Source organism: Meiothermus cerbereus, assembly GCF_051297115.1.
GTDB lineage: Bacteria > Deinococcota > Deinococci > Deinococcales > Thermaceae > Meiothermus > Meiothermus cerbereus_A.
Genome location: NZ_JBEVAL010000018.1, coordinates 1 through 45351, shown reverse-complemented (window position 1 = coordinate 45351; position 45351 = coordinate 1). Strand labels below are relative to the sequence as shown.

Here is a 45351-nt window from a genome sequence, read left to right as displayed (position 1 = left end):
CGCCTGCTGGGGGTGGAGCGATATTACCTGCTGGAGTGAAGGGGGGTGCGGAATGTGGGCGAAAGATCGCTTTAGGAATTGCGCCAGGTACGCATAGACTCCGCGGGTTTTGCCAATCTACCCTGGCGCAACTTAGCCCCTGGGGCTCTAGGTTTGATCGTAGGTCGAGAGCGCTTTTTCCTCAGCGGGGATGCGGATGGTCAGCAACAACAAAGCGTTGAGCAGCGTGGCTGCCAGGGCGGTGATCCAAGCGTTGAAGATGAGCGGCAAAGACAGCAACTCCAGCGCAACTGCCAGGTAGTTGGGGTGGCGCAGGTAACGGTAGGGGCCACTGGTGATCTTTTTTGCGCCGGGTACGATGATGATGCGGGTATTCCAGTACCTGCCCAGGCTTTGAATAGCCCAGTAGCGTAGGCCCTGAGCCAGTACGAATAGTGCCAGCCAGAGCCACCAGATGGGGGAGAGCTGCTGGCGTGCCAAACCCTCGAGCAGCCATCCCAGCATCCAGCCAATGTGCAGCAGGAAAAAAAGCGGGTAGTGTTCGCGTCCGTACTCCCTGGCCCCCTGGGATAGGGCCCAACGCAGGTTGGCCTGGGCCAGCCGCAGCTCTAGAATTCGCTGCAGCACCACGAAGGCCAGTGCCAGCCAGAGGGCTACCACTCTAAGACCACCCCTTCTGCCGCAAAGCCAGGCCCCAGGGCAAGCAATACCCCTTTGCTTCCGGTGGGGGGGCGCTCGAGCTGGTACATCTGCCGGGCCAGCACAAAAAGCACCGTGGGGCTCGACATATTGCCAAACTTTTTGAGCACGCAGAAGGAGGCCTCGAGGCTCTTCTCGTCCACCGCCATGCCGCTTCGGTAGGCTGCGAGCACCTTGACCCCGCCGGGGTGGAGCGTCCAGGTGTGGATGTCCTCTGCCGATAACCCATAGCAGGCCAGCCCTTCTCGAATCAGGTGGCCCAGCTCGCCTTGAACCAGGGCGGGTATGCTTTGAGCAAAACGCACCTGCAGCCCCTCGGGGCTTAAGTCCCAGCCCATCACGTCGTAGCTGTCGGGCAGCAGGCGACTAAAGCCACCCAGAATGGCTGGGCCAGCGGGGGGGCGTGTGGAGGTAGGGCCTCCCAGTACCACTGCGGCGGCCCCATCGGCAAACAAACTGGTGGCCACCAGGTTGCTTTTGCTCAGGTCGCCCCGGACAAAAGTAAGGCTGCAAAGCTCGACTGCTACCAGCAGCACATACTGGCCGGAACCTTGTCCGGCTAGCTCGGCGGCCCGGGCCAGCCCCGCCGCACCGCCTGCACAGCCCAGCCCCCACAGGGGGAGGCGAACCACCGAAAGGGGCAGACCCAGGCGTTGCGCCAGGTGGGCCTCGAGGCTTGGGGTGGCAATGCCAGTGGTGGTGACCAGAACCACGGCCCCTACCTGCTGGGGCTCGAGGCCCGCCAGCGCCAGGGCTTCTCGGCTGGCTTTTTCGCTCAGGGCCAGGGCGCTTTCGAACCAGAGTTGGTTTTTTTCGCTAAAACCATGGGGCTGTGCGAACCACTCGAGCGGGGCGGCCAGGTAGCGCGACTCGATACCGGTGTTTTCAAAGACGCCCAGGAGCCGCTTCAGGCCCTCAAGGCGCTCAAATAAAACCTGCGCCAGCGCGCGCGCCTCTGGCTGGCCCACCTTGTGGGGCGGGTTGGCCGTGGCGATGCTCAAAATTCTGGGGTGCATCAAAAACCTCAGCCGTCGCTTTCGGGGGTAGCGCAGGAATCGCGAAACACATACTGCGAGATGCGTTTGCGGTGATCGGACTTCCAGTCTATGCGGGGCCGGGGTTTTTCCGCTGGTAGGTAGCCCAGCCGGTAGATGGCCATAAGCTCGAGGTGCGCGGGCACTTCCAGCAGCGCTTTTAGCTCCTCCCAGGCTGCGGGTACTTCCATGGGCGTGGAGACAAACTGAATGCCCATGCCCAGCTCCACTGTGGTGAGCCAGATGTTTTCAATGGCCATACCCAGACCCAGCACACTGTAAAAGCCCGAGAGTTCGCCAGGGCGATACTCCTGCTTGTCCAGCAGCGCGGCCAGCAGCAATGGCGAACCCGCTATCAGCTTGCGGTTGTCCTCGCCCAGGGTTTGGGGAACACGCAATGTCCGCAAAAGCCCCAGGGCCGAGGGGCTCATAATTTGGCGGGTAAAAGGACGCAAAGGCCCTGGCAACTGGTCAATCAGGATGCCGTCCCGCCGCTCCTCGAGTTCCTTTTCGCTAAAACGGAAGTAGGGGCGGTACCGCTCGAAAAATTTGCCATCCGCAATGAGCTGCTGCATGGTTTGTCCGCCAATCTCGGCGATTTTTTCTCGTTTGGCTTGATCTTCAATCAAGATAAAACGCCAGGGCTGCGAGTTGAAGTGGCTGGGGGCCCGGCTGGCAGCTTCCATCAGTAGGTGCTGGTGCTCTCTGGAGACAGGCCTGTTCAGAAAGGGGCCATTGGTGGTTCTGCGTTTACGAATAACTTCTAGAAACTCCATAATCAACCCCCTACCGACAGCAAGTATCCCACCAAACCTACCACGCCCAGTGTGGGGTGGAGCCAGGTGCGGGGCCGGGCTCTGGGGAACAGGGCCAGACACCCCACGGTGAGTAATAACCACCACTCCCTGGCAAAAACCAAAGCCAGCACAGCGCTTACAAATACCACCAGATAAAGCCCGTGGTGCCACAGACCAAAGCGGGCCAGCCGAAACTGGGCGGCCAGACCCACCAGCAGATTGAGCACATAAAGGCCAAATCCCACTGCAACAAAAAGGGACATCCCCCCCAGCATAACGGTATGGCCAATTATGGGTGTGCACACCGGCTCGAGGTCAAGCCTTGCTGTCGGCGCTTTTCTGCGCTTGAAGCACGCCCAGTTCCACGCAAACAGCAACAGGGTTGGCTGGCAACAGGCCCTTCGGCGATTACGCGGCTGTGGGGCTAATCACAGCCTGGAACCGGGCGAACACCTGTTATGGCTACCTTCGCTCACAGCTCGAGCCGGTCCAGCGGCCACCCCGGGTCTGGCACTCCCGCCGCAGGTTTTCCTCGGGGGCGCGCAACACCGCAAACACCAGACCCGCCGGGTAACCACCAGCACCAGCCCCCAGGCCCAGCTCCAGGCGGGTCAGGGTGAAGCTTTCGCGGGTACTGGGAACCTGGGTGCTCACATAACCTTGCCCATCCCAGGTGTAAATCACACTTTTGATCACCCGGCCATGGGGGCGATACGGCGGGTTGACCTGCAATTCAATCTCGATGGGCTTTAAAAAGCCGGTGGCCCCTGAGGAAAGCCGGAAAATCCCCACCACCTCACGTTCGGGGAGGGTCTGGATAAAAAACACTTCGTTTTGGGGCGGGGAAGTGGGTACGGCTTGCAGGCGCTCGAGGCGGAAGCGAACCGAAGAAACCAGGGCACCAGGAGGAATCAACACCTGAATACCAGGTAGTGTCAGGGCCCCACCTTGCGCATCAACACGGCGCTCGACCACAGGGGCGCTCAGCCCCCATCCCCCAGTTGCCATCAGACCAAACAGCAGTACCAGCCGAATCATAGCTTCACCCTACTTCCCTGCCCAGGTTAACCTACAAATATCTGAGAAAATCCAAGTTTGTTCTGCACCAACCTTGCATAGGGCTTCAACCGGGCGGAGAAAGAAAACTGAAGCTCGATGGGGACATGGTACGGCGCCCCTACCTACAGGGGAAGGCCCTCGACGGAGGGACTGGCGGGCTACAAACCTACCAGCTTTCTGGCCTCGGCCAGGATGGCCTTTACGGTTTTCTCGTCCTGGGCTTCGCAATAAATGCGGAGCACTGGTTCGGTGCCGGAAGCCCTGAACAGCAGCCAGCCGGTATCATTGAAAAGCCACTTGATGCCGTCCAGATTCTCGCTGCCGCTCACCTGCTGAGCTGCGATGGGATGCGGGGTTTGCACCTTCTCCATGACCTGCTTAAGCTGCTGCATCGAGGGCAGGTGTAAATCGATGCGGTCGTAGGCGTGCTTGAAGCCTACCTCGGCTTCAATTTCGGCAAACTGCTGACCCAGGCTTTTTCCACTATGCACCACCGCTTCCAGGAGCAACAGGGCGTTGAAAATCCCATCGCGTTCGGGTATGTGCCCGGCCACCCCGATGCCGCCCGATTCTTCTCCCCCAATCAGGACACCGCCCTTTAGCATCTCGTCGGTGATGTATTTGAAACCGATGGGCGTGACCATCAGCTCCAGGCCCAGCTTATGCGCGAGCTTGTCGATAATTTTGGAGGTTGAGAAGGTCTTGACCACCCGCCCGGATAGCCCTTTGTGATGAAGGTGTTTGAGCAACACCGCAAAAATCTGGTGGCTGTTGAAGTTGATTCCGCCGGCCAGTACAGCCCCAATTCGGTCAGCGTCCCCATCGTTGACTGCGGCAAAGGTGGGGTCTTCCTCTGCTTTGAGCACGGTCATGAGGGTGAACTGGTTTTGGGGGATGGGTTCGGGATTTACACCGTAGAACATGGGGTCGGGCACGGCGTGCAGCTCACGAAGCTCGAGCTTCAGTCCCGCATGCTTAGCAAAACCGGCCAGCCAACCGGCCCCGGCCCCGCCCAGGCTGTCGTGGTACATCACCCCGCTGTAGTTACGCAGCGCCTCCATATCCAGCTGCTGGGCAAGGAAATTGTAGTAGTCTTTGCGCACATCGAAGCTATGAACGGTTGCGCTGGCTCTTTTGGGTTCGGCACCAAGGTGCTTTTCCACTTCAGCTACCAGGGCCGGTGTGGCCGCCCCGCCGTAGCTGCCCTTTATCTTGAACCCCAGGTACTCGGCGGGGTTATGGCTTGCGGTAATCATTACCCCCCCATCGGCCTGCAAGTGCTTCACTGCAAACGAGAGCACCGGCGTGGGGAGGTAAGACCTGGCAAGGTAGACTTCCAGTCCGTTGGCGGCCAGAACCTCGGCGGCCCTTTGGGCAAACTTATTGGCCAGGAAGCGGGTGTCATAACCAACCACCACCCGCTTGCCCTGGTGCTCGAGCAGGTATTGGGCGTAGGCCTGGGCCACGAGCGCCACATTGTCGAAGGTGAATTGGTCGCCAATAATGGCTCGCCAGCCGTCGGTACCAAACTTGATGCCTGTATTAGATAGGTTGCTGACGGCTTCTTTCGCCTCTTCCATACCTAAACACTATACAGGAGGTAAAGGCAAGGGGCGCAGGGAATTTGCCGGTTCGCGGCGAACCTGCATGACTCACCCCCTGTCATGGGCTGGGTGATAGACTTCTAAGGCTTTATGTCCGACCTCCTTTCTTCCCTCAATCCCTCCCAGCAGGAGGCCGTTTTACACTTTGAAGGCCCGGCCCTGGTGGTAGCAGGCGCCGGCTCTGGTAAGACCCGCACAGTGGTGCACCGAATTGCCTATTTGCTGCGTGAGCGGCGCGTGTATCCCGCCGAGATACTGGCCGTAACCTTTACCAACAAAGCCGCTGGGGAGATGAAGGAGCGGCTGGAAAAAATGGTGGGGCGCCCTGCAAAAGATCTCTGGGTTTCCACCTTTCATGCGGCGGCGGTGCGTATTTTGCGTGCCTATGGTGAATATGTGGGGCTCAAGCCGGGGTTCGTTATTTACGACGACGATGACCAGAATGCGCTTTTGAAGGAGATTTTGAAAGAGCTTGCGCTCGAGGCCAAACCCGGCCCATTCCGGGCCATGATTGACCGCATTAAGAACCGTGGGGATGGTCTGGTGGAGTTTTTGCGCGAGGCCCCCGACTTTATTGGGGGAGTGCCCAAGGATGTGGCTGCCGAGGTCTACCGCAAATACCAGAGCGGCTTGCGGATGCAGGGGGCGGTGGACTTTAACGACCTGTTGCTGCTGACCATCGAGCTTTTTGAGCAGCACCCCGAAGTCTTGCACAAGGTGCGCCAGCGGGCCCGCTTTATTCACGTGGATGAGTACCAGGATACCAACCCGGTGCAGTACGAGCTAACCCGCCTGCTGGCTGGTGAAAAGCCCAACTTGATGGTGGTGGGCGACCCCGACCAGAGCATCTATGGCTTCCGGAGTGCTGACATCAACAATATCCTCGACTTTGCCAAAGACTACCCTGGTGCCAGGGTTATTCGCCTGGAAGAAAACTACCGCTCGAGCAGCATCATCCTGCGGGTGGCCAATGCGGTTATCGAGAAAAACGCCCTGCGCTTGGAAAAGGTTCTGCGCCCTACCAAAGAGGGGGGAGAGCCGGTACGCCTCTACCGTGCCCCCAACGCCCGCGAGGAAGCCGCTTTTGTGGCTCGAGAAATTGTCCGGCTAAGGGATTTCCAGCACATTGCAGTGCTCTACCGCACCAACGCCCAGTCGCGCTTGCTGGAAGAGCACCTGCGGCGGGCCAATGTGCCAGTACGCCTGGTAGGGGCGGTGGGTTTTTTTGAGCGCCGGGAAATCAAGGATCTGCTGGCCTATGGGCGCGTTGCCATCAACCCGGCCGACTCGATTAACCTGCGCCGCATTGTGAACACGCCACCCCGGGGCATTGGGGCCACCACGGTGGCCAAGCTGGTTGAACACGCCCAGAAGTCCGGCATCACAGTCTTTGAAGCTTTTCGCCTTGCTGAGCAGGTGATTAGCCGTCCCCAGCAGGTGCAGGCGTTCGTGCGACTGCTGGACGAACTGATGGAAGCGGCCTTCGAGACCGGCCCAGCAGCTTTTTTCGAGCGAGTGCTGGATGAAACGGGTTTCCGCGATGCCCTCAAGCAAGAACAGGACGGCGAAGACCGTCTGCAAAACGTGGAAGAACTGCTGCGAGCCGCACGGGACTGGGAAGAAGAGGAGGGTGGTAGCCTCGCGGACTTCCTCGACTCGGTGGCCCTGACGGCCAAAGCCGAAGAGCCGCAGGGGGATGCCCCGGAGGTGGCCGTAACCCTTATGACCCTGCACAACGCCAAGGGCCTCGAGTTTCCCACGGTATTTCTGGTGGGCTTGGAAGAAAACCTGCTGCCCCACCGCAATAGCCTGAACCGCCTGGAAGACCTGGAAGAAGAGCGACGCCTGTTTTATGTAGGCATTACAAGGGCCCAGGAGCGGCTTTATTTGTCCTATGCTGAAGAGCGGGAAACCTATGGCAAGCGTGAATTCACCCGCCCGAGCCGTTTTTTGGAGGATATTCCCCAGGATCTGCTCAAGGAGGTGGGGGCTTTTGGCGATAGCGAGGCGCCGGTGCTGTCGTACAGCCGCCCTGAGCCCAGGCCCAAAACCCAGCTTTCCGAGTTTAAGGGTGGCGAAAAGGTCAAACACCCCAAGTTTGGCAGCGGGACGGTGGTCGCCGCAATGGGTGGGGAGGTTACGGTGATGTTTCCTGGAGTTGGCCTGAAAAAGCTGGCCGTCAAATTTGCCGGGCTCGAGCGGCTCGATTGATTAAGTTTAGCTAAGCCTTGCTTTAGAGCGCTCTTCATAGCTCTTGAGCCCGTCAGCAACATTACTACTGCCTCCTGCACAGGGTGCGATAGACTTCCCTTGCAATAGCTGCACACTGCCGAGTAGGGTGGGGGTATGAAAAAGCATACTGGTCGCATTGGAGCAGTATTTGTGCTGTTGTTCGGCCTGGCATTTGCCAGCGGTGCGGATATTGGCTTTTCGGTACGAAACGGCCCTGGCGGTAATTTCATGGGTCATCTAGGACTCTACCTGGACGGCTACCCCATCGATTTTCGCTCCCAGCTGGTGGTGGGCTCCCCGGGCGGGCTTTACCTGAGCGCCGAGGTGGTGTATGTGCTGCCCATCTTCTTGCTGGTGCGGCCATACCTGGCCGGCGGGCTGGCGTTGGGTGTCACGGGCTACACCGCTCAAAACGAGTTGCGGCTGCGCTTTGGTGAGCGCTTCTATGCCGTTTTTTCGGCAGGTGTGCAGTTTCCTGACCGGGGTTACCGGCCTTACCTCGAGGTGAGCCAGATCATAGGCTCGGAGAGCTTTCAACGCTTCACGGTGGGCTTTATTGTGGGAGGCTTCTGAGACCGGTGGCTTTTTAGGCGCAGGTCTGCCAGTAAAAGCGTTGAATAAGAATCGCTCCGGTGCAGCAGACCGGACGAACCAAGGACACTTCTTACGGGTTGGCTTTGGCCTGATTCGGGCGGGGTTCATACAAAACCTAAGATGGCCCAGGGTCTGCAGGCGTTGTAGATTAGAGGGCGATGCACGCCCGCGATTACACCGCAACCCGCCCCCTGGTGGTCTTTCACCAGGGCCACAGCCGCTGGTTCGAGCCGTTACTGGCAGCCTCGTTGCACCACCACCTGCCCCTGTTTGTCTACCCAAGCCAGCCGGGAGCGAACCTCGAGGCCGCCCTCATGGGCCTTCAGGCTCTGGGGTTCCGGGGCGCGGTGCTGGAAGACCCCGGCCTGCAGGTTCTGGCCCTGGATGCCCTGCAAAACCTCGAGCCCGAGGCGCTTCAAGCCCGGCGGGTAGACCTGGTGCTGCCCGAGGTTACTGGAAACCGTGGGTTTTACCTCGAGCCCATCGCGCTGGCCAACCTGATTCGCCGCTATGCCTTCGGCGATAAAGCCCTCTGGCTGGGCCCTGTTCGCCCGGAACTGGCCCAGGGGCTGCGCGGACTGACCAAAGTCTCGGTGCTTGGCCGGAGTTTTCCCGAGGGCGAGGGCTTTCTGGAGCTTTTACCGCCGCCCCAGCGGGGGGTGGTGACAGCCGCTGAGGTGCAGGCCACGGTGGTGGCCCGCCAGGCCGACCTCATTGTGTATGCGGGGGGCAACCTGCCGCTGGCTTTGCTTCAACCCTACCACTGCGTAATTGCCCTCAAGCCTTTGCCTGCCGAAGCCCTGCGCCTTATAGGCGAGTACGTGCCCCCAGAGGAGTTCCAGAAGTTCCACCTGGCGGCCCTGCTGGAACCTCTGGGCTATGCCCTCCCACCAGAAACGTTTACGCTATAGCAGATCCAGGTGGGTTGCGCCAGGGTAGATTGACAAAACCCCGCGGAATGAGTCTATGCGTACCTGGCGCAATTCCTAAAGCGATCTTTCGGAACAGCATCTTGTATTTCAACGGAGAAACTTAGCGCTCCTCCAGAACGCCCTGCCGTAGCAAGGCTGGTACAATCGGTTCACCCACGCGCAAGAGCGCATAGCTACCCAGCCGACGGGCAATGGTTCTAAGAAGCAGCAGGTGTTTTTCCAGCGCCTCCTGGTAACCCTGTATTTCTGCCTGCCCCACCTCCATACGCTGGTCTACCTCCACATCGTGCAGCAGGGCCTCAGCAAAGCGGGGGGCCAGCTCCTCGGGGGCCATGATTTGAATGAGCACCACGCGCCAGAGCTTTTGCAGCATGCGCGGCCAGTCCGCCTCGTCCAGACCATCGGTTAGCAGCACCGTTACGCCCCTGGGCCGGGGCTGCTTGAGCAACACCGCAGGCCCCGGTTCCACCCAGCTGAGCTGGCCCCGGTAGCGGCCCCCACCCCACAAAAAAGCGCCTTCCGGCCTGGCCAGCCTTGTCAGGATACGTGCTACCCGCTCGGCATAGGCTTGCTTGCCATAGAGCAGCATGCTTTTAGAGCCATCCAGAAAAAACGTGAAGCGGGCTGGGGCTTCAGCCTGGAAGATGCGGGTATATAACCGCCCGGTGCGGGCATAGGCATGCCAGTCGATAAAGCGGGGCTCGTCACCCTGGGTGTAGCCGCGCAGCTCGTAGAACTCGAGGCCCCTCCCGGGTACCGCCTGGGTGCGTTCGCCCGCGAAGGGCTGGGTGGGGCGGGTGCGGATGCGGTAGCGGGTCATGGCAGGTGGCCTAGTGGGTTTTGCCCGCCTCCAAGGGCAAACAACCCCCTTTAGCGGGGGCTACCAAAGCTGCTTTCCGGTAGGCGTGGGAAAGGAATCTTGAGGCGGCGTGGTTCGATTTCCACCAGCCGGGTGGCCTCATCGTAGATTTCCACAATTTGCTCGGCTACGCGACGGGCTGTGCGCTGGTCGGCAAACTTGCGGGCCCCCTGGCTAAAACGCTGCCGCAGAGATTCATCCCGGAGTAGCTCGAGCGCCTTTTCCGCCATGGAGCGGTAGTCGCCCGGTGGCACCAGGTAGCCGCTGCTGCCCACCTCCACCCCTTGCAGCGTACCTTCGGCGCCCACTGCCACCACCGGCACCCCCACGGCCTGGGCCTCCCAGATGACCAGCCCCTGGGTCTCGGTTTCACTGGCAAACAGGAATAGCTCTGCCATGCGGTAGTAGCCGCCAATTTTCTCGTAGGCCACCGGGCCTACAAAGGTGATGTGTTCGGCCACACCAAGCTGCTGTGCCAGCCGCTCGAGCTCTTGCTGCTCTGGCCCCATCCCCACCAGGGCCAGGTGTGCATCCGATGCTTTGCGAATTTCGGCCAGGGCACGAATCACCACATCCACACTCTTTTCCTTGCCCAGCCGGCCTATGTGCAGCAAGCGCCGTTTGCCAGCGGGCCAGGGCGAAACCGGATCCGGGGCCGACTGCAAAATGTCGGTGTCGATGCCGGTGGGAATCACCTTGATTTCGCGCTCTATGGCGTAACTTTCGGCCAGTTGTTTGACCGGCTCGGTAGGGGCAATCACCACGTCGGCCCGGTTGTAAAAGGCCTGGCAGACTTTTTGCATGATGCCCATGTACTTGTTGAGGGTGGCCATGCCGGGGATGTAGTGGGCGTATTTTTCCAGGTGGGTATGGAAGGTTGAGACGTGCGGAAGGCGGTTGCGGTAGGCCAGCCGGGCGCCCCAGATGCCTATAAAAAGCGGGGTATGGGTATGGAAAATCTCGAATTCGGTGGGCAGCAGGCGGCTGCTGGGCATGGCCAGCCGCTGATTTTCGAAGAAAGGATAAGGCACACTGGGTATCCGTACCACCCAGTCCTCCTGGGGGTCGGCATCCGGCATCTCGGGGGCCAGCACCCAGGCCTCGTGGCCCATGCGACGCAACTCACGCTTGAGCAAGTAAACGCTGGTTGCAACCCCGTTTGGTCCAGGCAGATAGGCGTCGGTAAATAGGCCGATGCGGTAAAGACGCACGGGTATATGTTAGCACAGCGGTCGTTTACCGCTCTTGCAGGCTTTCCGGGGCTTTTGCGGTTTTGCGCCACCTGGCTAAGAATTCCTCTCGCGGGCTATACCCCAGCACCGCCAATGGTAGCGAGCGCTTGGGCAGTTCACCCCGGTACAGCCACAAAAACCAGGCGCTGGCCGTGCCGCCAATCAAGCGTTGCAGCAGCGTAACGGGGGCCAGGTGAAACCCAAACACACGCAACCCCGTGGCTGCCTGGGAGATACCCCATACACCCCGAATTTCCGGCCTGGACTGCACATACTCGGCCAGCAGGGTAAAGCCCTTGCGTCCCTCACGCAAAAGCTGCATCTGGGTCATGGCAGGGGTGCGCACCGAGTCGAGGTGCACCTCGAGGCTGGGCTCACCTTTCTTTAAACCAGGCTGGCTGGGACCAGGAAATGCGCAGGGGCTTACCGCCAGGTAATCGAAGGGCCCCAGTCCCAGCCGCTGTACCTTGTTCTTGATAAAGTACCGCTCATGTCCGCCCTGGCTGGCCCGCATCAGGCCCTCGCGCCAGGTGAGCGGTCGAACCTCGAGCTCGTCCAGCCGTACGGGCTGGTAGCCCAGCTCTTTTAGCCGGGGCAAAATTTCGTCCAGAATGGCCAGGGTTTGTGGAAACCGGTGGTTGTCGTGCAGCAGGATAATAGAGCCCGGCCTGCACCAGATCAGGATGCGCTGGGCCAGGGCCTGGGGGTCTTTGCTGGTCCAGTCCTGCGCCTCCACATCCCACAGCGCTACCTGTTTGCCAGCCGCTTTGGCCAGCAGGCGGGTTAGGGGAGAGTGGATGCCGTGGGGCGGGCGATAGAACCGGCCCGGTATGGCCCGAATTTGACGGGCCTCCTGCCAGGGCCACAGCAAGAAGGCCGGACGGTGTACCTGGCCGTGGCTTTCGACCTGGTGGCCTTCGGCCAGGATTTTGTCCAGCAGCTGGGGATAACGCTGCACCTGGCTCTGCAGCACAAAAAAAGTAGCTTTAATGCCATGCTTTCGCAGGCGCTCCAGGATGGCCTCGGTGTGGGGACTGGGGCCATCGTCGAAGGTCAGGGCGATTTTGGGGCTACTGCGGCTGCCCCAGGCAATCGCACCCACGCCCATCCAGCGGTAGACGATGTCGGCGCCCACATAGAGGGCCAGCAGCAGCAAAAGCAAAATGAGAATTTCCACGAAAACCTCCTTCGGGATGGCCCTGTTGTCTTTGACTCGGGCCTGGCGCCTGGCAAGCTAAAAGCGCACCTGCACGCAGAGCCGGAAGCCCCAGCCCCCTGGACGTGAGGGGGCAGGCGGGTTTACTGCCGTTCTCGGTCTGCGTAATAGTCGTTGCCATAGTCCTGCGGGGCTCCGCGCAAGCGGGCCCAGATATTTTTGAGGTGCACCCCGTACATCTTCCAGCGCCCTTTGCTCAGACGGCGGCCCGAGGTCAGCACCCGGGCCTTGGGGGTATAGACGATTTTGCCGCGTGCTTTTAGCTTGAGCATCAGCCGCAAGTCTTCGCCGTAAGGCACGTCATAGCCGCCGACCTCGAGGGCCACCGCTCGGCGAACGGCGTGGTTGCCCCCTGCGGTGTTGGGCTGGCCCAGCTTAGCCATGATGCCTAAAAACAGCGGGTAGCCGTAGCGCGAGAGCAGGCGGTCGAAGAGGGGGCCATCGAAAAACTCGAGCGGGCCGTAGGTTTCCACCACCTCCGGGTCGCTAAAAGCCTCCTGGATGGCCGCGATCCAGCCGGGCTCTACCCTGCAGTCGGCATCGGTGGCGGCCACAACCTCTCCGGTGGCGGCCTCGAGGCCAGTCTGGCGGGCAATGTGCAGGCCGGGCTTGGGCTGGTAGATGACCCGCACACCCAGGCTGCGCCCTATTTCGCTGGTGCGGTCGGTGGAGCCGTTGTCAACCAGAATGACTTCGTTGGGTGCTGGCTCCTGCCTTAATATCGACTCCAGGCACGCCCCAATCATCTCTTCTTCGTTGCGGGCCGGTACCACGACACTGACACTAGGTTTCATCGAATCTCCAATAAAAAGCCAGCAGCCTGCAGGGGCACCAGGCTACCGGGCCCCCTTAAAGCGCACGCTGCTATGTTAGCACAGCCACCCAGGCCAGCTTTGACTTGAAAATGATGGGCGAGGCTTTTGTCGTGTACCTGGCTGCTTACCTCATCCGGCCCGAACCGTTGGCGTCCCCGCCTTCCCGCGCCCAGGTGCCGGTGGCGAGTTGACCGCCGGCGTACACGCTGATCAGCCCCGTGCTGGTCCCCGCGACGACGGATTTGTTTGTCAAGAAAGCAGGCGAGGATTTGGTATCGTTATTACCTGCCGCGATGTGCCAGGCCAGGGCTCCATTGCTGGCATTGATCGCTCGTAGGGATTTGTCGGTAATGATGTACACCTGCCCGTTGTCGCCAATAGCAGGCGTGGCCTTGCAGATTGCGTTGTGCCAGTAGGACCACTTTTCGCTGCCGTTGGTGGGGTTCACGGCATATAGCCGATCTTGCGGCGGTGTCCCGCAGAGGTAGACCGTCCCGTCGGGGCCGATGGCAGGCGCACTCCATACATCGCCAAGGGGGATAGCATTCGACCACTTGACGGTCGCGCTTGGTGCGATGGCGGAGAGCATGCTGCTGCTGCGCACGTAGATCGTGCCGTCCGGGGCCATCGCCATCCCGCCGGGAGAACTCGGGGCAGCCACCGTCGCCAGCACCCCGCCGGTCGGAGCGTGCTTGCGTACCGAGGAGCTGCCGTTCGACCAGATGTGGCCGCTCTTATCCACCGCGACGCTATAAACACTCTCACCCACCTCGTCGCTCCAGCCCGGTGCGCCGTTCGCCGCCGAGAAGGTACGCACGGTGTTGCCGCCCGCCGTGACCACCAGGCCATTGGCGGTGAGCGCTACCCGGCGGATCTCGAGGTTGCCCAGCGGGTTGGTCTTCCACTTCTGGGTGCCATCCGGGTTGATGGCGTAAAGCGTGCCGCCAAAATCCCAGGCGTAGATGGTCCCGTCATTCCCCCGGCTGAGCCCCTGTACATTGCTGCTGGTGTTGTAGGTCCACTTGGGCGCGAGGGCGTAGGGGTAGGCCCGCACCGAGTTCCCCGAGCCGACGTAAACGGTGTCGTCCGGCCCCACCACCAGGCCCCCGCTCGCGTCGAAACCGGAGGCGTTGCCGGTGGTCTGGCCCGGAGGGGGGGTTTGGCGGCTGCTGAGGATCTGCGCCTCGAAGTTGTAGAGGGTGTAAGAAAAAGAGGGAACGCCCTCGAAGGCCGTGGTCAGGCCGGTGGAGAGCCCGATCCCGCCGTAGAGCTGCCAGGCGATGGGCGGGCCGAAGTCGGTCTTGAAGCGGACATAGGGCTGGAGGCCCAGGAAGGGCCCGGCGACCCCATAAATGAGGAAGCCGATCGAGGGTTCCACGAAAGCCTTGAGGTTCAGGGTGGAGTTGAATACCGGCCACTCGGGGGTGAAGGACAACTCTCTGGTTGACCACGTTCTGATGCTGTTGCTATTCGAGTCGTACGAGAAGCCGCCCCCGGCACTGCCCTCGGTGCTCATGCCGAACTTCACCCCGGCGGTCACGGTGCCGCCCGCGCCGACGTCCACCGAAAGAATCGGCGTTATCACCCACACTACCGGACCCGTCCACACCTCGATGCTATTGAACTTGTAATACAGCACACGAACCGCGATCTCGGGGAACTCGAAAGGAGCTTCCCCGTAAGGCGTACCGACCAGAGCCGAAGCCGAGACCTTGAGGTTCGTTTTGCGGCCATCGGGGCTGCTGGTGGAGACCTTAGAGTCGAGGTAAACATCCGGCGGTGGCTGCACAAGCTTCCCGTTCACCAGTTTGATCGGTCGGTAGATCATGTTAAAAGACACATTGATGCTCAAGCAGAGGGTTCCGGAAACCGTCACCTTGAGACCCGCCGCCACGCCGCCGGTGCCCGCCTTTGCGTCTAGGGTGCGGTTCACGTCCAGGCAGGTGCCCACGGCGCTGGGCCGCACGCCCTGGGGGAGCACCACGCCCTCGCCGTCAAGCACCAGCGTACGGTTGAGGATAAACGCCCCCTGCTGGACCACTTCCTGCATGTCGGCGGGCTCGGTCACGACGGTGGTGCCGTCGTTCGAGACGACCCGCCCGAAGTGCCCCTCGGGTGCCGCCGCCGACGGGCCGAGCACCAAAATCTCCTCGGGCTTGAGGGCCGTGATCTGTGGGTTGCCGCCCGCGAAGGTGAGCGTGGTGCGCCCGCCGCTGTCCCGAACCAACGAGGTAAGGGCTGCTGAGGCTGTGTCGTCCGCCACCCTGGTCTCGGGCGATATTTTGGTCACGACGGGCTGATACTCCACCTTGACCGAAGCCCCCGCTCCGGAACCCACCGTCACGCTCTGGGTGGCGACCGCCGGGCTATAGGCGGGGGCATCCTTTTCGCCGCTGCCCACCGCGAGTCCCCGGACCACGTAGTCGCCCGGGGGAAGCTCTAGGTCGGTGTCGGCAGTGACGGTGCGCTCGGACTGGTCCGTGCCGATCACCTTGACCACCGCCGCCGTACCGGTGGGTAGCCCGGTGATCTGCACCCGCAGCACACCGCCCTGAGTACCCGCCCCGCCGCAGGCCACCAGGGTTAGCAGGCCGAAGAGAAGAACTGGGTTGCGGACGCGCGCCAACGAGATCAGCGAAGCCCGCAGCACCAGGGTCAAAAAAGTCCGGGTCGCGCGGATAAACTGGGATTTTCCTAGCATAAAAGCCTCCTCTAGCTTGGTTTGAGGCCAAGCATAGGGGGAGGGCGTTATATGCCGTTATACGGGGGTCTAATCCACTGCTCTCGGAGCCGCTCGAGCCCCCACCGCTGGTTGCTGTAGTGCATAGGCCACGGTCTGCTCGAGGTTCATTTCCCTGCCCTGGGCCAGCGCTCGCTCGAAGGCCTGGGGCTCGAGCTGCTGGCGGCTGGTGGCGAGGTAGCGCTCGAGGTTGCCCGCACTCACCGGCGGCTCGGCCAGGCCCATGGCCTGGGTGAGGCCATAGATCGCACCCACCAGCCGCACCGCCCGCTCGAACTGCTCCAGGCGCAGGGCCAGCTCGACAAAGGACCCCAAAACCACGCCGATGCTCCAGCGGCGCTCGAGGGCGTAGAGGATGCGCAGGCCCTCCTCGAGGTGCTTCCAGGTTGCGTCCAGATCCTCCTGCTGCAGGGTCAGGAGGGCCAGGTTGACCAGGGAGACCGCGATGCCCTGCTGGTCGCCCAGTTCGCGCTTGATGGCCAGGCTCTCCTCGGTGAGGGCTCGAGCCCGGACGGGCTCGCCGAGTTCCGAGAGCACCTGGCCGAGGTTGCCCAGGGCGTAGGCGATGCCCCGCCGGTCCCCAAGCTCGCGCTTGCGGGCCAGGCTCTCCTCGAAGTAGGGCCGCGACGCCTCGAGCTGGCCGCGGTAGCCGTAGACCACGCCGATGTCGTTGAGGGTGGTGGCGATGCCGTTGCGATCGCCGATCTCGCGTCGCAGGCGCAGGCTTTCCTCGAAGTACGCCAGCGCCTGGTCGAGGTTGCCCTGCTCGCGGACGATGGTTCCCAGGCTGTGCAAAGCGCCCGCGACCTCGCCCAAGTCCTCCAGGCGCTGCCAGAGGTCCAATGCTTCTTGCTGAACCCCCAGGGCTTGCCTGTAGTCCCCCTGGTCCTTGGCCCGCTCGGCCAGGGCGTTCAGGGCCTTGGCGTGCAGGCGCGGGGGAATGCCCTCTAAGGGCAGGCTTAGGGCGCGCTCGAGCCAGACCCTGCCCTCGCGGTGATGACCGCGCACGTACCAGAAGTGGTGGAGGCCCGTCGCCAGCCGCAGCGCCAGGGGGGTATCTCGTCGGCTCAGCGCCCACTCCAATGCGGTTCGCAGGTTGTCGTGCTCGAGGGCCAGGCGCTCGAGCCACCGCGCCTCCTCTGGGCCGCGCAGGTAGGCACCGGCATCCTCGACCAGGGCCAGGTAGTGCTCGGCGTGGGCCTGGCGGATGGCCGGCAGAATCCTGCTCGCTTCGGCCCGCTCCTGGACCTGCTGACGAATTACCTCGTGCAACTCGAAGCGTCCGCTAGGGGTGCGGCGCAGCAGTGACTTGTCGGCCAGGGCCAGCAGGACGGGTGGGCTGACGCCCGCGACCTTGAGGGCTGCTTGCCGCTCGAAGCCACCCCGGAAAACTGCGAGGCAGGCCAGGGCCTGCTGCTGCTCGGGGGACAGGAGCCGCCAGGAATGCTCGAAGACCGCCCGCAAGGAGCGGTGGCGCTCGGGCAAATCGAGTGTGGGCGACTCGAGGAAGCCCAGGCTGCGCTCGAGCTCATCGGCGATGTCCTGGGGCGTGAAGGCCGAGACCCAGGCCGCTGCGAGCTCCAGACCCAGCGGCATCCCTTGCACCAGCTGACAAATCCGCAACACCGCTGGGGCTACCTCGGGGGTGAGGGCAAACCGGGGCCAGACCCGGTTGGCCCGCTCTACGAACAGCCGCACCGCGCTCGAGCGCCGCACGGCCTCCAGCCCATACCCCGGCGGGTAGCCCAGGCCCTGGAGCTCGAGTACCCACTCCGCCTGCAAGCGCAACCGCTCGCGCGAGGTGACCAGGAGCCGCAGGTGGGGGGCTTCGCGCAGCAGTTCCAGCACCAGTTCGGCCCCCTCCATCAGGTGCTCGAAGTTGTCGAGCACCAGCAGCATCTCCCGCCCGCGCAGGTGCTCGAGCAGCCTGGCCTTGGGGTCGGGGGCGCGGCTCAGGCTGAGGCCGAGGGCCTCCGCAATGGCCGGGACGATGAGGGTGCTGTGGGAGAGGGGAGCCAGCGCCACGAACCACACCCCATCGGCGAAAGCCCCAAGCTGGCTCTCGGCCACGCTGAGCGCCAGGCGGGTCTTGCCCATCCCGCCGGGGCCGATGAGGATGATCAGCCGCTCGCCGGACTCCAGTTGCCGGTTGACCAGGCTTAGCTCCTCTTCACGCCCGATGAAGGTGGTCAGGCGGGTCGGCAGGTTGTGCTGGGCGCGGTAGGTCGCAGTCTGGGGCGGAGTGGCACGAAGCAACTCCCTGAGCAGGCGCTGGGTGGCAGGGTCGGGCTCCAGCCCCATCTCGCCTTCCAGGCGACGGACGAAGGCGGTGTAGCGCTCGCGGGCCTGCTCGGCCTCTCCCAGCGCTACCGCCAGCTGGAGGAAGGTCTGTACGGCCCGCTCGTTGAAGGGGTCACGCTCCAGCAGGCACTCGAGCTGCCTCAGCAGTTCCTGCGAGGGCTGGGACTCGGCCACCTGGCTCAGCAGCGCGTCGCCCCAGGCAGTCTCGAGGTCGGCGCGCTCGGCCTCGAGCCAGTCTTCGAGGCCCGGCAGGCCGTAGACCTTCACCCCCTGGAGAAAAGGCCCGCGGTAGAGTTCCACCGCCCGGGCCCACTGCCCACGGGCCAGGGCCTGCCGGAAGAGCCGCACGTCCAGCTCGGCCAGCCAGCGCACCCCGCCCGCGTCGGCCTCGAGGCCCTCCACCCCTTTCATCTGTCGTACCCGGTGCAGCAACTGGCGCAGGTTGTTGCGGGCGGAGGTGGGCTCGAGGCCGGGCCAGAACAGCTCCAGCAGTTCTTCACGGCTGACCCAGTCCTCCTGGGCCCCCAGGTAGGCCAGCAGCCACAGGGGGCGCTCCTTGGGCAGTGGCACGACCGCCTCGCCTCGCTCGAGGCGCGGCGAACCCAGGAGCCGAACCCGCGTGCCCACAATGTTCCTCACCATAGCAGAACCAGACCAGCGAGGACGTTATTTTTGACCACCGAAACCGGCGGCACCCGAAAAAAACAACGGCAGAGGCAAAGCCCCCGCCGTCGCTGTAGGGTGGGTTTTACGCTTTCGCCTTCTCGGAGAGCATGTTTTTCAGAACAGTCTGCAGAATGCCGCCGTTCTTGTAGTAGTCCACCTCGACCAGGGTGTCGATGCGGGCTTTGACCTGGAAGCTTACCTGGCTGCCATCGGCGCGGGTAGCCACCACGGTGAGCTCTTTGCCGGGGGTGATGTCCTCGAGGCCTTGAATGTCGTACACCTCGTAGCCGGTAAGACCCAGGCTGGCGGCGTTCTGGCCGGGCTGGAACTGCAGGGGCAGCACGCCCATGCCCACCAGGTTGCTGCGGTGGATACGCTCGAAGCTCTGGGCAATAACGGCCTTCACGCCCAGCAGATAGGTGCCCTTGGCCGCCCAGTCGCGGCTGCTGCCGTTGCCGTACTCGGCGCCGCCGATCACAATCAGGGGCGTGCCCTCGGCCTTGTACTGCATGGCCGCATCGTATACAAACATTTCCTCACCCGAGCCTGGCTCGAATCCCCGATCCGACTTGGGCAGCTTCTTGGTGTAGGGGCCCTCCTTGCCGTCCAGCATCAGGTTGCGGATGCGGATGTTGGCGAAGGTGCCGCGCATCATCACCTCGTGGTTGCCGCGCCGCGAGCCGTAGCTGTTGAAGTCGGCGGGTTCGACCCCGTGGCCCATCAGGTAGCGGGCCGCGGGGGAGTTCTTGGCAATGTTGCCGGCGGGCGAGATGTGGTCGGTGGTGATGGAGTCGCCCAAAAGCAGCAGCACCCGCGCACCCTTGATGTCGCCGATCTCGCGGGCCTGGTTCAGGTTTTCGAAGAAGGGGGGGTTCTGGATGTAGGTGCTGGCCGGGTCGAACTGGTAGAGCTGGCCGGTGGGGGCGGGCAGGGCCTTCCAGCGCTGGTCGCCCTCGAATACGGTGGCGTACTGGCGGCGGAACATCTCGGCATCCAGGGTCTGGTGGACGGCCTGACGAATCTCTTCCTGGCTGGGCCAGATGTCCTTGAGGAAGATGGCCTTGCCGTTGGGGTCGTAGCCGATGGGCTCGCTGGTGAAGTCAATATCCATCCGCCCGGCCAAGGCATAGGCCACCACCAGCATGGGAGAGGCCAGGTAGTTGGCCTTTACATCGGGGTTGACCCGGCCCTCGAAGTTGCGGTTGCCCGAGAGCACTGCCGCTACCACCAGGTCGCCTTCCTTGACCGCCCTGGAAATATCTTCGGGCAGCGGCCCTGAGTTGCCGATGCAGGTGGTGCAGCCATAGCCCACGGTGTGGAAACGCAGGGCCTCGAGGAAGGGGGTGAGTCCGGCGGCGTCGAGGTACTCGGTGACCACCTTGGAGCCGGGGGCCAGGCTGCTCTTGACCCAGGGCTGGGTGTCCAGACCGGCCTCCACAGCCTTTTTAGCCAGCAGGCCTGCCCCCAGCATCACCGAGGGGTTGGAGGTGTTGGTGCAGCTGGTGATGGCGGCAATCACCACCGAGCCGTGGGTGAGCTCGAACTCGTCGCGGCCCCGCTGGACAACCACTTTTTTAGCGAGCTGCTCGGGCTTTAGGCCGAATCCGCGCTCCTTGGGGTCTTTGCTTAGGTGTTCCAGGAAGCTCTGCTTCACCTCGCCCAGGTTGACCCGATCCTGGGGGCGCTTGGGGCCGGCCAGGGCGGGCACCACGCTGGAGAGGTCGAGCTCGAGGTGCTCGCTGTAGACCGGGGCGGCCTCGTCGGTGCGCCACAGACCCACGGCCTTGGCGTACTTCTCCACCAGGTCTACCTGCTCGTCGGAGCGGCCCGTGAGGCGCAGGTAGGCGATGGTCTCCTCGTCGATGGGGAAATAGCCCATGGTGGCCCCGTACTCCGGCGACATGTTGGCAATGGTGGCGCGGTCGGCCAGCGAGAGTTTGGACACGCCGGGGCCATAGAACTCCACAAACTTGCCCACCGCCCCATGCTTGCGAATCATCTCGGTTACCCGCAGCACCAGGTCGGTGGCGGTGGCCCCCTCGGGCAGCTCGCCCAGCAGTTTGAAGCCGATGACTTTGGGCGCCAGCATGTAGTAGGGCTGGCCCAGCATCACCGCTTCGGCCTCGATGCCACCCACCCCCCAGCCCAGCACGCCCAGGCCGTTGATCATGGTGGTGTGGGAGTCGGTGCCCACCAGGCTGTCGGGGAAGGCGTAGAGCCTGCCGTCCTCGGCCTTCCCTGTCATCACCACCGAAGCCAGGTACTCGAGGTTCACCTGGTGCACGATGCCGGTGCCGGGGGGTACGGCGCGGAAGTTTTTGAGGGCGTTCTGGCCCCACTTAATCAGGCGGTAGCGCTCCTCGTTGCGCTTGTACTCGAGCTCTACGTTCTGGGCAAAGGCATACGAAGTGCCGAAGTAGTCCACCTGCACACTGTGGTCAATCACCAGGTCTACCGGTACGGTGGGGTTGATCATCTCGGGGTCGCCGCCCAGGCGGGCCACGGCATCGCGCATGGCGGCCAGGTCTACCACCGCTGGTACGCCGGTAAAGTCTTGCAGGATGACCCGGGCCAGCATCAGCGGCACATTGACCTCGCCGGGGTCGGGCTGCCAGTTGGCCAGGGCCACCACGTCGTCTTTGGAAATCTTGTACTCGTCGTGGTTGCGCAGGAGGCTTTCTAGCATCACCCGGATGCTAAAGGGCAGCCTGGACACCGGCGCGATGCCCTGACGCTCGAGTTCCATAATGTCGAAGTAATGCACCTCACCCATTTTGGTGGAGAGGCTTTTGCGGGTTTTAAAGTCGTCTCGGTAGGCCATAGTTTCTCCTTTGCTACAAGCCGTCTAGTGGTTCAGGCACAATCCCAGCACCGCCAAACTGAACGCAGTAAGTGCTTGTACAGGCTACTGCGATTTGCTTGGTGTAAACACCATAGCGTACCCCAACCCTGATGTAGAAAATGGGTTGTGTACAACGGACAGCTCCGTTTTGGTTTTGGGCTGGTTTCCATGCCTGGGCGGGTGCGCCCTGCCTCAGACGTTCCTATGTTACCTGCATGGGGGCCTTGCTGCAAATGGCTTCGGAAATGAACTTGCTATCCCCGCAGGCAAAAGGACTGTGCGGGGCCTCTTGCCGCAGATAAAACCCCAGGTTTGGGAGACCGCCCAGGTGAACTACAGCATGCCCGCTAGAAAGCCCTGCTCCCGCACCACCCGGATCAGATCCATCACGGTGAGCTGCTGAGGATCGTACTCGACCTCGAGCTGCCCTTTATCGGCAGGCTGGACGCTATGCACACCTTCAAGTTTTCTAATCGCGCCCGATACCTTGGCTACTTGCTCAGGCCGCTCCATGCCCCGCACACCCAGCAACACTCGGTTCATACTGGTTGTAATTGTAGGGGATGTGTGGCCCTTGGTCATGGTCTGGTATCTGCGGCTTTACTTGCTTTTGCATAAGGGGGGATACTCGATAATAAACTCATGTTGTTCTGGCTTCGCGCTGCCGTGACGGCCTTGCTGCTGCTGGCATTCTGGGGGCCCAGCCTGCCTGTGCAGCCGGTGCGAACCGTTGTGTTGCTCGACCAAAGCCCCTCGGCGCGCGCGGCGGTGTGGGAGGTGGCACCGCAGCTAGATCTGCCGGGCGCCCAGTACGTGGCTTTTGCCAGTGGGGCGGTTCAGGTGGCCTCGCCCACGGCCCGCAGGCTGGATCTGGGTGAGGGTACGCTGCTTAAAGAGGCGCTGCGGAAAGCCCAGGCCCTGAACCCAGACCGCATTGTGCTGGTCTCGGATGGTCTTTTTCAGGATAGGGCCGAGCCGGTAGGCATTCCCATCTATGGCCTTTATCTTCCCCCCAGCCCCCACATTTCACTATCGCTTCTGGCCCCGGCCCTGCCTGCTAAAGGTGAAACCATTGAGGTGCGGGCGGTTTTGGATTTCACCGGCGCACGAGCGCCAGCGAGTCCCGATAGGGGATCGTCCGTTGGTGCACGAGCGCCAGCGAGTCCCGATAGGGGATCGTCCCCCGAGCGCATACGGGCCAGGCTGACCATAAACGGCCCAGCGGGGCGGCTCGAGCGCGACCTCGAGCTTGAACCCGGGCGCAGCAGCGTGGGGTATCGTTTTCAACTGGACGAGCCCAGTGTGGTAACGGCCCAGGTGGAGAGTTCCTTGGGTAGCGAGCAAGCCCGCCTCGAGCTAAGCCCCTCCGACTCCACCCGGGTCTGGGTGCTGGGGGATGCGGCCCTGGCCCGCTACCTTAAAGCCCAGGGTTTCGCTGTGGAGGAGCGGCAAGAAATTACCCTGCCGATCCGGGCCGAGGTGGTGGCCCTGGGGGTAGGGGCGCGGGACTTATCGGCTGCCGAGCTGGATGCCCTGCAAAGCTTTTTGAACCAGGGGGGCAGCCTCTTGTGGACGGCTACCCCCAGGGGATTGTTTTTTGGCGGCTGGGAGCGCACCAGCCTGGCCGATAGCCTGCCGGTGGAGCCGCTGGAAGAGCCAGGTGGGGTGGGGATCGTATTGGTGCTGGATGTCTCGGGCAGCATGCTCGAGGCCGACAAGCTGGGGCTGGCGGTGGTGGGTTCGCTCGAGCTGATCCGCTCGGCACGCCCCCAGGACTACATTGGGGTGGTAATTTTCTCCGACCGCCCGCGCTGGCTGTTTCGCCCACGGCCCATGACCGAGCAGGGCCGCAAAGAGGCCGAGAGCCTGTTGCTGTCTACCTCGGCAGGAGGAGGCACCATGATTCGCCGGGCCTACCTCGAGGCCCTGGAGGCTTTAGAGCCAGTCCCTACCGCATCCAAGCAGGTAATAGCCCTGACCGACGGGCTGGCTGCCGATGTAACCCCCGACCTGTTCGATGCGGCCCGCGATGCCAGCCCCAAGATCAAGACCAGCACGGTGGCGATTGGGGCCGATGCCGACCGCCAGTTTTTGCGCGAGCTGGCCCAGGCTGGGGGCGGCAGCTTCTGGGATGTGCCCAGCCCGCAAGACCTGCCCCGCTTTTTCCTCGAGGAGGCCCAGCGGGCCTTCAAGCGGGAAGCCCTCGAGGGCAGTTTTCCGGTCTCGGTGAGGCCGCATCCTGTCACCCGCGACACCAGCCCGCCTGCCCTCAGGGTGATACTGCCGGCCAGAACCAAGCCCTGGGCCCAGACCCTGCTAAGCTCGGGCGAGGGCACCGTACTGGCGGTGGGGGAGAGCGGGCGGGGCCGGGTAGCGGCCCTGACCACCGACCTCTCGCGCTCCTGGCGGGACTGGCGAGGTGCCTCTGCCCTTCTTGCCGAGCTGGTGCGCTGGCTCTCGCAGACCCCGGCCCGCCCCCGTGTGCAGGCCATACGGGAGGACGATTTTGTAAAGGTGCTGCTCGAGGGCCAGTTTGAACGCCCGAGCCTGCGTGCCGCCGGACTGGAACAAAGCTTTGCCCCCACCGGGCCCCTGCGCTTCGAGGCCCGTTTGCCCAAAGAAGCCATGGGCCAGGCGGTGGTCTTCGAGAACGAGCAGCCCCGCCTGCGCTTGCTGCTGCCCAGCCTGCCAGAGTGGCGCCTGGAGGATGGCCGGGCCAACCTGGGCCAGCTTGCGGAAGCCAGCGGAGGCCAGCTGCTTGCCAGCACCGACGAACTCCGTCGCCTGGAGGGCCGCAAAGCCCTGAGCCTGCAACTGCCCCTCGTTGCCCTGGCGCTGCTGTTGTTCTTGCTGGAGCGCTACCTGGAACACAGACGATTTACCACGATTGTGGGCGCCTAGGTTACGGTACTGGTCAGAACTGGCTTGACTTATGCCTGGGCAGCGTTAGTGTGAAGTAGATGCGCCTCTATATTCTTTCGGCTTTGTTGGTGCTGGCGGGCTGCTCGACACAGGGGGCCTTGGCCCCTGCCCACACCATTCCTGGCGTGGTGGTTATGGAGGGCCTTGAGGGCGGCCTGGCCTTGCGGGTGGGTACCAACGTGGCCTGGCACCTAGATGCACTCAGCAGCTGGTTCAGGGTAAGCCCCAGCAGTGGCATCGGCCCCAAAGTGGTTCAGCTCAAAGCCGATTTTACCGGCGAGGTTGCCGACCAGCCGGAGTACACTGGCCGCCTGATGGTCTCGGGCGACGTGGAAGCCATGGTTGAAGTGCGCCTGCCCCTGGTGCGGGTGGTGGGTGCGGTGGCCGAGGGGGCGTCCCCCAGCGCCCAGACAATGGGTGTGGGAACTCGAGCAATGTCCGCTCAGGCTCTGCCGGAAACCCAAGGCGCGAAGCAAACCGAGGTCCTGGTCAAGTACCGCCGAGACCTGCGGGCGGTGGCCTTGCCCCAGGGGGTCCGGGTGCTTTCGCACGACCAGGTGGGCCGTGTTACCAAGCTTTCTACCTCGAGCCCTGAGGCGCTGCTGCAGCGCCTGTACCTCGACCCCAGCGTGGAGTGGGCCGAAATAAACGGTATAGTAACGGCCCAGGGCGAGCCCACCGACCAGTTTTATCCCCAGCAGTGGTACCTGCGCACCACCGGCGCACGCTTTACGTACCTGCAAACCTACCAGAACCCCATCACGGTAGCGGTGATAGACACCGGGGTGCGCTACGACCACCCCGACCTTGCAGGACGGCTATGGCAGCCCGGAGAAGGCGCCTACGACTTCGTGGGCGACGCGGCCCCTCCCGATGACCCCAAAAAGCCCTACGACCCCTGTGGTCCCCCCGCCCCCGACAACCCCGGCGACACCGACCCCACCGACCCGTGCGATCAGCAGGCCCCGACAGGCGGCAGCCACGGAACCCACGTAACCGGCATTATGGTGGCGACCAGCGGTACCTTTACGCCGGCCTGCCCCACCTGCACCGACTCGGGCATCGTCGGGATGGCCTACAATGCGCCCATCAAGGTGCTGCCGCTGCGGGTATTGGGCTCGAGGGGCAGCGGTTCTTTCGAGGACGTGGCCCTGGCCATCCGCTATGCCGTGGGCATCCCGGTGCAGAAGGCCGGCCAGACGCTGATTAACCCCCGGCCTGTGCAGGTCATCAATCTTTCGCTGGGTGCACCAAATTTCTCTCATATAATGTGCGAGGCTGTTTCGGACGCGGTGGCTCGAGGTGTGCTGGTGGTGGCGGCAGCAGGCAACACACAGTCCCCGGTTCCGGGCCAGATGTTTTACCCTGCATCCTGTCCGGGGGCCATCTCGGTGGCGGCCACCGACCGCTATAACCAGGTGGCCTACTACAGCCAACAAAACAGTAGGGTAGATGTGGCAGCCCCGGGTGGCAACACCACCCAGCCCGGCGGTGGTATTCTTTCAACCACCTGGAATTACACCACCAACTTGCCCAACTACACCTTCTATATGGGCACTTCCCAGGCCACCCCTCAGGTAGCGGCGGCCCTGGCTATGTTGTTGTCGAGTGGCCGGGCCAGCACGGCCAGCGAGGCCTGGAATCTGGTTCGCGCCAACCTGACCGACCTGGGTGCCCCTGGCCGCGACGATGCCTATGGGTATGGCCTGCTCAACCTGCCGGGCGCTTTTGCCTGGACACTGCCCAAAGGCGATTTTGTAGTCAACTTCAGCGGCCCCAGCCCCCGGCAGCTTCCAGTGGTGAATGGGCGGTTTCAGACCTATCTGGTGCCGGGACGCTACCTGGTGACCGCCTGCCGCGACGACTCGGGCAATGGTCTATGCGACAGCGGCGAGCCCAGGGCGGAACGCCCGCTGCAGGTGAGCGGCAGCAATGCCCTGGATCTGGGGACGCTATATGTGGGGCCGTAGTTTTTTGGCAAGGCGTGATAAGGAATAACGTTTGGCTCGAGGCGCCATAGCTGATTGTGGCTATCCTCCGCCAAAGTACTCCGGTAGCTGGTCGCGGGTAATCAGCACCTCCCGGGGTTTGCTGCCCTGGTGCGGCCCCACGATGCCCATGGCCTCGAGGGCATCTACCAGCTTGCCGGCGCGGGCATGCCCCACCGAGAGTCGGCGCTGAAGCCTCGAGACCGAGGCGTAGCCCTCCTCAATCACAATCTCGGCGGCTTTCTTGAGCAGGGGGTCGCCAAAGTCGACGTCGCCCGCCTCGGCGCTCCCGCTCCCGCCCAGGTTCAGGGGGCCTTCAAAATCGCTGCCGTACTGCACCACGAAGGCGTCCTCGAAGCTCTGTTCACGTAAGAAGGCGGCGATGCGGTGCACCTCGGTCTCGGACAGGAAGGGGCCTTGCAAACGCACTGGTTTGGGCAGACCCGGCTGGTGGAAGAGCATATCGCCCTGTCCCACCAGCCGCTCGGCCCCGTAGGTATCCAAAATGGTGCGGGAATCGAAGCCCGACGAGACCGCGAAGGCCATGCGGGCAGGGATATTGACCTTGATGAGCGAGGTCAGGATGTCCACCGAGGGACGCTGGGTAGCCAGAATCAGGTGCATTCCGGTGGCTCGAGCCATCTGGGCCAGGCGCAAAATGGCCTGCTCCACTTCCTTGGGGGCGGTAATCATCAGGTCGGCCAGCTCATCAATCACGATGACCAGATAGGGCAGGGTAGCCTCGCCCGCGGCCCGCATCTTTTGGTTGAACTGCTCGAGGTTTCGCGCGCCCACCTGGCTCATCATTTTGTAGCGCCGCTCCATGTGGGCCACTGCCCCCAGGAGCACCCCGGCGGCATCGGCGGGGTTGGTCACCACTGGCCGCACCAGGTGCGGGATGCCCTCGTAAGGCGTGAGCTCCACCATCTTGGGGTCAATCATCAAGAAACGCAGCTCGGTGGGAAGGTACTTAAAGAGCAGGCTGGTAATGAGGGTGTTGACGGCTACCGATTTACCCGAACCGGTCGAACCCGCAATTAGCAGGTGGGGCATGCGGGCAAGGTCTTTAACCCAGACTTCGCCGTCGATGCTCTTGCCCAGCACCATCGGCAGGGTATCTTTGCTACGGGTAAAGGCACTGGACTGGATGGCCTCGCTGTAGCGCACCAGCTCGCGTTCGGTGTTGGGCACCTCGAGGCCAATCACGCTTTTGCCCGGGATGGGGGCCTCGATGCGCACCGAACCGGCGGCCAGGGCCAGGGCCAGGTCGTTATGGAGGTTCTGCACCCGGCTGATTTTTTCGCCAGGGGCGGGCTCGAGCTCGAACCGCGTAACCGTGGGCCCGCGGGACCAGCTCACCACCCGGGCCTCCACCCCGTGATGCCTCAGCGTGTTGTTGATGAGCTCAACCTGCCGCTGGGTGTTGTATTCCAGAATCTTGGGGTCGAAGCGAGGAGGCTCGGGGGGGTCGAGCAGATCAAAACCTGGCAATTTGAGGGCCGTCGAAGACCTGGCCGAAGCAGTGGGAATAGGGGCGCTTTTGGTCTTGCTCAGGGGGCTTTCCGGTGCAGGCGTTTTGCTGGCGGTATGCACCTTGTCGGGTTCGGGGAAGATCAGATCGAAGTCGAAGGCCGGCTCGGCGGGGGGTCTGGCTGTTGCCACCTCGAAGGCGGGCGGTTCGGCTTGCAGGCCTTTTTCCAGCAGAACCCGAAGCCCAGCCGGGTGGGCTTCCAGCGGTGCAGACTCCACCCACTCCTCCCAGCGCAGCCAGCCGTCTACCCGCTGTTCCAGGTCCCGTGTAAGGGCTTCGCATTCCTGCCAGGCCGCCAGGCGGTTTTGGTGCTCGTCTAAGGCGGTCAGCAAGACCCGTGCCGTGCTGGGGCTGGCCAGCACTTTGGCGGCAGCCTCGGCCTGGCGGGTGAGGGTCTGGGTTTTGCTCAGCAGGGCGCCAATCTCCAGCACCAGGGCTGCGCGGCGTTCCTCCAATGTTTGGGCCAGGCCATCGCCTTTTAGCGGCGCGGCCAGCGCAGCAGCCAGGCGCTCGAGGCGTTCCGCAAGGGGACGCGCTTCGGCGGCCAGCTTACCCGCTAACTCTTTGCTGCGTTCGGTTTTAAAGTCGTTCAGCAGCCGGGCCAGCCCCTCGATGGCCTGCCTGTCTTGGGGGTTGCGGCGAAAAGCCTCGAGGTCTGTTTGCAGGGTTAGCAAGGCCTTGTGTTCGGGGTAGCGCACAGCCAGAGCCCGAACCTCCTGAAGCAGCCGGTTGGCGGCCTGGGAAAGCCGAAAGGCTTGGTATAAGCGCCTGCCCGCAAGCACGACTCGCCGAAAGCCCTTGCTAAGGAGGAAACCGGGTTTCTGGCGTAGCGCCAGGTCGGCCACGAAACTGAGGGCCAGCAGGGGGATGAGCAGGCCGAAATTGCCCAAATTGCCCACCAGCAAACCATGCAGGCTGCTGCCCAGTAGCCCCCCAGAAGGCCTGGAGAACTGGGCCACCAGCGGCAGGGTGATTACACCCGCAAGCGATAGCAGGGCGGTGGCTCTAGCAAAACCGCCCAGAGGCCGATCCAGCAGCAGCCACACGCTAAGCAAGGCCAGCGCTGGGGGAATAAGCCAGGCCAGATACCCCAGGTTGCCCCAGAAAAACCCCTGAATACTGCTGCCTACCTGCCCGGCCAGATTGGAGCCGAAATAGATGGCGGCAGCGAGCAGCGCTGCCAGCCCCATTACCAGCAAAGCGAAAGCCTCGAGGTCGCGCTTGCGTTCCGTAGGGGAGGCTTTACCTGCTTTGGATTTGCCCTTCGCCATCGCTTACGATTCTAACATATCGGTGGGTTCGCAAGGGTTGCCTTGCAGACGCTATATTTCTGGCGCACGGCTGTTTATTTGGCTTGCTCAAGGCTACAGGCCACAGGCTGCAATAAAGCACCTGTAGCCTGCGAGGTATAGCTTACTTGGGGAGGGCTTTGATCACGGCATCGGTGATCTCGAGTTCGTCGGCAGCATAAACAACCAGACCACTGGTGGCTGCCACCTTCTTATCAAATACCATGGCAAAGCCCTGCTGCTGGGCCACCCGGGCGATGACCTGGTCAATTTCTTCGGTGATTGGCTTCAGGGCAGCGTTGGTGCGATCGGTCCATTTCTTGCTCGCTTCTTGCAGGCTTTGGGCCAGCACACGGTAATCCTGCTGCTCCTTGGCGGTGGCGTTTCCGGCCCGCAGCTTGGCCTCGAGGGGTTGAAGCTGATCGCGGATGGGCTTTAATTCACGCTCGGCCTGATTGCGGATGTCCTGCACCTTTTTGAAGTCCTTGTGGGCTTGCACCACCTTTTCGGCATCCACATAGCCAATGCGGTTCGGTGTGGGGCGGTTTTGCGCGATGAGGGAACCACCCAGCATCAAGCTTAGAAGTACCATTGCAAACAACCAGTTCTTGTTCATATGTTTTCTCCGTTATTTGGGTAAGGCCCGCACGATGGCCTGGGTCAAATCGAGCTCCTGTGCGGCATAAACAACCAGGCCACTGCTGGCGGCAATCTCCTGATCCAACACAATAGCAAAACCTTGCTCCTTGGCAACCTTGCCAATAACCTTGTCGATATCCTCTGTGATGGGCCGGAGGGCGGCGTTTTGCTGCTCGCCCCACTTCTGGCCCGCCGCTTCCAGGCTCTGGGCTGCGGTGCGGTAGGCTTGCTGTTCCTGGGCGGTTGCGTTGCCGGTGCGAAGTTTGGCATCCAGGGACTGCAACTGCTCGCGAAGGGGCTTGAGTTCCGCTTCGGCTTTGGTTTGAATTTCCCTCACCTTAGCAAACTGGGGATGGGCTTCTACCACAGCCCTGGCGTTGAGGTAGCCAATCTTGTTGGCTGTGGGTTGGGTTTGTGCCACCAGCAGGCTGCTCAAGAGTAATCCGGCCAGGATTGGCACAAACAGTGAAAATCGCTTCATACGCGCCATACTGTAAGGGCAGGCCCTTAGCGTAGCGTGAGAGCTAAGCCACTGGTCATTTAGGCCAGGCTGGGCTATGGTATCGCCTGTGAGGTTTGAAACCTCAAAACCAGAGGTGTGTGTCATGAAACGTTTGCCTGTTCTGATAGCCTTGTTGTTGCTGGCCTTTGCCTCTACAGGTTTTGCCCAAAGGTCCTTCCAGCTTCGTATCTCGGTGCCCTCGCCAGCCCTGGGGTTTGGCCTCGAGGCCAACCTTCAGCGTGACCTGGTGGCCCTGATCTACGGCGATGTGATTTTTCAGGGGCCCGCCTTCCTGATCGGGGGCGAGGTGCTTTTTAAGCCCGACCTGGGCCAGTTTGACCGGGATCTACGGGGCATCAAGCCCTACTTTGGCGGCGGCTTAGGCCTGCGCCTGCCCAATGCCAACTTTGCCCTGACCCTGGACGCTGGGCTCGAGTTTGCCCTCGACCGCGATACAGGTCTGTTTATTGGGGGCCAGAGCATTTTCCCCTTTAACGGTTCGCCGTATGGGCGCGTATTGCTTGGAGCTACTTTCCGCTAGCCCCAAGTTATACGAACTCCACCTGAAGCTTTCTGTTTAGGGTAGGCCAAAACCAACCGGATGCCAGAGCAGCTCTTGGCGCAGCTTCAGGTGGGGCCCCAGCAAAAAAACAAATCAAAGACATTTCTTACATGCACAGTACCTGAAACCTGCGGCTCCTCAAGCGCAAGCCCCAGCAGGGGGTGAAAATCAAGCTGTTTTTGCCAGGCGTCCCACAGGAGGGGCGCCTGCTTTATGGCTCCTTGAGAAGACCCCAGCTGGTTACGGCGGGGTATGAGCCCAGCACCTTGACAAACGAAGCCCGGCGCAAAAGGGTTAGCAAAGCCTGGGAGGGCCCTGGGTCTTCGGCGTGGCCCTCGAAGTCGGCGTAGAAAATAGGGGAGAAAGGGCGGTCGGGGTCGCGGCGCGGACGTGACTCGAGCTTGGTCAGATTGATGCCCTGGTCAGCAAAAGCTTGTAAGGCAGCCAGCAACTCGCCAGGCCGGTGGCGGGTTGTAAAAACCACCGAGGTTTTGTACGGGCCTTCCTGGCGGGGCAAATCTTCCCGCGAAAGCACAAAGAAGCGGGTGTAGTTGCCAATAAAGTCCTGAATGCCCTCGGCCAGCACTGCCAGGCCGTAGCGCTCGGCGGCGCGCCGGCTGGCAATGGCGGCCAGGCCGGGCTGGGGGTGCTCGGCCAGCTCGCGGGCGGCTCCGGCGGTGTCGTAGACGGGTTCGGCCTCGAGCTTGTAGCGGGCAATAAAGCCGTCGCACTGGGCCAGGCCCTGGGGGTGGCTCTTGACCTTGCGAATCTCTTCCAGGCGGGTTCCAGGCGGGGCCAGCAGGCAGTGGTCGACCTTCAATACCAGCTCGCCGACCACATGCAGGTCGGTCTCGAGCAGCAAATCATAGGTCTGGTTGATGATGCCGGCGGTGGTGTTTTCTACCGGTACTACCCCCAGGTCAACTTCGTGATTGGATACCGCCGAAAATACCTGATGAAAGGTGGGCAAGCCAATGGTCTGTGCATTTGGGAAGGCTTTGAGCGAGGCTTCTTCGCTGTAGGCACCCTCGGTTCCCTGGAAAGCAATACGCATAACTTAGCTCAGTATAAGTTTTTCCCCGACCCCACATAAAGGGTGTTGTCCATGCGCCCCTTTTGTGGGGCATAATGGTAGCCTGTGTTGAGATTGGAACCCATTTCCCAGGCTGCTATCTGGAACCAGATGGTGTCATCGTTGCCTATTGCCAGCGCTTTACAGTCGTGGGGCTGGGGTGAGGTCAAAAAACTTTCGGGCTGGCAGCCGGAGCGCTGGGCGGTATTTGATGGTGAGCAGCTGATCGCAGCGGCCCAGCTTTTTCGGCGGCGGTTGGTGGGGCCGCTCTCAATGCTTTATGCCCCCCGTGGGCCGGCCCTGCGGGAGCTGGACGACCTGCCCAGGGTGGTCGAGGCCTTGAAGCAAAAAGCAAATGGGGTGGTGTATCTGAAGCTCGAGCCCGAAGTTGGAATTCCTGCTCGCCAGCCAGTTAAGGAGTTCCCCCAGGCCCACATCGAAGAGACCATTCAACCCGAATACTCCATCTGGCTCGACCTGAGGCAGGGCCGCGAAGGGCTGCTGGCACAGATGGACAACATGCACCGGCGCAACACCAAGCTGGCCGAAAAGCGGGTGGTTACCAGCATCGAGGGCATGGAGGCCTTCGAGGAATTCTGGCAGTTGTTCGAGGAAACCAACCGCCGGGCCAGGCTCCTGCAGCACGCCAAAGCCTACTATCAGACCGTTTTGCGCGAGATGAACCAGCCTCTGGGGGAGGCTTTTATTTCCATTGCCCGCCTGGAGGGCAGGGCCCTGGCCGCCGGCTTGTTTGTGGCCTTTGCAGGAAAAGTGGACTACCTTTATGGCGGAAGCAGCCGCGAGAACTCCAACGCCAAGGCCCCCAATGGCATGCACTGGGGGGCCATGCAGTGGGGCATCGAGAAGGGGTACCGCATTTACGACTTATGGGGTGTGCCACGCCAGACCGAAGGCAGCCACGCTGCCGGCATCGATGCCTTCAAAGAAGGTTTTGGTGGGCAGCGGGTGCGATTCCCATCTTATGATGTGGCCCTGTCGCCCCTTTATGGGCCTATTAAAAAGGCTTTGCGCCTGAGGAAAAGCTGGATTAACTACCGAACTCGAGGCACCACCCGCGATGTGCTGTAGGGTTTTGCAGGGTGCGGTTTCCGACCGGCAGCGTCAGGTTTCGGCTTCTGGGCGCTTCTCCCGAAGCTAGCCCAATTTTGGTCGTTTGGCTCAGGCTTTTCGGGAAATCAGGTGAGCTGGCGCAGGGTTTGTGCTTGTAGCTGATGCCGAAGCACCAGAAACAGCTCGGCTGTTGCTAGCGCGTCCCACAGGGCATGGTGCTCGAGGTGGGGGGGCAGGCCGAGCAGGGCCCTGGCCGCCCCCAGTCCACTGGGATAGGGCTTGCTGTGGGGCTCGAGCCGCCGCCGTCGCTCGCTTAGTCTGGCCAGCAGCACCGCGGTGTCCACCACCACGGGTTTTATCCAGGGCCGCCCCAGGGCCTTATAGCTCTGCCGCAAAAACCCCAAATCTACCGAGCCGAAGTGCAAAAGCAGCACATCCTGGCCAATTCGTTGCTGTATTTCATCGAGCACTTCAGGCAAGGCCGGTGCTGTTTCTAGCTCGCCGGGCAGGATGTGATGGGCCTTGATGCCCTCAACCGAAAGGGCCTCGGGGTGTGCTGGCCTCACCAGACTATAAAAGTGTGCACCGAACTCGATAACCCCGTTTCGGATGGGAACCATTCCCACCGATAGAATTTGATCAGAAGGGTTCAGTCCGCTGGTTTCCAGGTCCAATGCCCAGTAGTTAACCGTGTTCCAGGCGGGGCTTTTGCGAAAGGGCCACAGGTTCATAGAGGTGTTGTCAGGCGCTGGCGCTGCTAGCCCAGCCGGTCTGTTTGGAAGCGGTGGCTCATGGACTCCTGCATTTCGCGTATCTGTAAAAAGGCCTCCTTGAGGTGACGGCGCTCGAGCGTAGATAGGCGCTCTAGTTGAATCTTGTTGTTGGGCGGGAGCCCCTGCCGCAAACTGGTCAGCTGCTGACGCAGCCTTAAACGCATCAGAAAACCGAAGGCTTCAATGAGGGTCTCGGCCCCTTCCTGGCTCAGCTTGTTCTTGTGGGCTGCGGCCCTTAGGCGCTCAACGGTTCCTTTGGCGAGGCTACCTGCTTCCAGGGCATATACCCGGGCCAGGCTGACGATGGGGGCGATACCCCCCTTCTTGATATCCACGCCACCGTCTTCTTCCTTAATTCGCCGGAGAAACCCGATGGGGGGCCGAAACTGCAAAGAAGCCCTGGCCAGGTGCGCCAAAAAGATTCCCTGCTCACCGCTGGTAGCCACTATTTTGTCCAGGGCTTCTAGCGAAAGCTCGCCGTGAACCTTGCGGAAATCGAAGAAAATCTGGGCCTCGAGCAACTCCTGCGGGGTGGGGGTCTCGACCCAGTGCTGGAAGAGCTTTTGCCACTCCGAGATGGGTTTGCGCCAGTGGGTGGCCATATAACCGCCAGGGCAGGGAGGAAAGCCAGCCTGAATCAGGCCGCCCACCACATACTCGGCTAGCTCGGCAAAGTAGCGCCTCGCTTCGGGGCTTTCCTCGGCATAGACCAGGGCATTGTCCTGGTCGGTGAGCAGGGCCTGTTCCATGCGCCCTTCGGAACCGAAGACAATCCAGGCGTAAGGTGCAGGGGGCGCACCCAGGTGCTCTTCGGCCAGTTGAAGCAAGATGCGAATTAACTGATCGTTGAGCGAGCTGACACTGCGGCCAATTTCGCTGACCCCCAGGCCCCCTGCAAAAAGAGACTCGGCGATTCCACTGAGTTCTTTGGCGTAGCCTTTCAGCTCAGCCGGGCTGCGGGTTCGCTCGAGCCGCCGCAGCAGGTGAAGCGGGCTTCTGGCCTGCTGCCGCATGAAAACGGTATCGGTTATCACGCCCACAACCTTGCCGTCTTGCTCGAGCGGCAGGTGGTGAATGCCCTGGGCCACCATAAAAGAGAGGGCTTCAAATAAGGGGGTGCTGGCTGGCAGGGTTTTGGCAGGGGCGCTCATCACCTCAAGCAAAGGGGTATCGGGGCCTTTCCCTACGGCCAGCACCCGGTTACGCAGGTCGCGGTCGGTCAGGATGCCCATTGGACTGCCCTCGACCAGCACCGAGCTGATCTGGTGTTCACGCATTACTTCTGCGGCTTTTTGCACCGTGGCATGGCGCGCGACGAATACCGGCGGTCGGGTTATCAGCTCGCCCACTGGTAAGCTGAGGTCTATACTGGTCAGCTCGAGGCCCTCGCGCTGCGTTGCCAGACGCAGGCGCTCTGCCAGGCCCTTGGTGAAAAACTCGGCAAACGGGCGATGCTCCATCAGCTTATGGAAGACCTTTTCTGGCCAGCGGTAGACCAGCAGGTCTTCCTCAGCAATTACGTCAAAGGTGGGGGAATCTTGCGAGATGAGGGATGGGTAGCCAAAAACCTCCCCCTCTTCCAGATGAACCACAGCTAGACCATCGCGCTCGAGGCGGGCCACACCCTTTCGAATCATGTACAGGTGCTGGCTTTTGGGGCCGGTGCGGGATAGAACCTTGCTGCCCTTGGGAAAAAAGGTAATCTCCAGACCCCGTTCTACCTGGCCGAGGGCCTCACTCGGCAGCAGGTGAAATGGTGGATGTGCAAGAATGAAATCAAGCGGGTTCACAGAATTATTTTGCCGACTTTAAAGAGGAATTTTGCCCCTCTTCTGGCACCCGGATAATCAGACCAGAGCTGAGCCATGCCGATAGGGGCAGGATGATGCTCAGGGCCTGGTTGGCCCCGGAAAACACCTGCAAGGTGTAGCCAAAAAGCAAGGCGGGCAGCAACAGAAAAAAGATTCTGAAAATCCGCTCGAGGCCAGGTGTGGGCGGTAGAGGCCAGAAGCGCGAAAAGACCAGCCCCAACAACCCGCCCAGCACCACCGCCGAGGCAATACGCAAAAGGTCGAGGGGGGTAGGGAAGGGCCATCCGGTCAAATAATGTCCGACCACATAAAACAAAAACAAAAACGCCGTAATCCCCACCAGCAGCCGCAACAAACGCAAGGTTAGGTTGGGGGGTACATAGACATTGCTCTTCTTTATTGGCTCGAGGTTTTTGCTCATGACCGTTGGACGATATTACATCATCCGAATGTTGAGAAGAACGGGGTGGGCACCTGCCCACCCCGTTCTTGGTTTAGTGGTAGTGCGCGTCCTTGGCACCGCGCGGAATCCGCACCGACTCTACCAGATCCTGCACATCTTTGGGTGGTTCGGGGGTCATGCGCGAAACAATAATGGTGATCGCGAGGTTGAGCAGCATGCCTACTGCACCGATGCCCTCCGGGCTCACGCCAAAGAACCAGCGCGGCATACCGAAGTAACTTGTTCCGATGATGTAGGTCGCGGTGAAGATCAGACCCACCACCATGCCAGCAATGGCACCTTCACGCGTGGTTCGTTTATCAAAGATACCCAGCAAAATGGCCGGGAAGAAACTGCTGGCAGCCAGACCAAAGGCAAAGGCTACCAGTTGGGCGATAAAGCCCGGCGGGTTCTGACCGAAATACCCCGCGACCAACACGGCCAGCAGTATCCCCACCCGGGCAATCAGCAGGCGCTGGCCCTCGGAAGCCCGCGGGTTGATGATCCGGTAATACAGGTCGTGTGAGAGCGCCGAGGAGATTACGATTAGCAGGCCGGAAGCCGTCGAGAGGGCCGCGGCCAGACCGCCCGCCGCCACCAGGGCGATGATGATGGGGGCCAGCTTGGCAACCTCGGGCGTAGACAGCACGATGATGTCGTTGTTGATAAAGACTTCGTTTTTAGACTTTTCGTTGGGGCTTTTGAAGTCGGGGCGGTTGGTGCCCGGAATCAGATTAAAGGCCCGGCCAGGAGCAACGGTAAGCTTGCCATCGCCGTCTTTATCTACAAACTGCAACAGCTTGGTTTTTTCCCATTTGGCCACCCAGTCGATCTGCTTAACTTCCTCTATGCTTTTGCCGTGCAGGGTGTTAATCAGGTTGTAGCGGGCAAAAACCGATACGGCGGGTGCGGTGGTGTACAGCAGGGCGATGAAAAGCAAGGCCCATCCAGCCGACGAACGCGCATCCTTTACCGTGGGCACGGTGTAGAAGCGGATGATGACGTGAGGCAGACCCGCCGTTCCAAACATTAGCGTGACCGTGATCAACAGGATGTTGAGCATGTCAAAGCTCTGGAAGGGCTGGGTGTACTGGGTAAAACCAAGGTCTACTTGGAGCTGGTTGAGCCGGGTGGTGATGTCGCTAAAGGTCAGGGCCAGCTGGGGGATGGGGTTGCCGGTGAGGATGCTGGAGATGGCAAAAGCCGGGATCAAAAAGGCGATGATCAGAACCGTATACTGTGCGGCCTGGGTCCAGGTAATGCCTTTCATGCCCCCAAGCACCGCGAACATGGCCGTTACCGCTACCCCAATCCACAGACCGGTAACGCTGGGCACGCCCAGGTAGCGGGCGAAGACCGTACCCACCCCTACCAGCTGGGGGATGACGTACACGAACGAGACGAACACCGCCGCAATCACCGCCACCACCCGCGCCGTCTGGGAGTAATAGCGGTCGCCAACGAAGTCCGGTACGGTAAACTTGCCAAACTTGCGCAGGTAGGGGGCCAGCAACAAGGCCAGAAGTACGTAGCCGCCGGTCCAGCCCATCAGGTAGATGGTGCCGTCGTAGCCCAGGGTGGAGATCAGGCCGGCCATCGAGATAAAGCTGGCCGCACTCATCCAGTCAGCGGCGGTAGCCATACCGTTGGCGATGGGGGGCACACCGCGACCGGCCACATAAAAGCCCTCTGTCTCGCGCACCCGAGCCCAGATACCGATCCCGATGTAAAGAGCAAAAGTCAACAGGACTACCGTCCAGGTCCAGAGTTCTACGCTCATTGGGCTCCTCCTATTCGTGGACGTCGAACTGCTGGTCGATCTTGTTCATCTGCGTAACGTAGATGAAGATCAAGATCACGAAGATGATGATGGCCCCCTGGTGGGCAAACCAGAAACCCAGCGGAAGCGCTCCGAGCTTGAAGTTGTTCAGGAACTGCACCAACACTATCCCAAAGCCGTATGAAACCACCGCCCAGACGATGAGCAAGTTACGGATGAGGGTGGTGTTGGCCTTCCAGTACGCATCGGCCTTTGCTTTATCCATACCTACCTCCATGTAACACAAGTCCGGCCACCAACGTAGTTTGGGTGGGTGCTTTCGTGCGTTTCAGACTTGCGCCATGAATCTAACACCGAGATTGTGCTCTGGCAAGATATTTGCAGTTTTTGTATATCTGCGAAAAGCAGTGCAATTATTTTGTTTAATGAGCGTGGCTCTGCGTGTCGCCGATGGATTAATCTATGCCATTGGGGCATGGAAAACCCGTTGGTGTGGCGAAAATCCAGCATTCTGCCATTGGATTGAGCGTAGAACTGCGAATCTGGGTCATCGAAGACCATAAACACACCCAATGCATCGATAAGTTTTTCTTATTCCTCGAGCGTGCTCAAGTCACCGGGGTCGCGCCCCATCTCCTGGGCCTTGAGCAGCCGGCGCAGGATTTTGCCGCTCTTGGTTCTTGGCAACTGGTCGATAATTTCCACCGCAGTTTGCAGGTGAATGTTGCCAAGCTGACGGCGCAGGTGGGCTTGCAGCTTGTCGGCCAGGATGGCGCGCACCTCGAGGCTGGCTTCGCGGGTTTTGAGCACCACATACACCTTAATCACCTCGCCTAGATCGGGGTTGGCAAGCCCCACCGCGGCCACCTCGGCCACCGAGGGGTGTGCGAGCATGGCCCCTTCGATCTCGGCAGTTCCGATGCGCATCTCTCCGGCCTTGATCACGTCGTCCGAACGGCCCAGCAGCGCGATATAGCCCTCGCTGTCCCGTACAGCCATGTCGCCCGTGCTGTAGCAGCCCGGAATGCGGCGCCACTGCTCGAGGTAGCGCTCGTCGTTGTTCCAGAAGGTGCGCATAAAGTGCGGGAAGGGCTGGCAGAGGACCAGGTGCCCTTTTTGCCCGGGCGGCAGCTCGCGTCCTGAGGCGTCCACCACCCGCACCTCCACCCCCGGTAGGGGGAGGCCCGCCTTACCAGGTTTGGCAGGCATGCACACCGGAGTAGAAAGACAGGGGCCGCCGGTCTCGGTCTGCCACCAGTGATCCAGCACGTGGCCCAGGTGTTTGGCGGCCCAGTGCCAGACCTCGGGGGCCAGGTACTCGCCCACGCTGGCCACCAAACGCAGGTCGGACAGATGGGCCTTCTGGGCAAACTCGTCGCCGTGCTTGCGCAGGGTGCGCAGCCAGGTGGGGCTGATGATCAGCACATTGACCCCGCAATCCTCCAGCGTCTCGTAGAAGCTGCTGGCGTCGGGGTAGTCGAGCCGCTCGGCCCGCAGCACCGTGGTCAGGCCCTCCAGCAAAGGGGCGTACAGGCCGTAGCTGTGCCCCACAATCCAGGAGAGGTCGGCGGTGGCCCAGGAGATCTCGCCCTCTTTCAGGTCGAACAGGTTGCGCAGATGGTAGGTGATGCCCACCATGTAGCCCCCGTGCACGTGCACCACGCCCTTGGGTTTGCCGGTAGAGCCCGAAGTGTACAGGATAAACAGGGGATGCTCGCTGTCTACCGGCAGGGCGGGGGTGGTGGGCCGGTGGGCCTCGAGCAAATCCCAGAATTCCAGCGCTTGGCGGGTTCCCCCCCGGCTACACCACAGCACCGGTATATCCAGCCCCTGGGTGGCTTCCTCGAGCAGCTGGGTAAAGTGCAGGGTGCGCCCGCCCTGGTACATCCGGTCGGCGGCCACCAGCAAGCGGGCCTGGGTGTCCTGCAGGCGCTCGCGCAGGGCCTGGCTGCTGAGCCCGGCGGGAACCGCTACGTGCACCGCCCCGATGCGGGCACAGGCCAGAAAGGTCAGGGCCATCTCCAGCCCGGTGGGCATGTATACGGCCACCCGGTCGCCGGGTTTGATGCCCAGCGACAAAAGCCCCCCGGCCAGGCGGGCGGTAAGGTCGCGCAGCTCGCGGTAGGTGAGCTTATGTACCGTGCCATCGCCGGCCAGGGCCATGAGGGCCAGCTGGTTGCGGCGGGGGCCATCGGCGTGCCGGTCTAAGGCGTTGTAGGTGATGTTGGTGGTCGCACCGACGAACCAGCGGTGGTAGGGCAGTTCGACTTCCCGCACCCGCTTCCAGGGGTTGAACCAGTGGAAGCGTTCGGCCCAGGCACCCCAGAAAGCCTCGGGCTGCTCGAGGCTTCTGCGGTACTCAGAGGCGTAGTCTTTGAGGTTGGCCTGCTCCACCAGCGGCCTGGGCGCCCAGACCGGGGTTTCCTCGCTGGACGAACCCAGGTAAACCGGCTCGCTGGATGGGAGGGGCTTGGCCTCCTGAGGGGCCTCTTCCACCATGGCGCGGCTGGAGGCGGCCCGGGCCACCTCCTGCACAGCCTGCACCAGCCGGGTAAAGGCATATGGGAAGCGCCTCGAGGGCACCACCACCCCAAAGGCCCCCATCACCGCACCATCCCGGCCAAAAATGGGCGCAGCCACCCCGGAGATGCCGTCGGCGTGCTCCTCAATCTCCACGGCAAAGCCCATCTGGCGCACCTTGGCCAGTTCTTCCTCGAGGGTCAGGGGGTCGGTGATGGTGAGCCGCGTAAAAGCCTTCAGGTTTTGCAGGTGCGGGGCCTGGGCCTGGCTGTCCATATAGGCCAGCACGGCCTTGCCCAGGGCCAGGGCATGAAAGCCCTCGGCCACCTGATCCTCCAGCCCGGCCAGCTTGGGCAAGCCCTGCCGCCCACGGGTGGACAGGCGCAACCGGCCCTCGCGGTCGAGCAGGGCCAGGTAGGTGCGTTCGCGGGTTCTAAGGTAAAGCTCCTCCAGCGCATCGGATAGCTTCTCGGGCTCGGCCAGGCGGGCAGCAGATGGAGCCAGGGCCGTCTTGGAGAGGCGGTAGGTGCTGCCCTCCCGTTCGGCAAAGCCTTCCGAGACCAGGCTGGCCAGCAGTGCATAGGCGGTGGACAGGCTTTTGCCCAGAAAAGCGGCCAGCCGGGCGGCCTCCACGCCTTCGGGGTGCTCGGCCAGATAGGCCAGTACCCGAAGCGCAGCTTGAACGGTGGTAAGTTTGCGACTTTGTGCCATAGACCGGATCTGGTTTGTGCGCCAGCAGCCGTTAAAGAGGACCGGCGCAGACTTGCTTGGGTTCTGGGGCTATGATGGCCTGGTGGGTTCCCACTGTCAAGTAATGGTTCAATTCCTACATTTGCCAAAGCTTGCTTTTTCTTGACGCAAGCTTCCAGCCCGCCTATGCTCACCAACAAAAGACCCCTATAGCCAGCAGTCTGGCTCGAGCCCGAGAGGTGACTATGGAAAAAATCGAAGCGATTTTGAAAGAGGAGCGGGTTTTTCAACCCTCCCAAGCTTTCCGGCAAGCAGCCCGCATCAACCGGCTCGAGGACTACGAAGCCCTGTACCGCGAGAGCCTCGAGCAACCCGAGCAGTTCTGGAGCCGGGTGGCCTCCGAGCTACACTGGTTCAAACCCTGGGACAAGGTGCTCGAGTGGAACCCCCCGAACGCCAAATGGTTCATTGGGGGAGCACTTAACCTCTCCTACAACTGCCTGGATCGCCACCTGGCAACCCGCGGCAACAAAGCGGCCATCATCTTCGAGGGAGAGCCGGGCGACTCGCGCATCCTGACCTACCAGCAACTGCACCGCGAGGTGAGCAAGTTCGCCAACGTGCTCAAGGGGCTGGGGGTGCAGAAGGGCGACCGGGTTACCATCTACCTGCCCATGATTGCCGAGGCGGCCATTGCCATGCTGGCCTGCGCCCGCATTGGGGCGGTGCACTCGGTGGTGTTTGGTGGGTTTTCGGCCTCGGCCCTGGCCGACCGCATCAACGATGCCCAGGCCAGGGTGCTCATCACCGCCGACGGCGGCTGGCGGCGCGGGAGCGTGGTTCCCCTCAAAGCCAACAGCGACGAGGCCCTGACGGATGCAAAATCCATCGAGCAGGTGGTGGTGGTTCGGCGAACCGGCCACGAGGTGCACATGGAGCCGGGCCGCGACCACTGGTACCACGAGCTCATGGCCGCCGCTTCCCCCGACTGCCCACCCGAGCCTATGGATGCCGAAGACCCCCTTTTCATCCTGTACACCTCGGGTTCTACCGGCAAGCCCAAAGGGGTCATGCACACCACCGGCGGTTACTCGGTCTATACCTACCTGACCGCCCAGTACATCTTCGATCTTAAAGAAACCGACACCTACTTCTGCACCGCCGATGTGGGCTGGATTACCGGCCACAGCTACGTGGTGTATGGCCTGCTGCAAAACGGCGCCACCACCCTGATGTACGAAGGGGCCCCCAACGCCCCGGACGAAGGGCGCATCTGGAACATCATCGAAAAGTACAGCGTGAGCATCCTGTACACGGCCCCCACCGCCATCCGGGCCTTCATGAAGTGGGGCGAGCAGTGGCCCCTCAAGTACAACCTCTCGAGCCTGCGCCTGCTGGGCTCGGTGGGGGAGCCCATCAACCCCGAAGCCTGGCTGTGGTACTACAAGGTCATCGGCAAGGAACGCTGCCCCATTGTGGACACCTGGTGGCAGACCGAGACCGGCGGCATCATGATTACCACCCTGCCCGGCGTGCACCCCATGAAGCCCGGCCATGCGGGCAAGCCCTTCTTTGGGGTGCAGCCTCAAGTAGTGGACACCTCGGGCCAGCCCGTCAGCAACCCCGACGAGGGCGGCCACCTGATAATCCAGAAGCCCTGGCCCTCCATGTTGCGCACGGTCTGGGGCGACCCCGAGCGCTTTGAGCGCCAGTATTTCTCCCAGTACCCCGGCAACTACTTCACCGGCGACGGGGCCCGGCGCGACGCCGATGGCTACTTTTTGATTCTGGGCCGGGTAGACGATGTGCTCAATGTTTCGGGCCACCGCCTGGGCACCATGGAAGTGGAAAGCGCCCTGGTCTCGCACCCCGCGGTGGCCGAGGCCGCGGTGGTGGGCCGCCCTGACCCCATCAAGGGCGAGGGCATTGTGGCCTTTGTAACCCTCAAGACCGGCCAAACTCCTAGCGCCGAGCTGGCCCAGGAGCTCAAGGCCCACGTGGTCAAGGCCATTGGGGCCATTGCCCGCCCCGACGAGATTCGACTGACCGATGCCCTGCCCAAAACCCGCTCGGGCAAGATTATGCGCCGTCTGCTGCGGCAGGTGGCCTCGGGCGAGGAGATCAAGGGCGACACCAGCACCCTGGAAGACCGCGCCGTGGTGGAGCGGCTGAAGTCTACGCCCGCCCAATAAACCCGCAAAACCAAGGCCCTACGCGCTGCGTGGGGCTTTCTTGGGCTTTCGCCCAAGCGAAGAAATAGGGCAGAGTGGCGCTTCCTCTATGGCTTGCGGTTGATCTCTTCCAACACCTGGCGCCACTTATCCTGCCACCACGCTTTAGGGCTCAGCATTCGCACTGTGCTCAGTATCTCCCAGTCGTTTTCTTCGCGGGCTATCTGCAATAGCTGCGGCCACAGCCGCTCGAAATCCTCACGGGTGTAGTGGCCCTCCCGGTACAGGAAGTATATCTCGTCGTTTAGGTCGGAAACTAAGCGAGGAGCCATAGTTGCCCCAATAAGGCATCTTGTTTGTGAAGTACAGCGTTGCCACGATCTGGGCTAGTCTTCAGTGGCGGTGCTGGCCGCTGTTTCTCTGCGTCCGGCCTTCCACTCCAGCCCGGCCCAGATGAGGCTCTCGAGGTCGCCGTCCAGCACGTTTTCGGGGTCGTGGCGCATCTCGCCGGTGCGATGGTCTTTGATGTACTGCTTGTCCAGCACGTAGCTGCGAATCTGGCTGCCCCACTCGATGGGGCGGGCCTCTCCGCGTAGCCGGGCCAGCTCCTCCTGCTTCTTTTTGAACTCGATCTCGAAGAGCTTGGAGCGCAGGATGTTCATGGCCATCTCTTTGTTCTTCTGCTGGCTGCGGGTAACCTGGCACTTCACGATGATGCCGGTGGGCAGGTGCACCACCCGCACCGCCGAGTCGGTGGTGTTGACGCCCTGGCCGCCTTTGCCCTGCGAGCGCATCACATCAATCCGCAGGTCTTCGGGGTCAATCTGCACGTCCACCGATTCGTCTACCTCGGGCATTACTTCCACCGCGGCGAAGCTGGTCTGGCGCTTGCCCTGGGCGTTGAAGGGGGAAGGGCGTACCAGGCGGTGGACCCCGGCTTCGGCAGAGAGCAGGCCGAAGGCGTTTTCGCCCCGCACGATAAACTGGGCCTGGTCGATTCCGGCCTCGGCGCCGGGCTCTAAGTCCACCAGTTCCACGCTAAAACCCATGCGCTCGGCAAAGCGGGTGTACATGCGGTAAAGCATCTGGGCCCAGTCGCAGGCCTCGGTTCCGCCCGCGCCCGGCTTGATGGTCACGATGGCGGCATTTTCGGCATAGGGAAAACCCAGCAGGGTCTGGTGGTAGAGGTCTTCCAGCTCACGCCCGGCTCGAGCGAGTTCGGGCTGCATCTGCTCCCGCTCCTCGGGCGAAAGCTCCGGCCAGAGCTCCAGCAGCCCTTGCAGGTCGGACTCCAGGCGCCTGTAGCCTTCTACCACCTTGCGCAACCGGGCCGACTCTTGCGAGACCTTGCGGGCGTGGGCGGGGTCGTTCCAAAGGTTGGGGTCGTTGATCTGCTGATCGAGTTCACTTAAGCGGGCTTCTTTGCCAGCGATGTCAAAGATACCCCCGAAGGGCCTCGAGCCGGTGTTTTAGGGTCTCTAAATCCATAACACCTGAGTGTAGGTGAACCTGTTATGAAGGTCAAATTTGGTTGACAGTTTTGGAAAGCCCCGTTAGATTATGATGAGAAAAAACATAACCCAAGGAGCTTCTTATGGAAGAAAAACAGAAGAATGAGCAGCAGGTTGTTGTTCAGCAAATCAAAGATATGGAGCCCTTTTCCATTGGCGGAATAATCGTGGTTTTTGTGCTTTGCATGTTGCTTACGCCGATAGTAGGGTTGATTGCCTACCTTTTTTTCTCTTCCAGCGCGCCGGTGAAGGCTCGACAGAGCGCTATCATCGCCCTTGTTTCTTTGGGAATTTGGGTTTTGTTTTTCGTTTTGCTCGGCGTTGGTGCAATGCTTACTATTGCCAGTTTGGGGGTGTGAAAAGGGGGTGTGTCCTGGATTTAGGCAACTAGGCTGCAGCGGGGAAAGCGGCGTGTCGGACGGCGTGGAAAGGTATGACGGGGCTGTGGGAGAAGA

35 protein-coding genes are annotated in these 45351 nt (G+C 61.8%); 9 read left to right on the top strand and 26 right to left on the bottom strand.

Annotated elements, in window-relative coordinates:
* Window positions 1–147: 147 nt before the first annotated feature.
* From ABWU19_RS05630 to ABWU19_RS05605, 6 genes are all read right to left on the bottom strand, one after another.
* Entirely contained in the window at window positions 148–660 is a 513-nt protein-coding gene (locus ABWU19_RS05630) for an isoprenylcysteine carboxyl methyltransferase family protein (protein WP_435900786.1), read from the bottom strand.
* The gene (locus tag ABWU19_RS05625) at window positions 654–1715 is read right to left on the bottom strand and encodes a type III polyketide synthase (RefSeq protein WP_435900785.1); all 1062 of its coding nucleotides are present in this window, start codon (window positions 1713–1715) and stop codon (window positions 654–656) included. Before ABWU19_RS05625 ends, ABWU19_RS05630 begins: the two co-directional genes overlap by 7 nt.
* An 8-nt stretch (window positions 1716–1723) precedes the next feature.
* Window positions 1724–2509 carry a nitroreductase family protein gene (locus tag ABWU19_RS05620; RefSeq protein ID WP_435900784.1) on the bottom strand — a complete coding sequence of 262 codons (786 nt, stop codon included), beginning with the start codon at window positions 2507–2509 and terminating at the stop codon, window positions 1724–1726.
* 2 nt (window positions 2510–2511) lie between these two features.
* A complete protein-coding gene (locus ABWU19_RS05615) occupies window positions 2512–2793 on the bottom strand; it encodes a hypothetical protein (protein WP_435900783.1) in 282 nt (93 codons plus the stop codon).
* A 199-nt stretch (window positions 2794–2992) separates the two neighbouring features.
* Window positions 2993–3568, bottom strand: a complete 576-nt coding sequence (locus tag ABWU19_RS05610) for a hypothetical protein (protein ID WP_435900782.1) — start codon at window positions 3566–3568, stop codon at window positions 2993–2995.
* Window positions 3569–3747: 179 nt separating this feature from the next.
* Complete coding sequence (locus tag ABWU19_RS05605; protein WP_435900781.1) at window positions 3748–5169, bottom strand: phosphoglucomutase/phosphomannomutase family protein; 1422 nt, start codon at window positions 5167–5169, stop codon at window positions 3748–3750.
* A 114-nt stretch (window positions 5170–5283) separates the two neighbouring features.
* Between ABWU19_RS05605 and ABWU19_RS05600 the strand changes: the two genes are divergently transcribed.
* From ABWU19_RS05600 to ABWU19_RS05590, 3 genes are all read left to right on the top strand, one after another.
* Entirely contained in the window at window positions 5284–7404 is a 2121-nt protein-coding gene (locus ABWU19_RS05600; protein WP_435900780.1) for an ATP-dependent helicase, read from the top strand.
* Between the two features lie 135 nt (window positions 7405–7539).
* Window positions 7540–7998: a hypothetical protein gene (locus ABWU19_RS05595; protein WP_435900779.1), complete on the top strand. Its 459-nt coding sequence runs from the start codon at window positions 7540–7542 to the stop codon at window positions 7996–7998.
* Window positions 7999–8177: 179 nt separating this feature from the next.
* The gene (locus tag ABWU19_RS05590; protein WP_435900778.1) at window positions 8178–8930 is read left to right on the top strand and encodes a hypothetical protein; all 753 of its coding nucleotides are present in this window, start codon (window positions 8178–8180) and stop codon (window positions 8928–8930) included.
* A gap of 121 nt (window positions 8931–9051) precedes the next feature.
* Here ABWU19_RS05590 and ABWU19_RS05585 read toward each other — a convergent pair whose 3' ends face one another.
* The 8 genes from ABWU19_RS05585 to ABWU19_RS05550 form a co-directional block, all read right to left on the bottom strand.
* Complete coding sequence (locus ABWU19_RS05585) at window positions 9052–9771, bottom strand: DUF58 domain-containing protein (RefSeq protein WP_435900777.1); 720 nt, start codon at window positions 9769–9771, stop codon at window positions 9052–9054.
* Between the two features lie 50 nt (window positions 9772–9821).
* A complete protein-coding gene (locus ABWU19_RS05580) occupies window positions 9822–11021 on the bottom strand; it encodes a glycosyltransferase (RefSeq protein WP_435900776.1) in 1200 nt (399 codons plus the stop codon).
* A gap of 25 nt (window positions 11022–11046) precedes the next feature.
* A complete protein-coding gene (locus ABWU19_RS05575; RefSeq protein ID WP_435900775.1) occupies window positions 11047–12219 on the bottom strand; it encodes a polysaccharide deacetylase family protein in 1173 nt (390 codons plus the stop codon).
* A 122-nt stretch (window positions 12220–12341) separates the two neighbouring features.
* Window positions 12342–13052 (bottom strand): glycosyltransferase, encoded by a 711-nt coding sequence (locus ABWU19_RS05570; protein ID WP_435900774.1) that lies wholly within the window; start codon window positions 13050–13052, stop codon window positions 12342–12344.
* 145 nt (window positions 13053–13197) lie between these two features.
* Window positions 13198–15774: an outer membrane protein assembly factor BamB family protein gene (locus tag ABWU19_RS05565; RefSeq protein WP_435900773.1), complete on the bottom strand. Its 2577-nt coding sequence runs from the start codon at window positions 15772–15774 to the stop codon at window positions 13198–13200.
* Window positions 15775–15843: 69 nt separating this feature from the next.
* Window positions 15844–18756 (bottom strand): tetratricopeptide repeat protein, encoded by a 2913-nt coding sequence (locus tag ABWU19_RS05560; RefSeq protein ID WP_435900772.1) that lies wholly within the window; start codon window positions 18754–18756, stop codon window positions 15844–15846.
* Window positions 18757–18862: 106 nt separating this feature from the next.
* Window positions 18863–21601 (bottom strand): aconitate hydratase AcnA, encoded by a 2739-nt coding sequence (gene acnA, locus ABWU19_RS05555; RefSeq protein WP_435900771.1) that lies wholly within the window; start codon window positions 21599–21601, stop codon window positions 18863–18865.
* Window positions 21602–21955: 354 nt separating this feature from the next.
* On the bottom strand, window positions 21956–22165 hold the full coding sequence (locus ABWU19_RS05550; protein WP_314134118.1) for a heavy-metal-associated domain-containing protein: 210 nt from the start codon (window positions 22163–22165) through the stop codon (window positions 21956–21958).
* A gap of 99 nt (window positions 22166–22264) precedes the next feature.
* Between ABWU19_RS05550 and ABWU19_RS05545 the strand changes: the two genes are divergently transcribed.
* The gene (locus tag ABWU19_RS05545; protein ID WP_435900770.1) at window positions 22265–24523 is read left to right on the top strand and encodes a vWA domain-containing protein; all 2259 of its coding nucleotides are present in this window, start codon (window positions 22265–22267) and stop codon (window positions 24521–24523) included.
* Window positions 24524–24582: 59 nt separating this feature from the next.
* Complete coding sequence (locus ABWU19_RS05540; protein WP_435900769.1) at window positions 24583–26514, top strand: S8 family serine peptidase; 1932 nt, start codon at window positions 24583–24585, stop codon at window positions 26512–26514.
* Window positions 26515–26574: 60 nt separating this feature from the next.
* On the opposite strand, the gene ABWU19_RS05535 is transcribed toward ABWU19_RS05540, so the two are convergent.
* From ABWU19_RS05535 to ABWU19_RS05525, 3 genes are all read right to left on the bottom strand, one after another.
* A complete protein-coding gene (locus tag ABWU19_RS05535; RefSeq protein WP_435900768.1) occupies window positions 26575–29334 on the bottom strand; it encodes a DNA translocase FtsK in 2760 nt (919 codons plus the stop codon).
* A 142-nt stretch (window positions 29335–29476) separates the two neighbouring features.
* A complete protein-coding gene (locus tag ABWU19_RS05530) occupies window positions 29477–29968 on the bottom strand; it encodes an OmpH family outer membrane protein (RefSeq protein WP_435900767.1) in 492 nt (163 codons plus the stop codon).
* 12 nt (window positions 29969–29980) lie between these two features.
* Window positions 29981–30472, bottom strand: coding sequence for an OmpH family outer membrane protein (locus ABWU19_RS05525; protein ID WP_435900766.1), 492 nt, complete (start codon window positions 30470–30472; stop codon window positions 29981–29983).
* Window positions 30473–30596: 124 nt separating this feature from the next.
* On the opposite strand from ABWU19_RS05525, the gene ABWU19_RS05520 reads away from it, so the two are divergent.
* Window positions 30597–31034 (top strand): hypothetical protein, encoded by a 438-nt coding sequence (locus ABWU19_RS05520; RefSeq protein WP_435900765.1) that lies wholly within the window; start codon window positions 30597–30599, stop codon window positions 31032–31034.
* A 232-nt stretch (window positions 31035–31266) separates the two neighbouring features.
* Here ABWU19_RS05520 and pheA read toward each other — a convergent pair whose 3' ends face one another.
* The gene (gene pheA / locus ABWU19_RS05515) at window positions 31267–32109 is read right to left on the bottom strand and encodes a prephenate dehydratase (protein ID WP_435900764.1); all 843 of its coding nucleotides are present in this window, start codon (window positions 32107–32109) and stop codon (window positions 31267–31269) included.
* 84 nt (window positions 32110–32193) lie between these two features.
* Here pheA and ABWU19_RS05510 point away from each other — a divergent pair, with 84 nt between their 5' ends.
* Window positions 32194–33216, top strand: coding sequence for a lipid II:glycine glycyltransferase FemX (locus tag ABWU19_RS05510; RefSeq protein ID WP_435900763.1), 1023 nt, complete (start codon window positions 32194–32196; stop codon window positions 33214–33216).
* Window positions 33217–33323: 107 nt separating this feature from the next.
* Here the strand turns inward: ABWU19_RS05510 and ABWU19_RS05505 are convergent, their stop codons facing one another.
* The 6 genes from ABWU19_RS05505 to ABWU19_RS05480 all read right to left on the bottom strand — a co-directional run bounded on the left by ABWU19_RS05505 (window position 33324) and on the right by ABWU19_RS05480 (window position 41235).
* Window positions 33324–33929: a 3'-5' exonuclease gene (locus ABWU19_RS05505; RefSeq protein WP_435900762.1), complete on the bottom strand. Its 606-nt coding sequence runs from the start codon at window positions 33927–33929 to the stop codon at window positions 33324–33326.
* Between the two features lie 26 nt (window positions 33930–33955).
* A complete protein-coding gene (locus tag ABWU19_RS05500; RefSeq protein ID WP_435900761.1) occupies window positions 33956–35761 on the bottom strand; it encodes a putative nucleotidyltransferase substrate binding domain-containing protein in 1806 nt (601 codons plus the stop codon).
* Between the two features lie 4 nt (window positions 35762–35765).
* Window positions 35766–36203: a hypothetical protein gene (locus ABWU19_RS05495; RefSeq protein ID WP_435900760.1), complete on the bottom strand. Its 438-nt coding sequence runs from the start codon at window positions 36201–36203 to the stop codon at window positions 35766–35768.
* Between the two features lie 73 nt (window positions 36204–36276).
* On the bottom strand, window positions 36277–38004 hold the full coding sequence (locus tag ABWU19_RS05490) for a sodium:solute symporter family protein (RefSeq protein WP_435900759.1): 1728 nt from the start codon (window positions 38002–38004) through the stop codon (window positions 36277–36279).
* 10 nt (window positions 38005–38014) lie between these two features.
* Window positions 38015–38269: a DUF4212 domain-containing protein gene (locus ABWU19_RS05485; RefSeq protein WP_435900758.1), complete on the bottom strand. Its 255-nt coding sequence runs from the start codon at window positions 38267–38269 to the stop codon at window positions 38015–38017.
* Window positions 38270–38595: 326 nt separating this feature from the next.
* Complete coding sequence (locus tag ABWU19_RS05480) at window positions 38596–41235, bottom strand: AMP-binding protein (protein WP_435900757.1); 2640 nt, start codon at window positions 41233–41235, stop codon at window positions 38596–38598.
* A 224-nt stretch (window positions 41236–41459) separates the two neighbouring features.
* Between ABWU19_RS05480 and acs the strand changes: the two genes are divergently transcribed.
* Window positions 41460–43406 carry an acetate--CoA ligase gene (gene acs / locus ABWU19_RS05475; RefSeq protein ID WP_435900756.1) on the top strand — a complete coding sequence of 649 codons (1947 nt, stop codon included), beginning with the start codon at window positions 41460–41462 and terminating at the stop codon, window positions 43404–43406.
* 86 nt (window positions 43407–43492) lie between these two features.
* On the opposite strand, the gene ABWU19_RS05470 is transcribed toward acs, so the two are convergent.
* On the bottom strand, window positions 43493–43717 hold the full coding sequence (locus ABWU19_RS05470; protein WP_435900755.1) for a hypothetical protein: 225 nt from the start codon (window positions 43715–43717) through the stop codon (window positions 43493–43495).
* A 54-nt stretch (window positions 43718–43771) separates the two neighbouring features.
* Window positions 43772–44873, bottom strand: a protein-coding gene (prfB, locus tag ABWU19_RS05465) for a peptide chain release factor 2 (RefSeq protein WP_435900754.1) whose coding sequence is annotated in 2 segments (ribosomal slippage) — window positions 43772–44821 and window positions 44823–44873 — 1101 coding nt in all. Because the reading frame shifts where the segments join, the coding sequence is not laid out codon by codon here.
* Between the two features lie 106 nt (window positions 44874–44979).
* Between prfB and ABWU19_RS05460 the strand changes: the two genes are divergently transcribed.
* Complete coding sequence (locus tag ABWU19_RS05460; RefSeq protein ID WP_435900753.1) at window positions 44980–45255, top strand: hypothetical protein; 276 nt, start codon at window positions 44980–44982, stop codon at window positions 45253–45255.
* The last annotated feature ends 96 nt before the right edge of the window (window positions 45256–45351 follow it).

Bases quoted from the DNA above. Each gene is read 5' to 3' on its own strand.
- ABWU19_RS05625 (WP_435900785.1), bottom strand. From the start codon at position 1,715: ATGCACCCCAGAATTTTGAGCATCGCCACGGCCAACCCGCCCCACAAG.
- ABWU19_RS05620 (WP_435900784.1), bottom strand. From the start codon at position 2,509: ATGGAGTTTCTAGAAGTTATTCGTAAACGCAGAACCACCAATGGCCCC.
- ABWU19_RS05615 (WP_435900783.1), bottom strand. From the start codon at position 2,793: ATGTCCCTTTTTGTTGCAGTGGGATTTGGCCTTTATGTGCTCAATCTG.
- ABWU19_RS05610 (WP_435900782.1), bottom strand. From the start codon at position 3,568: ATGATTCGGCTGGTACTGCTGTTTGGTCTGATGGCAACTGGGGGATGG.
- ABWU19_RS05605 (WP_435900781.1), bottom strand. From the start codon at position 5,169: ATGGAAGAGGCGAAAGAAGCCGTCAGCAACCTATCTAATACAGGCATC.
- ABWU19_RS05600 (WP_435900780.1), top strand. From the start codon at position 5,284: ATGTCCGACCTCCTTTCTTCCCTCAATCCCTCCCAGCAGGAGGCCGTT.
- ABWU19_RS05595 (WP_435900779.1), top strand. From the start codon at position 7,540: ATGAAAAAGCATACTGGTCGCATTGGAGCAGTATTTGTGCTGTTGTTC.
- ABWU19_RS05590 (WP_435900778.1), top strand. From the start codon at position 8,178: ATGCACGCCCGCGATTACACCGCAACCCGCCCCCTGGTGGTCTTTCAC.
- ABWU19_RS05585 (WP_435900777.1), bottom strand. From the start codon at position 9,771: ATGACCCGCTACCGCATCCGCACCCGCCCCACCCAGCCCTTCGCGGGC.
- ABWU19_RS05570 (WP_435900774.1), bottom strand. From the start codon at position 13,052: ATGAAACCTAGTGTCAGTGTCGTGGTACCGGCCCGCAACGAAGAAGAG.
- ABWU19_RS05565 (WP_435900773.1), bottom strand. From the start codon at position 15,774: ATGCTAGGAAAATCCCAGTTTATCCGCGCGACCCGGACTTTTTTGACC.
- ABWU19_RS05560 (WP_435900772.1), bottom strand. From the start codon at position 18,756: ATGGTGAGGAACATTGTGGGCACGCGGGTTCGGCTCCTGGGTTCGCCG.
- acnA (WP_435900771.1), bottom strand. From the start codon at position 21,601: ATGGCCTACCGAGACGACTTTAAAACCCGCAAAAGCCTCTCCACCAAA.
- ABWU19_RS05550 (WP_314134118.1), bottom strand. From the start codon at position 22,165: ATGAACCGAGTGTTGCTGGGTGTGCGGGGCATGGAGCGGCCTGAGCAA.
- ABWU19_RS05545 (WP_435900770.1), top strand. From the start codon at position 22,265: ATGTTGTTCTGGCTTCGCGCTGCCGTGACGGCCTTGCTGCTGCTGGCA.
- ABWU19_RS05540 (WP_435900769.1), top strand. From the start codon at position 24,583: ATGCGCCTCTATATTCTTTCGGCTTTGTTGGTGCTGGCGGGCTGCTCG.
- ABWU19_RS05535 (WP_435900768.1), bottom strand. From the start codon at position 29,334: ATGGCGAAGGGCAAATCCAAAGCAGGTAAAGCCTCCCCTACGGAACGC.
- ABWU19_RS05530 (WP_435900767.1), bottom strand. From the start codon at position 29,968: ATGAACAAGAACTGGTTGTTTGCAATGGTACTTCTAAGCTTGATGCTG.
- ABWU19_RS05525 (WP_435900766.1), bottom strand. From the start codon at position 30,472: ATGAAGCGATTTTCACTGTTTGTGCCAATCCTGGCCGGATTACTCTTG.
- ABWU19_RS05520 (WP_435900765.1), top strand. From the start codon at position 30,597: ATGAAACGTTTGCCTGTTCTGATAGCCTTGTTGTTGCTGGCCTTTGCC.
- pheA (WP_435900764.1), bottom strand. From the start codon at position 32,109: ATGCGTATTGCTTTCCAGGGAACCGAGGGTGCCTACAGCGAAGAAGCC.
- ABWU19_RS05505 (WP_435900762.1), bottom strand. From the start codon at position 33,929: ATGAACCTGTGGCCCTTTCGCAAAAGCCCCGCCTGGAACACGGTTAAC.
- ABWU19_RS05495 (WP_435900760.1), bottom strand. From the start codon at position 36,203: ATGAGCAAAAACCTCGAGCCAATAAAGAAGAGCAATGTCTATGTACCC.
- ABWU19_RS05490 (WP_435900759.1), bottom strand. From the start codon at position 38,004: ATGAGCGTAGAACTCTGGACCTGGACGGTAGTCCTGTTGACTTTTGCT.
- ABWU19_RS05485 (WP_435900758.1), bottom strand. From the start codon at position 38,269: ATGGATAAAGCAAAGGCCGATGCGTACTGGAAGGCCAACACCACCCTC.
- ABWU19_RS05480 (WP_435900757.1), bottom strand. From the start codon at position 41,235: ATGGCACAAAGTCGCAAACTTACCACCGTTCAAGCTGCGCTTCGGGTA.
- acs (WP_435900756.1), top strand. From the start codon at position 41,460: ATGGAAAAAATCGAAGCGATTTTGAAAGAGGAGCGGGTTTTTCAACCC.
- ABWU19_RS05470 (WP_435900755.1), bottom strand. From the start codon at position 43,717: ATGGCTCCTCGCTTAGTTTCCGACCTAAACGACGAGATATACTTCCTG.
- ABWU19_RS05460 (WP_435900753.1), top strand. From the start codon at position 44,980: ATGGAAGAAAAACAGAAGAATGAGCAGCAGGTTGTTGTTCAGCAAATC.